Genomic DNA, 43,159 nt, shown 5'->3' with positions numbered 1-43,159 from the left:
TAGGCATACCAGTCGTTTCGAGGTAAGGAATTTTCGACGGTTTTTGAAAGTCATATTTCTTCATTTGACTTCCGCACTCAGGGCAAGATGGGGCGTCGTAGTCCAGTTTGGCGATGATTTCCTTGTGTGTATCCTTATTGATGATGTCTAGAATCTGGATATTAGGGTCTTTGATATCGAGTAGTTTTGTGATAAAATGTAATTGTTCCGTATGATTCTTTCTAATGAGTTGTTTTGTCGCTTTTCATTATAGGTCATATGGGACTTTTTTTCTACACAAAATAGGCTCCATAATATCCATAGGGGATTTACCCACTACAAATATTATAGAGCCAGAAGTCTTTGATTTTGAGACTAAGGAGAGTCAGGGTCAAAGTAGTGAATGATTCTGAAACCACTCATAATAGTCTCTTGAGAGGACAGATAAGAGTAACAAATATGGTGCTACTCATGTATCTTGTATTTTGATTTACAAACAGCGAAGAAAATATAGGAAGCTGAAATAAAATATAGATGAATCGATTTGGAGAGTCAACGCAATCTATGGCAATATTTTCGCAGCTAGGGAGAAACATTTTAATTTTAATGTACTAGGCGTCTTCTACAGTTAGCTAGAGTTTCAATTGTAGATGTTCTTTGAAATAATATCTTAGCGATTTATTGGTATTAGAAGATTTAGAGAAATTCTTTCTCAATAAATAAACATGGCGTCACCAAAACTGAAGAAGCGGTAGTGTTCTTGGATGGCATGGTGGTAGGCATCTAAGACTAATTCACGGCCTGCAAAGGCAGAAACCAACATGACCAGAGTTGATTTTGGCAGGTGGAAGTTGGTTGAGAAGGCATCCACGACCTTCCACTCATACCCAGGTTTGATAAAGATATTGGTCCAACCAGAATCTGCTTGGATTTGCCCCTCAAACTTGGAACCAATAGTTTCCAAGGTGCGGATAGAAGTGGTTCCGACAGCGATGACACGACCACCATTTTCCTTAACAGAGCGGAGAGTTGCAGCTGCTTCCTCAGAAAGTTGATAGAACTCTGAGTGCATTTCGTGTTCGTCTAGATTGTCCACAGAAACGGGTCTAAAGGTTCCGAGTCCGACATGAAGAGTCAGATAGACTAGATGAACACCCTTAGCTTGGATTTCTGCTAGCAGTTCTTTGGTGAAGTGAAGTCCAGCAGTTGGTGCAGCAGCTGAGCCGCTTTCCTTGGCGTAAACTGTTTGATAGCGTTCACGGTCATCCAGTTTTTCGTGGATATAAGGTGGCAGCGGCATTTCACCCAGACTTTCCAAAACTTCTAGGAAAATTCCGTGGTATTCGAAGCGGACAATGCGGCCTCCGTGGGTCAATTCTTCTGTAATGACAGCGCTGAGGCGACCATCACCAAAGCTGATACGAGTACCGACCTTGAGGCGTTTGGCAGGTTTAGCCAGAACTTCCCACTCATCTCCAGCAGTATTTTTGAGCAGGAGAAGTTCCACATGGCCTCCAGTTTCTTCCTTTTGACCATAGAGGCGGGCAGGGAGAACGCGGGTGTCGTTCATAACGAGGGCATCACCAGGTTCCAGCATATCAATAATGGAGTGGAAGTGTTTGTCCTGCATTTTTCCTGTCTCACGGTTGACGATGAGGAGTTTAGAGGCATCTCGTTTTTCAAGGGGTGTTTGGGCAATCAATTCCTCAGGTAAGTGGAAGTCAAAATCAGCTGTATTCATATATCTGTTCATTCTTTCTAAGTTCTAATCCTATCCATTATAACATGTTTCAAGTATAGACGCTCTTTTTTTAGAAATTAAATCGTTTTCACTTGACAAAAATTGGTCTATACCATATAATAAAAATAGATAGAAATGGAGGATGAAAAGATGAAAGTTATTAAAGTTGAAAACCAAATCGAAGGTGGAAAAGTTGCTTTTGAGATTTTGAAGGAAAAATTAGCCAATGGCGCTCAAACCTTAGGGCTTGCGACAGGAAGTAGTCCACTTGAATTTTATAAGGAAATTGTTGAAAGTGACCTCGATTTTTCAAATCTAACCAGTGTCAACCTTGATGAGTATGTAGGCCTTGATGGCGACAATCCACAGTCTTACCGTCACTTCATGCAAGAAAACTTGTTCAACCAAAAACCATTTAAAGAAAGTTTCTTGCCTCGTGGTGTTAAGGATCATGCTGAAGCTGAAGTTGAACGCTACAACCAAATTTTGGCTGACCATCCAGTTGACCTGCAAATCTTGGGAATCGGTCGCAATGGGCATATCGGCTTTAATGAGCCTGGTACTCCATTTGACAGTCAAACGCATCTAGTAGAACTTGACCAGTCTACTATTGAAGCCAATGCGCGCTTTTTTGACAAGATTGAAGACGTCCCAACCCAAGCTATTTCAATGGGGATTAAGAACATCTTGGATGCCAAGTCAATCCTTCTCTTTGCCTACGGTGAGTCGAAAGCAGAAGCCATTGCCGGAACAGTGTCTGGCCCAGTGACTGAGAATCTACCTGCAAGTAGTCTCCAAAATCACCCTGATGTGACCATTATTGCGGATGCTGAAGCGCTTAGCTTACTTGAAAAATAAAAAGCAATGTTCTATTGAACGCTTTCAACTCTTGTATAAATGTAAGAAAAAATCAAAATTAAACCGCATTTTTGCTTGACAATTATTCCTTTTACGTGTAGAATAAAATAGATATTGAACTTAAAGGGAGTGAAAAAAATGTCTAAAACAGTAGTACGTAAGAATGAATCTCTTGACGACGCACTTCGTCGTTTCAAACGTGCGGTTACTAAAGCTGGTACTCTTCAAGAAACACGCAAACGTGAATTCTATGAAAAACCTTCTGTAAAACGTAAACGTAAATCAGAAGCAGCTCGTAAACGTAAAAAATTCTAATTTGAAATGAAAGGCTGGAGAAATCTAGTCCTTTTTCTTTTAATACTCTTCGAAAATCTCTTCAAACCACGTCAACGTCTCCTTGCCGTAGATATGGTTACTGACTTCGTNNCGGTGTTTTGAGCAGCCTGTGGCTAGTTTCCTAGTTTGCTCTTTGATTTTCATTGAGTATAAATAAATACTCCAAAGCCTGCAAAAATCTGAAACTTCCTCCTACAATTTGATATAATAGAGAGAAGAACTCGATTGAAGGAGGAAATGATGTCGGTTTTAGTAAAAGAAGTGATTGAAAAGCTTAGACTAGACATTGTCTATGGCGAACCAGAATTGCTTGAAAAGGAAATCAATACAGCAGATATTACGCGACCTGGTCTTGAAATGACAGGTTATTTTGACTACTACACGCCAGAGCGGATTCAACTTTTGGGGATGAAGGAGTGGTCTTATCTGATCAGCATGCCTTCCAACAGCCGTTATGAAGTTTTGAAAAAAATGTTTCTACCTGAGACACCAGCGGTCATTGTTGCCCGTGGTTTGGTGGTTCCAGAGGAGATGTTAAAAGCAGCCAGAGAATGTAAGATTGCTATTTTAACCAGCCGTACAGCGACAAGTCGTTTATCTGGAGAGTTATCTAGCTATCTGGATTCTCGTTTGGCAGAACGTACCAGTGTTCATGGGGTTTTGATGGATATCTATGGGATGGGCGTCTTGATTCAGGGAGATAGTGGAATTGGTAAGAGTGAGACAGGTCTGGAACTTGTCAAACGTGGTCACCGCTTGGTAGCTGATGACCGGGTCGATATCTTTGCCAAGGATGAGATTACTCTTTGGGGTGAACCGGCTGAAATCTTGAGACACCTGATTGAAATTCGTGGGGTTGGGATTATCGATGTCATGAGCCTCTACGGTGCCAGTGCCGTCAAGGATTCTTCACAGGTTCAACTTGCTGTCTATTTGGAAAACTATGATACACATAAGACTTTTGATCGTCTTGGAAACAATGCAGAGGAAATAGAAATTTCTGGCGTAGCCATTCCTCGTATCCGCATTCCAGTTAAAACAGGTCGTAATATTTCTGTCGTGATTGAGGCAGCTGCCATGAATTATCGTGCCAAGGAAATGGGCTTTGATGCGACCCGTTTGTTCGAAGAACGACTGACAAGTCTCATCGCTCGAAATGAGGTGCCTAATGCTTGATCCAATTGCTATTCAACTAGGCCCTCTAGCCATTCGTTGGTATGCCTTGTGTATTGTTACAGGTTTGATTCTTGCGGTTTATTTGACCATGAAAGAAGCGCCTAGAAAGAAGATCATACCAGACGATATTTTAGATTTTATCTTGATAGCCTTTCCCTTGGCTATTTTAGGAGCTCGTCTCTACTATGTCATTTTCCGTTTTGATTATTATAGTCAGAATTTGGGAGAGATTTTTGCCATTTGGAATGGTGGTTTGGCCATTTACGGTGGTTTGATAACTGGGGCACTTGTACTCTATATCTTTGCTGATCGTAAACTCATTAACACTTGGGATTTTCTAGATATTGCGGCGCCTAGCGTCATGATTGCCCAAAGTTTGGGTCGCTGGGGCAATTTCTTTAACCAAGAAGCTTATGGTGCAGCAGTGGATAATTTGGATTATCTACCTGTCTTTATTCGTGACCAGATGTATATTGAGGGGAGCTACCGTCAGCCGACCTTTCTTTATGAGTCCCTATGGAATCTACTTGGATTTGCCTTGATTCTGATTTTTAGACGAAAATGGAAAAGTCTCAGACGAGGTCATATCACGGCCTTTTACTTGATTTGGTATGGTTTCGGTCGTATGGTCATCGAAGGCATGCGAACAGATAGTCTCATGTTCTTTGGCCTTCGAGTGTCTCAATGGCTATCAGTTGTCCTTATCGGACTGGGTATTTTTATCATTCTATATCAAAATCGAAAGAAGGCCCCTTACTATGTTACAGAGGAGGAAAACTAAATGTTAGAAGTTGCATATATTTTTGTTGCCCTTGCTTTGATTGTATTTTTAGTGTATCTAATCATTACTGTACAAAAGCTTGGCCGTGTTATCGATGAAACAGAGAAGACGATTAAAACCTTGACTTCAGATGTGGATGTGACCTTGCATCATACCAATGAATTGCTGTCTAAGATCAATGTCTTGGCAGATGATATTAATGTCAAGGTGGCAACGATTGATCCACTCTTTAGTGCTGTTGCAGATTTATCTCTATCTGTTTCAGACCTCAATGACCATGCGCGTGTCTTGAGCAAGAAAGCTTCATCAGCTGGTTCAAAAACACTCAAGACTGGGGCAAGTTTATCAGCTCTTCGTCTTGCAAGTAAATTTTTAAAAAAATAAAAAAGGAGAATCCTTATGGGTAAATTATCCTCAATCCTTTTAGGAACCGTTTCAGGTGCAGCTCTTGCCTTGTTTTTAACAAGCGACAAGGGCAAACAAGTTTGCAGTCAGGCTCAAGATTTTCTGGATGATTTGAGAGAAAATCCAGAGTATGCCAAGGAGCAGGTCTGTGAAAAACTGACAGAAGTCAAGGAGCAGGCTACAGATTTTGTTCTTAAAACCAAAGAACAGGTTGAGTCGGGTGAAATCACTGTGGACAGCGTCCTTGCTCAAGCCAAATCATGTGCTCGTCAAGCGACAGAAGTATCAAAATATCGATTCAATAATCTCAAAGAGCAATGGCAAGAAAAGGCCGAAATTCTTGATGAATCAGAAGAGATTGTGATTGATATCAAAGAAGAAAAAATCTAGATTTGATGAGACTGGGCAAAAACTCAATTCTAGGAGAAAATGAAGTAGATCTTCCCATAATCAAACGCATAGTATCAAGGTTTTTCAAGGCCTGATATTATGCGTTTTTTGATTTTCATTGAGTATTATGGTATAATGGCAGTGTTGAAAGTGAAATATTTACATTTTTTATATTGTACTGATATTTTATTAATATTAAGCAATTCATTTTTTTATGATTAGAAATCAATGTGGTAGTTTATAATCAAGCAGAGGAAAAGTTCTAAAATTTTAGTCAAGAAAGGGTTTAGTATTTTGTCAAGGGAAAATAGTAGAACTCTCTATTTTGTAAAAAATAGCTAGAAAGAAAGTTGGTAAAATGAAAGATATTTTTAATAAACGTCAATGTTTTTCGATTCGAAAGTTTTCTGTTGGAGTGGCTTCTGTATTAATAGGCATTGCTTTGTTTACACCATCCCAGGGAGTACTTGCTTCTACGGAAAATTCTCCATCTTCTGTGGATAAAAGAGAAGAAGTTCAACCTATACTAGATAATCAAAATAATCCTTCTTCTGAGTTAGATACCAGAGATGTTCCAATAGGATCTACAAGGACTACAGAACCCGTCAGATCTGGGAATAAGGAAAATAATAGCTTGACCACAAGGGATTTCGTGGCGGGTGAAGACAGATCAAGCACTCCAGCGGTGAGAGCAGCATCAAATCCTTCCGAGGTTAAAAAGTATGAATTAACTGATGAGTATGCTAAGCAAATAAAAGCAGGAGTAATCGGTTCAGAAGGTAATAAGCTTGATAGTTTATTGTTAAACGGCTCTAAGTTAAGTCCAGAAGCCTATACAGATGATGATTACTTGAAGGATAAAGAAGAACTTTATATTTATGAAAAAGGTGGGAAAAAGTATGTAGGTTATAATAGTCATCCCTTATTAGAAGATACTGATGGTGATGGTATTATTGACAGTAAAGAAAAGCCAGATGAAAAATTAAAATGGAATGTAAGTGAGCGCGATATGATTATGTTCATGGAATTATCCTACCGTGATGATAATTATATTGATAGAGTGCTGGATCATAAGAGACCCTTAACAGAGTCAGAGTTATATAAAAAGAATGGTGACAGTAAACCACGTTATGAGTATATGATGATGAATAAGGAATTGGGGCCTTATTGGGAAAGGAAGAAAAGTTACCATACCTCCAGTGGACTAGATGCTGTCTTGTATGAAACGAAGAGTGATTTCTTATATTTACCAAATGGAACTGCACAAGTATTAGCCTTTCGTGGAACAAGTGATGCGAAAGATATAGGAGCTGATATAACACTTGGATTAGGAAGCAATCCTCAACAAGGGATAGATGCAGAAAATATTATGCATGAACTAGCTAAAGATAAGAGTATTACTAATCTTTATTTGACAGGTCATTCTTTAGGAGGATATTTAGTACAACGGGCAATGGTTGAAGCTTATCAGTTGGCATATTCTGACAGCAGAGTCATGTCTCCTAAAGAACAGTTGGTTTATAGAAACGTTTATAATAATGTATTAAAAAAAGGCACAACCTTTAATGCTCCAAAAGTTGTGACCAATTTGCTTTCCAGTCGTGAATTTTGGCAAAAAGGTTTAGATAGCAAAAAAATAGCCAAGTCTGGTAAAATGACTCATTATATTGTTGATAATGATTTGGCGATAAGAAAAGGCGTCAGCAATGATAGTGATGTTGTTATAAATGTTGGACGAACCAGTGGAGGTCACAGTTCACGTTCTTATTTTGAAGCTGATATGATTAATAGACGATCAGAGTTTATATCTGGGAAACGAATTTCCTTAGATGGGACAGGTTATCAAGATAAAAACATTGCAACAGTTAAATCTGTAGAAAAAGTTGGAGAAACTGTTGTATATAGTAAACGCGGAGATGACATCATTAAGTCAATAACTGTGAGTATGAAAGATCTCGATACAGGACAGATTACTAACAATACAATTGATGAAGTGTTTAAGAAAGATGGAGCCAAATCTACAGTTGTCGTTACCCAACTTGAGCCAAGTGTACGTTATGAAAAAGATGCCACAAGAGCTAAAGGTGAAGCTAATGTAACAACAACTGGTACTTCAGGTACTAGTACAGTAACAACAACTTATAGTGTAAATCCTAACACTGGAGATCTGATTGAACATGTAGGACAACCAGTAGTTAAGCAACCGGCAATAGAAACAGTTGTCAAAGTCGCAGCCAAGGATGAAGTAGAATACATTAAAAAAGGAGACGACGTTGTTAAGAAGACAACAAGCTACACAGTAAACTCAAAAACTGGCAGCCTTACTTCGACTAAGAAGGAAGAAGTAGTCAATAAAGGTGGCGCGAAGGATATAGTTGAGTATAATTCAGTTGAACCCAAAACAGTTTATTTAAAAGATGAAAACAGTCCAAAAGGTACTGATACCGTTCAATTTCTAGGGAGATCAGGAAAATCTAAAGTCACCACAACCTATAGCGTAAATCCAGTAAATGGAGCCCTAACTCCAACAAAAGGGGGATCAGAAGTCGTAACTCTACCAATAGCTAGAGTTGTAAAAGTAGGAGCTAAGGATAAAGTAGACGTAGAAACAATCCCATCTCCAGTAAAATACGAAAAAGATGCTAGTCGAGAAAAAGGCCAAGCCAATATTACTGTCCCAGGAAAAGACGGAAGTAAGACAACCACCACGACTTACACAGTAAATCCAGACAATGGGGAAGTTACTCCAAATGAAGGAAATCCAGTAATAGTAAATCCAACAGAAACAATCGTTAAAGTCGCGGCTAAGGATTAAGTAGTAGAAACGCCAATTGAGCCCACAGTGGTTTATGAAAGAGATGACACTCGTGACTTTGGTACACCAGACAAGCCTAGAAAAGGAGCAAAAGGAAAATCTGTAACGACTACAAGGTATGACGTTAATCCAAATAATGGAACAGTCACAGAACAGGTTGGTAAGCCAGTGGTCACCCCAGCTGGTAAAACAATAGTTAAGGTTGGAGCTAAAACTAAGGTTGAGAGTAGCAAGGATGACCAAGGTCGTGAAGTTATCAACACTACAACTTATGAAGTTGATCCAAAAACAGGTAAGGTAACTTCTACAACAGTAACTACTTACGGGACAAGGAAAGAACTAACGATTGAGAAGATGGTAGTACCATCTCCAGTAGTTTACGAAAAAGATGATACGAAAGAAAAAGGTACAGTCCCAACTACTGTTAAAGGTGAAGATGGTGAAGACACTATCACAACAACTTACACTGTGGACACTAATACTGGAAAGATTACAGCAAGTGAAGGTAAACCAGTTCGTACGAAAGAACCAACGAATACAGTCGTCAAAGTCGCAGCCAAGGACAAAGTAGAAAAAACAGAAATCTCATCACCTAAGAAATATGTGAAAGATGATACACGCGACAAAAATCAACCAAATGTGGAAGAAGCAGGCCAAGCAGGTTCAAGTACTATCACAACAACATATAGTGTTGATTCTACTACAGGCGCTATTACAGAAACAGTAGGAAAACCAGTAGTAGTAAATCCAACAGCAACAATAGTCAAAGTCGCAGCCAAGGACAAAATAGTAGAAACACCAATTGAACCTGAAGTTGAATATGTTAGAGATGGTGAACGAGAAGTTGACACACCTAATGAACGTATTGAAGGAGCTAAAGGTAAAACAGTTACTACAACCACTTACGATGTAGATTCAAAGGACGGTCATATCACAGAACACGTTGGCACCCCAGTCGTCACCCCAGCAGGTAAGACAATCGTTAAAGTAGGAGCTAAAACTAAGGTTGAACAATCTAAAGATTCTGAAGGTCGTGATGTGATTGAGACCACTACCTATGAAGTTAATCCAAAAACAGGTAAGATAACTCCAACAACCGTGCTAACTTATGGGAAAACGAAAGAACCAACGAATACAGTCGTCAAAGTCGCAGCCAAGGACAAAGTAGTAGAAACCCCGATTGAACCTGAAGTTGAATATGTTAGAGATGGTGAACGAGAAGTTGACACACCTAATGAACGTATTGAAGGAGCTAAAGGTAAAACAGTTACTACAACCACTTATGATGTAGACTCAAAGGACGGTCATATCACAGAACACATTGCTAATAATATAACAACACCAGCTAAGGTAACACCAGGTAAAGTCACTCCAGCAACTCCAGTCACACCTGCTACTAATGGAGGTTCTGATCAAGATACACCTGCACCAACAACTCCAATTCCAGATGCAGTTACTCCGAATGAAAATCATGAAGATACTACAGATGCTAGTGATAGTGATAACGGAGCTAAATCAAATGATTCTCAAAATGTATTGCCAAATACAGGAACAGAATCAAATGCGACTCTTGCATCTCTAGAACTTCTTGGTCTGCTAGGCGGTCTCGGACTTGCTCTTGGAAAGAAAAAAGAAGACTAAAAATTTAGTCAAATGAACATTCATTCTTTTGTATTGTAAAGACAAATTAGATTGGTTCTGGGAATCGTGTTCGTCATAAAATAAAAAGAATGTTTAGATAAAGAAAGCGAACAATGCTAGGATTTTGTTAAAGGGAATTCTAAGTATTGTTCGCTTTTGTGGTATAATAAGTACTATGCAGAAAAAACCAACGTCAGCCTATGTGCACATCCCATTTTGTACCCAGATTTGTTATTATTGTGATTTTTCAAAAGTTTTTATTAAGAATCAGCCAGTCGACAGTTATTTAGAGCATCTGTTAGAAGAGTTTCGTTCTTATGATATTCAAAAGTTGCGGACCCTCTACATTGGTGGTGGGACACCAACAGCCTTGTCAGCTCCGCAACTGGAGGTGTTATTGAAGGGCTTGACTAAAAACTTGGACTTGTCTGCCTTGGAAGAGTTGACCATTGAAGCCAATCCAGGCGACTTGGAAGCGGATAAGATTGCTGTTTTGAAAAACTCGGCTGTCAATCGTGTTTCGCTAGGCGTGCAGACCTTTGACGACAAGATGCTGAAAAAGATTGGGCGCAGTCATTTGGAGAAGGATATTTATGAAAATATCGACCGCCTGAAATTGGCTGGTTTTGACAACATCTCCATTGATTTGATTTATGCGCTGCCTGGTCAGACCATGGAGCAGGTCCAGGAAAATGTGGCTAAGGCCATTGGACTGGATATTCCCCACATGAGTTTGTATAGCTTGATTTTGGAAAATCATACGGTCTTTATGAACCGTATGCGACGAGGGAAATTGCCTCTGCCTAAGGAGGAACTGGAAGCGGAGATGTTTGAGTACATCATCACTGAGCTTGAGCGAGCAGGCTTTGAGCATTATGAGATTTCTAATTTCTCCAAACCTGGTTTTGAAAGTCGCCACAATCTTATGTACTGGGACAATGCTGAATACTATGGCATCGGTGCTGGAGCATCTGGTTATGTCAATGGTATTCGATATAAAAATCATGGTCCCATTCGCCATTATCTTAATGCGGTTGAGGAAGGCAATGCTCGTATCACAGAGGAGTACCTGAGTCAAAAAGAGCAAATGGAAGAAGAAATGTTCCTGGGACTCCGCAAGAAATCAGGAGTCTCCATGGCGCGATTTGAGGAAAAATTTGGACGGTCTTTTGATGGACTTTATGGAGAAATTGTCAGAGACTTGGTTCAACAGGGTCTCATGCAAATAGACGGTGACCGAGTTCGCATGACAAAAAGAGGTCTCTTCTTAGGAGACACCGTAGCAGAACGATTTATTTTGGAGTAGGATGATGGGCTTAACTTATCAAATGAACATGAAAATTCCTTTTGATATGGCTGACATGAACGGTCATATCAAACTTCCAGATGTGATTTTGCTGTCCCTACAAGTTTCAGGGATGCAGTCGATTGAACTGGGAGTTAGTGATAAGGCCATTTTAGAAGATCATAATCTGGTCTGGATTATCACAGAATACGATATTGAGGTGGTTCGTTTGCCTCGTTTTGGGGAAGAAATCACCATCGAAACGGAAGCTTTGAGCTACAATCGGCTCTTTTGCTACCGTCGCTTTACCATTTATGATGAAGCAGGTCAGGAACTCATCCACATGATGGCGACTTTTGTTCTCATGGACCGCGACAGTCGAAAAGTCCATGCTGTTGAACCTGAGATTGTGGCTCCTTACCAGTCTGATTTTGATAAAAAACTTATCCGTGGACCGAAGTATGAGTCCTTGGAAAAGCCGATCAGCAAGGATTACCATGTTCGTTTTTACGACTTGGATATGAATGGTCATGTCAATAACAGTAAATACTTGGACTGGATTTTTGAGGTCATGGGAGCGGATTTTTTGACCCACTATATTCCCAAGAAAATCAACCTCAAGTATGTCAAGGAAGTTCGACCAGGTGGGGTAATCATATCGTCTGTTGAACGGACTGGACTGGAAAGCAAGCATGAAATTACAAGCGACGGGGCTACCAATGCACAGGCTATTATTACTTGGCAAGAAATAAAAAAGGCTTAGGGAGAAATAGATGAAATATAAAGGCTATTTAATTGATTTAGACGGAACCATTTATAAGGGCAAAGACAGAATCCCAGCAGGAGAGGCTTTTGTCCATGAATTGCAAAAGCGAGACATCCCCTATCTCTTTGTGACCAACAATACAACCCGTACTCCTGAGAGTGTTCAAGAAATGTTGGCTCAGAATTTTAATATCGATACGCCTCTATCGACTGTCTACACAGCGACTTTGGCAACTATCGACTATATGAATGACTTGGGACTGGAAAAGACTGTCTATGTTATCGGAGAATCAGGGCTCAAGGAAGCCATCAAGGCGGCTGGCTATGTGGAAGACAAGGAAAATCCTGCCTATGTGGTAGTAGGTCTGGACTGGCAAGTCGACTATGAAAAATTTGCCACAGCAACTCTAGCTATCCAAAAGGGAGCTCATTTTATCGGAACCAATCCTGACCTCAATATCCCGACAGAGCGTGGTCTTTTGCCTGGTGCTGGTTCACTGATTACCCTGCTTGAAGTAGCAACACGAGTGAAGCCTGTTTATATTGGAAAACCAAATGCCATCATTATGGACAAGGCGGTTGAGCACTTAGGTTTGGAACGTGAAGAGTTGATCATGGTTGGGGACAATTATCTGACTGATATTCGGGCTGGGATTGACAATGGCATTCCAACGCTCTTGGTGACGACAGGTTTTACCAAGGCAGAAGAAGTAGCAGACCTGCCAATCGCACCGACTCATGTGGTTTCTAGCCTTGCGGAGTGGAACTTTGATGAAAACTAAATTAACCTTTTGGAGCTCTATGCTCTTTCTCCTCTCTCTTTTTATCCTTCTGACCATTTATCTGGCTTGGATTTTTTATCCGCTGGAAATCAAGTGGTTGAACTTAACGGATCGAGTTTATCTAAAACCAGAAACCATTCAGTACAACTTTCATATCTTGATGAATTACCTGACCAATCCTTTTAGTCAGGTCCTAGAGATGCCAGATTTTCGTTCGTCAGCAGCTGGTCTGCACCACTTTGAGGTGGTCAAGAACCTCTTTCACTTGGTTCAGCTAGTAGCTCTAGTGACACTTCCAAGTTTCTATTTCTTTGTCAATAAGATTGTAAAAAAGGGCTTTTTATCTTTATTTAGTAAAGGGCTCCTGACCCTAGTGGTTTTTCCTTTGCTGATTGGTCTTGGGGGAGTTTTGATTGGTTTTGACCAATTCTTTACTCTTTTCCATCAAATTCTCTTTGTGGGAGATGATACCTGGCTTTTTGACCCAGCCAAGGATCCAGTGATTCTGATTTTGCCAGAGACCTTCTTCCTTCATGCCTTCCTCCTCTTTTTTGCCCTATATGAAAGCTTCTTTGGCTATCTTTATCTGAAAAGTCGTAGGAAGTGAAATGAAAGCTGTTTTTAATTTACGTATATAAAAATGCATATTGTTTGAAACCATGGTTAAGAAGGAATTAATCAAATTCAAACAAAGGCAATCGTTCGCGAACAGTCTATTTTTCTTGAAAAAATAGGCTTTTTTTCTAAAAATCTCTAGTCAAGCGCTTTATTTTTTTGTATAATAGAAGTAGCAAAGTATAGATAAGAAGAGAAAAGCATGATTACACTATTTCTATCACCGAGCTGTACATCATGTCGTAAGGCTAAGGCCTGGTTAGAAAAACATAAGGTTCCCTTTGTGGAACACAATATTATGACCAGTCCTTTAACAAGAAAAGAATTGCAACACATCCTTTCCTTGACCGAAAATGGTACTGATGACATCATTTCAACTCGTTCAAAAATTTTTCAAAAATTGAATATTGATGTAGAGAGTATTTCGGTATCGGAATTGCTTCATTTGATTGAGCAGTATCCTAGTCTTTTGCGTCGTCCAATTATTATTGATGCCAAGCGCATGCAAATCGGTTTTAATGAAGATGAGATTCGTGCTTTTCTCCCTCGTAGTTACCGTAAGCAAGAACTAAAAGAAGCAAGAATGAGAGCTGGTATTAGTTAATGAACAAACAGTATAGTTACCCACTAGATTTGTCGTGGAGCACTGAAGAACTTGCTTCAGTGCTTTCTTTTTTTAATGATGTTGAAGCTGCCTATGAAGGCAAGGTAGAGGCTAAAAAGTTACTGGACTCCTATAAGCGATTCAAGGCGGTTGTGCCAAGAAAGAGTGAAGAAAAACGTTTGGGACGAGAATTTGAAACAGTCAGTGGCTATTCGCTTTACCGAGCAGTTCAGGCGGCTAAGGAAAAAGGGGAAGGAAAGATTTCTCTTGGAAAGTAAATTTGAATTTGCTAAAGAGCTAATTAAGAAAGCGGGTCAGTACATCCTTGACCACATGCAGGAAGACTTGCGTGTTGAGACCAAGTCCTCTCCAACAGATTTGGTGACCAGACTGGACAAGGAAGTTCAGGAACTCTTGGTTGGTGAGATTTTGCCCCGTTATCCTGAGGATAAGATTTGTGCTGAAGAAGGGTGTCTGCGAGCTTCAGTTCAAGAGGGCAAGGTTTGGGTCATTGATCCCATTGATGGGACCAATAATTTTGTAGCCCAGCAGGAAGATTTTGCTGTTATGATGGCTTATTTTGAAAATGGTCAGGGACAGTTTGGCCTAATTTATGATGTGGTCAAAGGGGATTGTTACCACGGTGGTGGGGTCTTTCCAGTTTGTCGAAATAATAAGCCCCTAGCTCCCTTTAAACCAAAACCACTTGGAGATTTTCTCATTGCAGGAAATAGTGGTATGCTAGAAACCAATGAATGGGGACTAGCTGATTTGAGTCGAGCCGTCCTCGGTGTTCGTGTCTATGGGAGTGCGGCCATTAGTTTTGCCAAGATTTTGTCAGGGCGTTTGTTGACCTATGTCACTTATCTGCAACCATGGGATTATGCTGCGGCTAGTATTTTAGGGGAAAGTCTGGGCTATCGGGTGGTGACCCTATCTGGTCAACCGCTTGATTTTCAAACCAGACAACCGGTCATGATGCTACCTCTTGAGATGCAGGAGGAAATTCAGTCCTATATTTACGAAAGGAAAAGAACTTAAATGCAATTTCCAGAAGGATTTGTTGAAAAATATGAAGAGATACTAGGAGATGAGGCAAGAGATTTTCTTGCCTCTTTTGAGGAGGAAGCGGTTTCGGCCTTTCGGGTCAATCCTTTAAAAGAAGCGCAACTTTCCTTTTCTGATACCATTCCTCAAACTCCTTGGGGACATTATGGGAAGGTTTCAGGGAAATCGCCTGAGCATGCTACTGGTTTAGTTTATTCGCAAGAACCTGCTGCTCAGATGGTTGCTCAGGTAGCCCAGCCCAGTCCTGGTATGAAGGTCTTGGACTTGGCAGCTGCACCGGGAGGTAAATCAACTCAACTAGCAGCCTATCTAGCTGGAGAGGGCCTTCTCGTCTCCAATGAAATTTCAAGCAAACGGGCTAAGATTTTAGTAGAAAACATGGAGCGCTTTGGAGCGACAAATGTTGTGGTGACCAATGAATCTGCTGACCGCTTGGCCAAGGTCTTTAAAGGCTATTTTGACTTCATTGTCCTTGATGCCCCTTGCTCTGGTGAAGGAATGTTTCGTAAGCAACCAGATGCTATGAACTATTGGAGCTTAGAGTATCCGAGTCAATGTGCTAGCTTGCAAAGAGAAATTTTAGCAGATGCAGTAACCATGCTAGCTGAAGGTGGTCGTCTGGTTTATTCAACCTGTACCTGGGCACCCGAGGAAAACGAAGAGATTGTTAAGTGGTTGCTGGAAGAGTATGATTTTGATTTGTTGCCAGTAGAGCATATCAATGGAATGGTAGCTGGTATTGACCTGCCAGAAACGGCTCGGATGTACCCTCATCAGTTTAAGGGAGAGGGTCAGTTTGTAGCCCATCTACAGTTTAAGGGTAACAATCCAACTCCTAAATGTAAGGCAAGTAAGAGCAATCTTGGTCGAGAACAAGTTGCCTTGTGGCAAGAATTTGCCCAAAACCATTTGAAGGTCAATCTACCGGGAATCTTGCAGACTTTTGGGGACCAACTCTATCTCTTACCAGAACTCTTGCCAGATTTAGGTAAGCTCAAGATTGCTCGCAATGGACTACATCTGGGCACTTTTAAGAAGAAACGCTTTGAGCCCAGTTTTGCTCTTGGTCTAGCCTTGAAACCGAGTCAGGTCGAACAATCGGTTGAAATTGGCCAAGAAGCGTTTGTCAAGTATGTGGCTGGAGAAACTGTTCAGCTGGCAGAAAGTCTGCCAAATGGTTGGTACCAAGTTTTGGTTAAAGGCAATGGCTTGGGCTTTGCAAAGGTTACTGGAAATGTTTTGAAAAATTATTTTCCAAAAGGCCTCAGATTCAAGTGAAAATGCTAGTCAAATATCTTATTCTATGTTATAGTGAAAGTATGGATTTTTTTAGTAGGATGATTCTTGATATCTTGATTGCCATCACATGTAGTTTTACTACTCAATGAAAATCAAAGAGCAAACTAGGAAGCTAGCCATAGATAGCTCAAAATACTGTTTTGAGGTTGCAAATAGGACTGACGGAGTCAGTTACAAAGCATTGCTTTAAAGTTGTAGATAGGACTGACCAAATAGGTACATACCTATAACAAGGCAAGGCTGACCTGGTTTGAAGAGATTTTCAAAGAGTACAAGAAGTTTAGTTATTAGCGTTCTTACCGCTTGTAAACTAGATTTCCCATAAAATAGAATCTTTTCCTTTTAGTTGTAAACTAGTCTGGGAGAGTAGAGAGGTTTGAGATACCTTTCTAGCTTTTGGATTATCATCTAAGGAGAGTAACCTTTTCCTTGCATTAAAAAGGGGAAAAAGAGACACGAAATGACTATAATGGGTGACAATGGGGGAAGGGATAGACAAGAGATTTTATCCACATATGAAAAAAGGAGGTTAGAAAAGAGTAATATAGCCTATATTATATAAATAATCAATTGCGCAGAAATTTGGTAAGAATTCATGCGTCAACTCATAAAGAACTACTTAAAAAATTCACAGTATTCATAATTATTTTCGAGGAGAAAAACAGTGAAAAAAAGAAAAAAGCTTGCTCTGTCTCTTATCGCTTTTTGGCTGACGGCTTGTTTAGTAGGCTGTGCTAGCTGGATTGATCGTGGAGAATCCATAACGGCTGTTGGCTCAACTGCCTTGCAACCCTTGGTTGAAGTAGCGGCAGATGAATTTGGCACGATCCATGTTGGAAAAACGGTCAATGTCCAAGGGGGAGGTTCTGGTACAGGCTTGTCCCAGGTTCAGTCTGGGGCAGTTGATATAGGAAACTCAGATGTATTTGCTGAGGAAAAAGACGGAATTGATGCTTCTGCTCTTGTTGACCACAAGGTCGCGGTAGCTGGCTTGGCTCTGATTGCCAATAAGGAGGTTGATGTTGATAACCTAACGACAGAGCAACTTCGTCAAATCTTCATAGGTGAGGTAACCAATTGGAAAGAGGTTGGTGGTAAGGACTTACCCATCTCTGTTATCAATCGGGCAGCCGGCTCTGGCTCTCGTGCTACCTTTGATACTGTCATTATGGAAGGTCAGTCTGCCATGCAAAGTCAGGAGCAGGATTCAAATGGAGCGGTAAAATCAATCGTATCAAAAAGTCCAGGAGCTATCTCTTATTTATCTCTTACCTATATAGATGATTCGGTCAAAAGCATGAAGTTGAATGGTTATGACTTAAGTCCAGAAAATATAAGTAGCAATAATTGGCCCTTGTGGTCTTATGAGCATATGTATACATTGGGGCAGCCCAATGAGTTAGCTGCAGAATTTCTCAATTTTGTTCTCTCGGATGAGACCCAAGAAGGGATTGTCAAAGGATTGAAGTATATTCCGATTAAGGAAATGAAGGTTGAAAAAGATGCTGCCGGAACTGTGACAGTGTTGGAAGGGAGACAATAATGAATCAAGAAGAATTAGCTAAGAAAATGTTGCTTCCATCAAAGAATTCTCGTCTGGAGAAATTAGGAAAAGGTTTGACCTTTGCCTGTCTTTCTTTGATAGTCATCCTTGTGGCCATGATTTTGGTTTTCGTAGCGCAAAAAGGCTTGTCGACCTTCTTTGTCAATGGTGTGAATATCTTTGACTTTCTTTTGGGAGGAACTTGGAATCCTTCTAGTAAAGAATTTGGTGCCCTTCCTATGATTTTGGGTTCCTTTATCGTTACCATTCTCTCAGCCCTTATCGCAACACCCTTTGCTATTGGTGCAGCAGTTTTTATGACCGAAGTATCACCAAAAGGGGCGAAGATTTTGCAACCAGCTATTGAACTCCTGGTTGGGATTCCTTCAGTAGTGTACGGATTTATTGGCTTGCAAGTCGTCGTTCCCTTTGTTCGCAGTGTCTTTGGTGGGACTGGTTTTGGGATTTTGTCAGGGATTTCCGTCCTCTTTGTCATGATTTTGCCGACCGTAACCTTTATGACAACGGATAGCTTGCGTACGGTTCCTCGTTATTATCGTGAGGCCAGTTTCGCTATGGGAGCCACTCGCTGGCAGACTATCTGGCGTGTGATCTTGAAGGCGGCCCGTTCTGGTATTTTCACTGCAGTGGTCTTTGGGATGGCGCGTGCCTTTGGTGAGGCTCTAGCTATCCAGATGGTTGTCGGAAACTCAGCTGTTATCCCAACTTCCTTGACCACACCAGCTGCAACTTTAACTTCTATATTAACTATGGGAATTGGGAACACTGTCATGGGAACTGTAAATAATAATGTTCTCTGGTCACTGGCCTTGGTACTGCTCTTGATGAGTTTAGTTTTTAACAGTGTGATTAAATTGATTACGAAAGAAAGAGGAAAGAAAAATTATGCGCGCTAAGAAATTAGATAAACTTGCAACAGCTGTCCTCTATACGATTGCTAGCATCATTGTGACAATCTTGGCTTCCTTGATTCTCTATATCTTGGTTCGGGGCTTGCCCCATATCTCTTGGTCTTTCTTGACTGGAAGGTCTTCTGCTTTTCAAGCAGGTGGTGGGATTGGCATTCAGCTTTACAATTCCTTTTTCCTATTGGTCATTACTTTGATTATTTCTGTACCTCTTTCTATGGGAGCTGGGATTTACTTGGCTGAGTATGCTAAAAAAGGTCCTGTTACCAACTTTGTGCGGACTTGTATTGAAATCTTGTCCTCTTTACCATCAGTGGTGGTGGGTCTCTTTGGTTACTTGATCTTTGTAGTCCAGTTTGAGTATGGATTTTCAATCATTTCAGGTGCCTTGGCCTTGACAGTCTTTAACTTGCCTCAGATGACGCGTAATGTAGAGGATAGTTTGAAACATGTTCACCATACCCAACGTGAGGCTGGTCTGGCTCTTGGGATTTCTCGTTGGGAGACAGTGGTTCATGTTGTTATTCCAGAAGCGCTTCCAGGTATTGTAACGGGTGTCGTCTTGGCATCTGGTCGTATCTTTGGCGAAGCTGCAGCTCTGATTTATACAGCAGGGCAATCGGCGCCAGCTCTTGACTGGTCTAACTGGAATATCCTCAGTGTGACTAGCCCCATCTCTATCTTCCGTCAAGCAGAAACCTTGGCTGTCCATATCTGGAAAGTCAATAGTGAAGGCACTATTCCAGATGGAACTATTGTATCAGCAGGTTCTGCCGCTGTGCTCCTAATCTTTATCCTGATTTTTAACTTTGGAGCTCGTAAGTTCGGAAACTATCTACACAAGAAATTAACCGCTGTCTAAAGGAGAAGCCATGTCAACATATAACTGGGATGAGAAGCATATCCTTACCTTTCCTGAAGAAAAAGTAGCCCTTTCTACTAAGGATGTCCATGTTTACTATGGTAAAAATGAATCCATTAAGGGGATTGATATGCAATTTGAAAGAAATAAAATTACAGCTTTGATTGGTCCGTCGGGATCGGGGAAATCTACCTACTTACGCAGTCTCAATCGCATGAATGATACTATTGATATTGCTAAAGTAACTGGGCAGATTCTCTATCGTGGAATTGATGTCAACCGTCCAGAAATCAACGTTTATGAAATGCGTAAACACATTGGAATGGTTTTTCAACGCCCTAATCCATTTGCTAAGTCAATTTACCGTAATATTACCTTTGCGCATGAACGTGCTGGAGTTAAGGATAAGCAAGTCCTAGATGAAATCGTAGAAACCTCCCTTCGTCAGGCTGCCCTCTGGGATCAGGTTAAAGACGATCTCCACAAGTCAGCCTTGACCTTATCAGGTGGTCAGCAACAACGTCTCTGTATTGCTCGTGCCATCTCTGTTAAGCCAGATATCCTCTTAATGGATGAGCCAGCCTCAGCCTTGGATCCGATTGCGACCATGCAACTAGAAGAGACCATGTTTGAGCTCAAGAAAGACTTTACCATCATCATTGTAACGCATAATATGCAGCAGGCTGCTCGTGCAAGTGACTATACAGGCTTCTTTTACTTGGGTGATTTGATTGAGTATGACAAAACTGCAACTATTTTCCAAAATGCCAAGCTACAGTCCACCAATGACTATGTATCTGGTCACTTTGGTTAGAAAGGAAACCGTATGACAGATGCGATTTTACAGGTATCAGACCTGTCCGTTTATTATAATAAAAAGAAGGCTTTGAATAGTGTTTCCCTATCTTTCCAACCTAAGGAAATTACAGCCTTGATTGGTCCATCTGGATCAGGGAAGTCAACCCTCCTCAAGTCTCTCAACCGCATGGGAGATCTCAATCCAGAGGTGACCACAACTGGATCCGTGGTGTACAATGGTCACAACATCTACAGTCCGCGTACAGATACGGTTGAATTACGTAAGGAAATCGGAATGGTTTTCCAACAACCTAATCCTTTCCCTATGACTATCTATGAGAATGTTGTCTACGGGCTTCGTATCAATGGAATTAAGGATAAGCTGGTTCTGGATGAAGCCGTAGAAAAAGCCTTGCAAGGTGCCTCTATCTGGGATGAGGTCAAGGATCGTCTACATGATTCAGCTATTGGATTGTCAGGTGGTCAACAGCAGCGTGTCTGTGTGGCCCGTGTCTTGGCAACCAGTCCTAAAATCATCCTCTTGGATGAGCCAACTTCGGCTTTGGATCCGATTTCAGCTGGTAAAATTGAGGAAACCTTGTATGGTCTAAAAGACAAGTACACCATGCTTCTGGTAACCCGTTCCATGCAACAAGCTTCACGTATCTCTGATAAGACAGGATTTTTCCTAGATGGAGATTTGATTGAATTTAATGATACCAAGCAGATGTTCCTTGATCCCCAACACAAGGAAACGGAAGACTATATTACAGGAAAATTTGGATAAGGAGATGAAAGATGTTACGATCTCAATTTGAAGAAGATTTAGAGAAATTACATAACCAGTTCTACGCTATGGGACAAGAAGTGCTCTCACAAATCAATCGTACGGTGCGTGCCTTTGTCACGCATGACCGTGACCTGGCAAAAGAGGTCATCGAAGATGACGCAGAAGTAAATGAATACGAAGTGAAACTGGAAAAGAAATCATTTGAAATGATTGCACTCCAACAACCAGTCTCTCAAGATTTGCGTACAGTCTTGACTGTCCTTAAGGCTGTATCAGATGTGGAGCGTATGGGGGATCACGCTGTAGCCATTGCCCAGGCAACCATCCGTATGAAGGGGGAAGAGCGCATCCCAGCTGTAGAGGAAGAAATTCAAAAAATGGGACGTGAAGTTAAAAGCGTTGTTGAAGCAGCACTTGATCTTTATCTTAATGGTTCTGTTGACGACGCATACCGGGTAGCCTCCATGGATGAGCAAATTAACCACTATTTTGAAACTATCCGTGACCTTGCGACTGAAGAGATTAAGAAAAATCCAGAAGCCATTGTTACGGGTCGTGATTATTTCCAAGTTATTTCCTACTTGGAGCGTATCGGTGACTATGCTAAAAATATCTGTGAATGGGTTGTTTACTTTGAAACAGGTAAGATTGTCGAATTATAAAGTATTCAAAGGATAAAATTATTGTGAAAGCTTACTTTTTAATACAGTAAGCTTTCATTGTATAGATAGTTTACTTTGTCAGAGGTGAATAATGAACTACATACAGAATATCAGAAAAAAGTTGGAAAAGATAAGATTATTTTAAATTTTACCTGTGGAATATTAAGTCAATCAGGAAAAATTTTATTACAAAAACGAGCAGATAAAGGAACGTGGGGATTACCAGGTGGTGCTCTTGAATTAGGAGAATCGGCTTTAGAAGCTTTAGTGCGAGAGTTTTATGAAGAAACAGGAGTCGAAGTGAGGGTGGAAAAACTCTTAAATGTTTATACAAAATATTCAGACAGTTATCCGAATGGTGATGAGGCTCAAGTTCTTACAATCTTGTATTTAGTTTCATCTGAAACTTCTATCTCTACAAATTTTTTTACAAGTGATGAAACTTTAGAATTAGGATTTTTTGATCATAGTGACATACAAAATATTGCAATTGTAAACCAGCAGCATCAAGATATGATAAATGATTTTTTTGAAAATAAGTTCCCAATAGATAGATAAACTAACCACTGTATTTCTATTTTTTAGTAAATATATTTTATGAAAATGCAAGAAAACACTTGACAAGCAACTTAGATATCGTTATAATTATACAAAATTAACAGAGGGGTTGTTTATTTATGAAATCAAAAAAATGGATATTTGTTTTATGTAATTTTCTTGCAAGTTTCTTCTTAGTAGCTTGCCAGTCAGGTTCTAATGGTTCTCAGTCAGCTGTTGAGGCCATTAAGCAAAAGGGGAAATTGGTTGTGGCGACAAGTCCTGACTATGCACCCTTTGAATTTCAATCATTGGTTGATGGAAAGAACCAGGTAGTCGGTGCAGACATCGACATGGCTCAGGCTATCGCTGATGAACTTGGGGTTAAGTTGGAAATCTCAAGCATGAGTTTTGACAATGTTTTGACCAGTCTTCAAACAGGTAAGGCTGACCTGGCAGTTGCGGGAATTAGCGCTACTGACGAGAGAAAAGAAGTCTTTGATTTTTCAATCTCTTACTATGAAAACAAGATTAGTTTCTTGGTTCGTAAGGCTGATGTAGAAAAATACAAGGATTTAACTAGCCTTGAAAGTGCTAATATTGCGGCTCAAAAAGGGACTGTTCCAGAATCAATGGTCAAGGAACAATTGCCAAAAGCTCAATTAACTTCCCTAACTAATATGGGTGAAGCAGTCAATGAATTGCAGGTTGGAAAAGTAGATGCTGTTCATATGGATGAGCCTGTTGCACTTAGTTATGCTGCTAAAAACGCTGACTTAGCTGTCGCAATTGTCAGCTTGAAGATGAAGGACGGCGACGCCAATGCCGTTGCTCTTAGAAAAAATAGTGATGATTTGAGAGAAGTGGTAGACAAGGTCATCCAAAAACTCAAGGATGAAGGAATTTACCAAAGCTATCTTGAAAAAGCAGCAAGTCTAACTGAAGTTGAAGAATAAGAAAAAGCAGAGTTGGATGTCATTCCAATTCTGCTTTTAAATAGTTTAAAACCTTTTCCAGATTGTCTAGGGACACCTTGGCAAATTGATAAGGACAGGTGCTTAAATAGGCCTCTTCAAAGAAGTCCAAGCCTAGTTGACTGTGTTTGAGATTGGCGATTTTAGGATACTGTCTCAGGTCTAGCAATAAACCATCGTGAAGAGGAAAATGAGGAAGAGGACAGGGGCTGTAAGCTAGTCTTTCCTTGATTTGTTTTTGGTAAGTTTCTTGATTATTCAAGCGAGTCAGACGATTTTTCTCAAACAATTGACTATCGATATAGAGTGATAAGGCCTTTTGCATGATGAGGTTGCTGTCGTAGTCTAGGATATTTTTGTAGGCCACAAATGCTTCTTTGATAGCATTTGGAAGAATGAGTGCTGTAATACGAAGGGCTGGAAAGAGGCTGGTCGAGAAGGACTTGATATAAATGACACGCTCCTCTGTATCAAGATAGTGGAAGGTTTGGCCCTTCTTGGAGTCCAAATCACCCAGATAATCGTCCTCTACGATATAGACATCATACTTGGCTGCTAAGTCAAGAATAGCTCGTTTGTCCTGCTCAGAATAGGAATGGCCTAGAGGATAGTGAAATCGAGGAATGGTATAGAAAAACTTAATTTTTCCTGTTTTGAAGTGGCCTTCCAGTTCCTTCAAGTCAATCCCATCAATGCCTCGTTCAATCGTTTGATAGTCCAGACCCTGAGCAATCAAGAGGCGATTCATTCGATGGTAGGTCGGTTGTTCCATCAAGATTTCCTTGGCTTGGCTAGGGAAGGAAATTTGAGAAAGGATAAACAAGGCTTGTTGGGTTCCAGAAGTCAGTACCAGTTGGTCAGCCTTGCAGTAGAGGGCTTGGTCAAAGAGGAGTTGGTGAATGGATTGTCTTAAGTCTTCTAAACCTTCTTGATTTTCATAGTAGTTGAAGAGGTAGTTTTCCCGGCCAATCAAAGTTTCATTGACACAGAGTCGGAAATCGTCATAGGCGCTGGCGTGTTCATCCGTAACCTCGATTTCGAGGTCTTGGTGTTGCCCTTGTTCTAGGACATAGTAGCCACTCTGGGGCTTGGCATAGAGGTATTGTTCGTACCGTAATTCCAGCAGGGCGCGCTGAACGGTGTCCTTGCTACAGTGAAAGTCAAGGCTTAGTTGACGGATAGAAGGCAGGCGACTTCCCGTCGGAAAGCGTCCAGACTCGATACCATTTTTCAGATAGGAAACGACCTCTTGGTACTTGCTTTGTTTCTTCATTCCAGACCTCCCTTGATTTTGTTACATTGTACCCTTTTTTTTCCTTCTTGGCAATGTCTAGGGTGTTTCTCTCGTTCACATCTAAGAGCAAATGTGGTATATTCCCATCTTTAATACTTTTTTTGAAATCAAAGAGCAACCAAATGCAGATGTGACAGTTTTTCGGAACTTTTTTCTCTTTAAAACAAAATATGTATTTTTATCTGGGGTTGGTTTGTTTTAAAAAGTTTTCATGCTAATTTCCCCGTATTACTTGCACATATTTTTAGGAAAAAACTTGAAACCGTTTTCTAGTTGTGGTATAATAGAATTGAAAAATAAAAGTATACGAATGACTTGTTAGAAAGGAGTTTTAAATCAGAAAATCAAGTTATTTTATCAGTAATATATATTTGTGACTTGAAGGAGTGTTTTTTATGAAATTTAAAAAAACTGTAACTTCAGCTCTTGTTGTATTATCACTATTTTCTATTATGTCTCCTTCTATAGTTTCTGTTAGAGTATTTGCTGATGATGTAACTACTACGGAAGTTTCTGAAATTAGTACCCAAGAACAAAAATAAATAGATGATGTAGCTAATGTTCTTGATCAAATGTTTAGAAATGGAGTTAATGAAAAAAATTTTACTGAATATGTTTATAAAAACTTTTCTCAAAAAGATATTGCTCTTGCGGAAAATAAATTAGAAACTAATATTAATAATCTCTATGACAGAGTCCCTTGGGATGAGATGGGAGGATGTATAGCGAGAAAAATACGAGAAGAATTTTTTGCTATGACCAATGTTTCGCTAATTGTTAAGTATGCGCAGAAAAAGGCTTGGTTAGAATTAGCTAAAGTGGTACTAAGATTTGTTAAAGCTAATGGACTTAAAACAAATATTTATATCATTGCTGGTCAGTTGGCTATTTGGGCAGTTCAGTGTGGTCTGGAATAATGCGTGATAAAAACTTTTTAATAAAAGATGGGATTATTAGCTTTTTGATTGGATTTGTATATGCATATTTAGTGTTACAAAAATTTATCCTTTGGAAAATCCTTTTGTTTGCATTTATTTTTGCAATTATTAATACAATATTTATGTTTGCTAGGAACAAAAAATAAATAATGATTTAGTTAAATAAAAAAAGGCCCCTAGGGAAGTGTGTTCCTTAGGGGTTGTTGTGCCAGTTCAAGTTTTGTTTCTGTCAAAATCTCAGGCTACCCGTCGGAAAGCGTCCAGACTCGATGCATTTTTCAGATAAGCTACGACCTCTTGGTACTTGCTTTGTTTCTTCATTCCAGACCTCCCTTGATTTTGTTACATTGTACCCTTTTTTTCTTTCTTGGCAATGTCTAAGGTGTTTCTCTCGTTCACATATAAAGCTAAATGTGGTATACTTAGGAGTAACATTTATAGAATAACAAACAAGAAAGAGAATGGATAAGAACGTGCAGGAACCAGTGAAATTATTTCAATACAATACCCTTGGAGCCTTGATGGCTGGCCTTTATGGTGGGACCATGACAGTAGGAGAATTGCTAGAGCATGGAGACCTTGGTTTGGGAACCTTGGATTCCATTGATGGGGAATTGATTGTCTTGGATGGCAAGGCTTATCAAGCCAAAGGCTCAGGAGAGCAACCGGAAATTGTAGAAGTATTACCAGATGCCCTTATTCCTTACGCAGCAGTAGTACCACATCAGGCAGAGGTCATTTTCCGCCAGCGCTTTGAGATGACAGACAAGGAATTGGAAGAACGGATTGAGTCTTATTATGACGGGGAAAATCTTTTCCGCTCTATCAAGATTCGTGGGGAATTTTCACATATGCATGTGCGCATGATTCCTAAGTCGGCACCAGATACCAAGTTTGCTGATGTCGCAACCCATCAACCTGAATATAGTCGTGACAATGTGGCAGGAACCATCGTTGGTTTCTGGACGCCAGAGATTTTCAATGGGGTCAGTTTGGCAGGATATCATCTACATTTTATCTCAGATGATTTGACCTTCGGTGGGCATGTTATGGACTTTGTTATCAAGGAAGGCATTATTGAGGTGGGAGCTATTGACCAGTTGGACCAACGTTTCCCAGTCCAAGACCGTCAATACTTGTTTGCTAAGTTCAATGTTGACGAGATGAAAAAAGATATTGAAAAGGCAGAATAGGAGAAGAAAATGATCATTCATATTATCATTACCATGGTGCTGTTGCTGGCTTTCTTGCTAGGGAGCGTTTGGTATGCCAAAAAGAAATACCAGATTAATCTAGCTGTTTTGGGCTTGGGAGCTGTAGCCTTCTTTGTCTCTTCACAGATTTTGGAAAAACTGGTGCATATCTTGGTTTTGCATCCTCAAAAAGACGGTAGTATTGCCCTCTTGCAAGACCATCCGCTTGTCTATATCATCTATGGCTTAGCCATGGCAGCATTTTTTGAGGAAACGGCTCGTCTTGTTTTCTTCAAATGGTTGGAGAAAAAGAGAAGTTTGGAAAAGGCAGACGCCTTGGCCTATGGACTGGGGCATGGTGGCTTGGAATTAATTTTCCTGGGTCTTGCTAGTTTGTTTAATCTCTACATCGTTCTCTCAGCAGTTCAAACTCAGGATCCACAGGTTATGCAATTACTGTCTGAAAATATGTTGAAGACTATCCAGTCGCTATCGGTCTGGCAGATTTATTTGCTTGGTTTTGAGCGAATCTTGGCGCTAGGTTTTCAATTACTCTTGACAGTTTGGGTTTACCAAGCTGTTCGCCAGAAGAAATGGATTTATCTCCTAGCAGCCTATGGCCTACATGCCTTCTTTGATCTGGCACCATCTCTAGTCCAAGTTGGCTGGCTGACCAATCCAGTCTTGGCGGAAGTTGTCCTAGCACTAGAGCTCGTTCTGGTTGCCTATGGAACCAAGGCAATCTTTTGCAAAAAATCATAAGAAAAAGGGGGGAACCTCTTTTTTGTTTAAAATAAGCCCAAGATTTTTTTAGGGTCGTCAAATGTCTCTAAAAATGGTATAATGGAATGAATTTTGTAAAAGGAAGAGTGACATGTCTGTAAGAGAAAAAATGCTTGAAATCTTAGAAGGAATTGATATCCGTTTTAAAGAACCCTTGCATAGCTATAGTTATACAAAAGTAGGTGGAGAGGCCGATTATTTGGTCTTTCCACGAAATCGTTTTGAGTTGGCTCGCCTTGTTAAATTTGCCAACCAAGAAAATATTCCTTGGATGGTTCTTGGAAATGCCAGCAACATCATTGTTCGTGACGGTGGGATTCGTGGATTTGTCATCTTGTGTGACAAGCTCAATAACGTTTCCGTTGATGGCTATACCATCGAAGCTGAAGCTGGTGCTAACTTGATTGAGACAACTCGCATTGCCCTTCGTCATAGTTTGACTGGCTTTGAGTTTGCTTGTGGCATTCCTGGAAGCGTCGGTGGTGCTGTCTTTATGAATGCAGGTGCCTATGGTGGTGAGATTGCCCACATCTTGCAGTCTTGTAAGGTCTTGACCAAAGATGGAGAAATAGAGACCCTGTCTGCTAAAGATTTGGCTTTTGGTTACCGCCACTCAGCCATTCAAGAGTCTGGTGCAGTTGTCTTGTCAGCTAAATTTGCCCTAGCCCCAGGAACCCATCAGGTTATCAAGCAGGAAATGGACCGCTTGACGCACCTACGTGAACTCAAGCAACCTTTAGAATATCCATCTTGTGGCTCGGTCTTTAAGCGTCCAGTCGGGCATTTTGCAGGTCAATTAATTTCAGAAGCTGGCTTGAAAGGCTATCGTATCGGTGGTGTTGAAGTGTCTGAAAAACACGCAGGTTTTATGATTAATGTTGCTGACGGAACGGCTAAAGACTACGAAGACTTGATTGAGTCTGTTATCGAAAAAGTAAAGGAACACTCTGGCGTCACTCTTGAGAGAGAAGTCCGTATTTTAGGTGAAAGCAAGTAGGAAGCTGTAGTTGAAAAGCTGCTGCTATGTCATGGAAAGGGGGTGAAAGCCTATCGTTAGTGCAGAAGAATGTAGGCAGTTCAATCTCCTACACGAGGTAGTGGCGGCCTGACAGAGCCCTGATCTGTTAATCTATGAAAAAGAAGGAATAAATGACAATTGAAAAAACCAATTATTGAATTCAAAAACGTCTCTAAAGTTTTTGAAGACAGCAACACCAAGGTTCTCAAAGACATCAACTTTGAGTTGGAAGAAGGGAAATTCTATACCCTTCTAGGCGCATCTGGTTCAGGGAAATCAACTATCCTAAACATCATTGCAGGTTTACTGGATGCGACGACAGGAGATATTTTACTGGACGGTGTCCGCATCAATGACATCCCAATCAACAAGCGAGACGTCCATACGGTCTTCCAATCCTATGCCTTGTTTCCACATATGAATGTGTTTGAAAATGTTGCCTTTCCGCTCCGCTTGCGCAAGATTGACAAGAAAGAAATCGAGAAACGCGTAGCGGAAGTTCTCAAGATGGTTCAGTTGGAAGGTTATGAAAAACGTTCCATCCGTAAACTCTCTGGAGGACAACGTCAGCGTGTAGCCATTGCCCGTGCTATCATCAACCAACCCCGTGTGGTTTTGTTGGACGAGCCTCTGTCAGCTCTGGACTTGAAATTGCGGACAGACATGCAGTACGAGCTCCGTGAATTGCAACAACGATTGGGCATTACCTTTGTCTTTGTCACTCACGATCAGGAAGAAGCCCTGGCCATGAGTGACTGGATTTTTGTTATGAATGATGGCGAGATTGTCCAGTCTGGAACACCTGTGGACATCTACGACGAGCCGATTAACCACTTTGTTGCCACCTTTATCGGGGAGTCAAATATCTTGCCAGGAACCATGATTGAGGACTACTTGGTTGAGTTTAACGGCAAACGCTTCGAAGCGGTCGATGGTGGGATGAAACCAAATGAGCCTGTTGAGGTTGTTATTCGTCCAGAGGACTTGCGGATTACCCTTCCTGAAGAAGGCAAGCTCCAAGTTAAGGTCGATACCCAGCTCTTCCGTGGGGTGCACTATGAAATTATCGCCTATGACGAACTTGGGAATGAATGGATGATCCACTCAACCCGTAAGGCTATTGTTGGTGAGGAAATCGGTCTGGACTTTGAACCAGAAGATATCCACATCATGCGTCTCAATGAAACAGAAGAAGAGTTCGATGCCCGTATCGAAGAATACGTGGAAATCGAAGAGCAAGAAGCAGGTTTGATCAATGCAATCGAGGAGGAAAGAGATGAAGAAAACAAGCTCTAAACTCTTTGTAGTGCCCTACATGCTCTGGATTGCTCTCTTTGTACTCGCACCCTTGGTCTTGATTTTCGGACAATCCTTTTTCAACATTGAAGGCCAGTTCAGTTTAGAAAATTACAAATCTTACTTTGCGTCACAAAACTTGACCTACCTCAAAATGAGTTTCAACTCAGTGCTTTATGCAGGAATTGTGACCTTTGTGACCTTGCTTATCAGCTATCCGACAGCCCTCTTTTTGACCCGTCTCAAGCACCGTCAACTCTGGCTTATGCTGATTATCCTGCCTACCTGGATCAATTTGCTCCTTAAAGCCTATGCCTTTATCGGAATTTTTGGTCAAAATGGCTCTATTAACCAATTTTTGGAATTTATCGGAATCGGTTCACAGCAGTTGCTCTTTACCGATTTCTCCTTTATCTTTGTCGCAAGCTACATCGAGCTTCCTTTTATGATTTTGCCGATTTTCAATGTCTTGGACGATATGGATAACAATCTTATCAATGCCAGCTATGACCTAGGTGCGACCAAGTGGGAGACCTTCCGTCATGTCATCTTCCCTCTATCGATGAATGGAGTGAGAAGTGGGGTCCAATCTGTCTTTATTCCCAGCTTGAGTCTCTTCATGCTGACCCGTTTGATTGGTGGGAACCGTGTTATCACCTTGGGGACAGCCATTGAGCAGAACTTCCTGACCAATGACAACTACGGTATGGGTTCAACCATCGGTGTGATTCTCATCCTGACTATGTTCATCACCATGTGGGTGACTAAGGAAAGGAGAGAACGATGAAAAAATTTGCCAACCTTTATCTAGGACTGGTCTTTCTTGTCCTCTACCTGCCTATCTTTTACCTGATTGGTTATTCCTTTAATGCAGGTAACGACATGAATAGCTTTACAGGCTTTAGCTTGAGCCATTTTAAAACCATGTTTGGCGATGGTCGTCTCATGTTGATTGTGACTCAGACCTTTTTCTTGGCCTTCCTATCAGCCTTGATAGCGACCATTATCGGGACTTTTGGTGCCATTTACATCTACCAGTCTCGTAAGAAATACCAAGAAGCCTTTCTATCACTCAATAATATCCTCATGGTTGCGCCTGACGTTATGATTGGTGCTAGCTTCTTGATTCTCTTTACCCAACTCAAGTTTTCACTTGGCTTTTTGACCGTTCTATCTAGTCACGTGGCCTTCTCCATTCCTATCGTGGTCTTGATGGTCTTGCCTCGACTCAAGGAAATGAATGGCGACATGATTCATGCGGCCTATGACTTGGGAGCTAGTCAATTTCAGATGTTTAAGGAAATCATGCTTCCTTACCTGACTCCGTCTATCATTGCTGGTTATTTCATGGCCTTCACCTATTCGTTAGATGACTTTGCCGTGACCTTCTTTGTGACTGGAAATGGCTTTTCAACCCTATCAGTTGAGATTTACTCTCGTGCTCGTAAGGGGATTTCGCTAGAAATCAATGCCCTGTCTGCCCTTGTCTTTCTCTTTAGTATTATCCTAGTTGTTGGCTATTACTTTATCTCACGTGAGAAGGAGGAGCAAGCATGAAAAAACTCTATTCATTTTTAGCAGGAATTGCAGCTATTATCCTGGTTTTGTGGGGAATTGCGACGCATCTAGACAGTAAAATCAATAGCCGAGATAGTCAAAAACTGGTTATCTATAACTGGGGAGACTATATCGATCCAGAACTCTTGGAGCAATTCACAGAAGAAACAGGAATCCAAGTTCAGTACGAGACTTTTGACTCCAACGAAGCCATGTATACCAAGATCAAGCAGGGTGGAACGACCTACGATATTGCCATTCCTAGTGAATACATGATTAATAAGATGAAGGACGAAGACCTCTTGGTTCCGCTTGATTATTCAAAACTTGAAGGTCTTGAAAATATCGGACCAGAGTTCCTCAACCAGTCCTTTGACCCAGGCAATAAATTCTCCATCCCTTACTTCTGGGGGACTTTGGGAATTGTCTACAATGAAACCATGGTAGAGGAAGCGCCTGAGCATTGGGATGACCTCTGGAAGCCAGAGTATAAGAACTCTATTATGCTCTTTGATGGGGCGCGTGAGGTGTTGGGACTCGGGCTTAACTCGCTTGGTTACAGCCTCAATTCCAAGGATCCGCAGCAGTTGGAAGAGACAGTGGATAAGCTCTACAAGTTGACTCCAAATATCAAGGCTATTGTGGCGGACGAGATGAAGGGATACATGATTCAGAATAACGCTGCAATCGGTGTGACCTTCTCTGGGGAAGCCAGCCAAATGCTAGAAAAAAATGAAAATCTACGCTATGTGGTTCCGACTGAGGCCAGCAACCTTTGGTTTGACAATATGGTCATTCCCAAAACAGTCAAAAACCAAGATGCAGCCTATGCCTTTATCAATTTTATGTTGAAACCCGAAAATGCTCTCAAAAATGCGGAGTATGTCGGCTATTCAACACCAAACCTACCAGCTAAGGAATTACTCCCAGAGGAGAAAAAAGAAGATAAAGCCTTCTATCCAGACGCTGAAACTATGAAACACCTAGAAGTTTATGAGAAATTTGACCATAAATGGACAGGAAAATATAGCGACCTCTTCCTGCAGTTTAAAATGTATCGGAAGTAGGATGTATGAAAACGGATCAGTCACGCTGGTTCGTTTTTTTAACTCTTTTTCTTTGCAATAACAATATTTTATGGTATAATGTAAGCGTAAACACAAACACAAGAAACTCTCTAAATATTCTATGCTTTTAAAAAAGATAGGAGGAATAAATCATGAAAAAGAATTTTATGATTTTCTTAACAGCAGTTGCTAGTTTATTGTTTTTAACAACATTTTCAACTACAAAGGCAGATGAAAATATTGACAATAACGGTAGTTATGAAACAAGAACATCTTTAGTAATGAAAGTTGGGGATTCTGCTACACAAGTATTTACAGATAATTCTGGGGAAGAAAATGTAATTACCGTTACAAAGGTTGCTGACAGACCTCGAACCAGTTTTAGATGGGCACAAGTTGGTAGTGAAAAAGCTAGTAACGGAACTTATCATATAAGTTACAGACGCGGGATATTTAACTGTGGCTTCTATATCACAATAGATACTCGTAACATTACCAGCGCATATGATTTATGGTATTTCCATCTAGTAGGCACAAACTCCGCAAATTTAGTGCATGAAAGTAATAGGAGAGCAACAGCATATTTCACATTTCAACTCAGTGTTCCTTGGATTAACGGCCCAAGTTGGGACGGAGCTTTTCGAGCAGAGCTCGACGCAGACTATCTAGTTACACTGGTGAAGTAAAATGGGAATGTTTGGTTTGATGACAGTCGCTCTTACTATAACTCTCTTTCTAATCATCATTTTTTTAATAGTAAAAAATATTAAGAAATAAATAACTTTAAAATATTTAGAGAGCAGATAAAAGACACCAAAACTAAATAATTTGGTGTCTTTTATTATGAAACATTCGAAAACTTGGGATAAAAGTTGGGATAAAAAGAAAAATGGCAGTAAGAAAAAATATATTCTGAAAAAGTAATCTGAGATGTAGGGAAAGGGTTATTTAAATAGGAATCATTTCCAGTTGACGCAAGTTTAAAAAAACGTTATAATAAGAAAGTTGAGAATTGATTTTCAGTAGTCTTAGTCCAGAGAAATGGCGGTGCTGCGAGCCATCTAAGTTAGGAAGTCATGCTACTCAATCATACAATTGCATAAGAATAAGAGAATGACAAGTTCATTGAATGAAGGTGGTACCGCGGTTTTTCGCCCTTCGTGATATGAGCTTGTCTTTTGATTTTTGGAGGTGTTGATGAAAACATTTCTTGTCAAACAAAAATTTCGTCTTGGAGGCGAACGCTTCGCTATCAAGGATGACAGGGGAGAAATCGCCTATCAGGTGGAGGGATCATTTTTTAAGGTTCCTAAAACTTTTACTATTTATGACGCTAATGGAGAACAGGTCAGTCAGATTAGTAAAGAAATCTTGACCTTGCTTCCTCGTTTTGAGATTCAGCTTCGGGATGGCTCGAGTTTTGTCATTCGCAAGAAGTTGACCTTCTGGCGAGATAAGTATGAGTTTGATAATCTAGGTCTTCGTATCGAGGGCAATATCTGGGATTTGAATTTCAAATTGCTGGATGATCGCGATCAGTTGATTGCGGGAATTAAGAAGGAACTCTTCCATTTGACCTCTACCTATACCGTAACGGTTCTGGAGGACGCTTATTCAGATCTAGTCATTTCCCTCTGTGTCGCCATTGACTATGTGGAAATGCTGGAAAGCCAATCACATTAAAGAAGTAAATAAGGAGACAATATGAAACAACTATCTAGTGCACAAGTACGCCAAATGTGGCTTGATTTCTGGGCGACCAAAGGTCACTCTGTAGAACCATCAGTAAGTTTGGTTCCTGTAAATGACCCAACTCTTTTGTGGATCAACTCTGGAGTAGCAACCCTTAAGAAATACTTTGACGGGACCATCATCCCTGAAAATCCACGTATTACCAATGCCCAAAAGGCTATCCGTACCAACGATATTGAAAACGTAGGGAAGACAGCACGTCACCATACCATGTTTGAAATGTTGGGGAACTTCTCTATCGGTGATTACTTCCGTGATGAGGCTATCACTTGGGCTTATGAGCTTTTGACAAGCCCTGAGTGGTTTGACTTCCCAGCTGAAAAACTTTACATGACTTACTACCCAGACGATAAAGATTCTTATAACCGCTGGATTGAAGTGGGAGTGGATCCAAGTCACTTGATTCCAATCGAGGATAACTTCTGGGAAATCGGTGCTGGACCTTCTGGACCTGATACAGAGATTTTCTTTGACCGTGGAGAAGCCTTTGACCCAGAAAATATCGGTCTTCGTTTACTTGCAGAAGATATCGAAAACGACCGTTATATCGAAATCTGGAACATCGTGTTATCACAATTTAACGCAGACCCTGCTGTTCCTCGTAGCGAATACAAGGAATTGCCACACAAGAACATTGATACGGGCGCTGGTTTGGAGCGTTTGGTGGCGGTTATCCAAGGGGCTAAGACCAACTTTGAAACGGATCTCTTCATGCCAATCATTCGTGAAGTGGAGAAATTGTCTGGTAAGGTCTATGACCAAGATGGCGACAACATGAGCTTTAAGGTTATCGCTGACCACATTCGTTCTTTGTCATTTGCCATCGGTGATGGCGCCCTTCCAGGAAATGAAGGTCGTGGTTATGTCCTTCGTCGTCTTCTCCGTCGTGCCTCTATGCATGGTCAAAAATTGGGTATCAACGAGCCTTTCCTTTACAAACTGGTCCCAACTGTTGGAAAAATCATGGAAAGCTACTACCCAGAAGTGCTTGAGAAACGTGACTTTATTGAGAAAATCGTTAAGAGCGAAGAAGAATCATTTGCCCGTACCCTTCACTCAGGTCAACACTTTGCCCAAGGCATTGTAGCAGACTTGAAAGAAAAAGGTCAATCTGTTATCGCTGGTTCAGATGTCTTCAAACTCTATGATACTTATGGGTTCCCAGTTGAATTGACTGAAGAAATCGCTGAAGAAGCTGGTATGACTGTGGACCGTGAAGGTTTTGAAGCAGCCATGAAAGAACAGCAAGAACGCGCGCGTGCGTCAGCTGTCAAGGGTAGCTCAATGGGTATGCAAAATGAAACTCTTCAAAACATCACTGTAGAAAGTGTCTTCAACTACAATGCTAGCCAATTGTCTTCTAAATTGGTAGCTATCGTGGCGGACAATGCAGAAGTAGAAGCTGTATCAGAAGGAACTGCCTCACTTATCTTTGCGGAAACGCCATTCTATGCTGAAATGGGCGGACAGGTAGCTGACCATGGACAAATCTTGAATGCGTCAGGTAAGGTCGTGGCTACTGTGACCAATGTTCAGAAAGCTCCAAACGGACAAGCTCTTCATACTGTTGACGTTCTTGCACCGCTTGCCTTGAACCAAGAATATACCTTGGCAATTGATACCAATCGTCGTCACCGTGTTATGAAAAACCACACTGCGACTCACTTGCTTCACGCTGCCCTTCACAATATCCTTGGAAACCATGCGACACAAGCAGGGTCACTTAATGAAGTGGAATTCCTTCGCTTTGACTTTACCCATTTCCAAGCTGTAACTGCTGAAGAATTGCGTGCCATTGAACAGCAAGTTAACGAGAAAATCTGGGAAGCTCTTGAAGTGAAGACAGTTGAAACGGATATTGACACTGCTAAAGAAATGGGAGCTATGGCTCTCTTTGGTGAGAAATACGGTAAGGAAGTCCGTGTTGTTACTATCGGGGACTACTCTATCGAGCTTTGTGGGGGTACCCACGTTGGCAACACTTCTGAGATTGGTCTCTTCAAGGTTGTCAAAGAAGAAGGGATTGGTTCAGGAACTCGCCGTATCTTGGCAGTGACTGGTAAGGAAGCCTTTGAAGCCTACCGTGAACAAGAAGATGCTCTTAAAGCTGTCGCAGCAACTCTTAAAGCACCTCAACTTAAAGAAGTCCCTCACAAGGTAGAAGGACTTCAAGAACAACTTCGTCAATTGCAAAAAGAAAATGCTGAGTTGAAAGAAAAAGCCGCAGCTGCAGCCGTAGGCGATATCTTCAAGGATGTTAAGGAAGTCAATGGTCACCGTTACATTGCTAGCCAAGTGTCTGTATCAGATGCTGGTGCCCTTCGTACTTTTGCGGATAACTGGAAACAAAAAGACTACTCTGACTTGCTTGTCCTAGTTGCCGCTATCGGTGATAAAGTCAATGTCCTTGTAGCAAGCAAGACAAAAGACCTTCATGCAGGAAACCTTGTCAAAGAATTAGCACCAATCGTCGATGGACGTGGTGGTGGTAAACCAGACATGGCCATGGCAGGAGGAAGCAATCAAGCTAAGATTCAAGAATTGTTGGATGCAGTAGCAGGTAAATTGTAAACTCGATTATTAATTCTTTGATAATTTTAAAAATTAAGAGTTGAAAAGATATTGTTAAGAGAGTATTCTTATGAAAAGAAAAATTTATGTTGCTTTAAGTATATTTTTTGGTATGGGAACAATTGGATTTGTATTTGATTCCAAAAAAATTATTGACCAGCTAGGCTTCCAACAATTTATATCTCAAATTATTTTTAGTTCCGTATTTACTTTCCTTTTCTATTGGTTGTATATTAAAGATAGTAAAAAAGCTATAGCTGTTAATAGTAACAGAGATACAATAAATAAACCGATAGATGAAATATACTCATCGACCTCATCGATTGAAATACCAATAAGTGTAATAGAAGAAGAGCGAAATAAAATTAAATTAAATAAATTCAAAAGAAAAAATAATGAAATTCTCAAGTTTATTGTTGCGTTCTTTATTCCTTGGATTGGTTGGATTTATTTAATTTATAGGCTTGTTCGATATAATATGAAAAAACATTACTTTTTAAGTGATGAATTTATTCGGAATAAAATACAAATCGATTCTTTTGTTACAGAATATAATGAAATAGCTAAATATGTTGAGAAGTTTGATGAGGTAAGCTTACAATCTACAAGTTTTGATAAATATAAGTATGCTCATGTAGCTAAAGGACAAAATACAAGTTTGTATAATATTCAACGTGATAGGAACGTTATTGATTATCAATCTAAATATGTTTATAATGCTTCACTACAAGTTGTTAGAAATGCAGAGTTAGAACCTTTTAAGTATTTATGTAAGTATTTTGATTTTAAGCCTAACGAAGAAAATCTACAGCGTATTCAAGAAATTGGTGAACAAGTATCACGATTTCTTAATGCTAAAGAGAATCTTGATAATAGATTGGCAAGAATTTTAAATAGTTTAAATCCTCCACAGTTTATTTTAAAGTATTATAAAGAAGAATTTTTATATTATATCAACATTGAAGTTCCCCAAATTAATTTTAATTTTCCTACCTATACTTTTCAATATGTTAGTGCAGGTGGTAATTCTAGTCAAGTTACTTCAATTACACTAAATGAGGAAATAATTGAATTATTAATTACTTATATGGATGAGCAAGTTAAGTATAAGAAAAGTGCTAAAGCTCAACGTGCATTAATGACTAAAAAATTACGTGAGTATGTCAAAGAAAGGGACTGTTATACTTGCCAATATTGCGGAGCATCTACTGCTCAACAAGATTTATTATTGCTAGAAGTGGATCATATTATTCCAGTTTCAAAGGGTGGAATGTCTACGGAAAGTAATTTACAAACATTATGTTGGAAATGTAATAGAACAAAATCAGATAAAATTTTATAGATTTAGATGAAAATTATAATGTTTGAGAACAGAACGTGTCAATTAGTGATATAATTTTTAACAAAAATATAGGTTGTTTAAAGATCTATCCATTTGGGTAGGTCTTTTTGTGAATGCAAAAAAGCCAAATCCGATTGGAGCTGGCTGGATTATTATGAGTTATTAGATTGTATTGGCTGCCCAGACACTTACGGATCTAGCTGAGACTGGGAATTGTCCATAACCTTCCTCATCGATTGTAACATGACTTTGGTGGTTTCCAAGTAAGTCTATGAAAGTTTGGTTAGCCCATTCTTGGCCGACAAACATTGACTTGCTGCTTTCTTGGTTATTTGAGATAAGGACTGCGATTGGGGATTGATGTTCAGCACCTGAACGTACCCAACCGATACAGTTTGCGTCATCAAAGTAGTCTGTTTGCTCTCCATAGGCCAAATCTTTTCGGATGGCTAGGAGACGGTCAAGGACTTCTTTGAAATCTTGTTGAGCATATTGCCCTGAAATCCCATAGTAGTCGCCGTAAAAGACACATGGAAGGCCATTTTGGCGTAACAGAATGAGGGCATAGGCTGCTGGTTTGAACCATTCTTCAACGGTAGACTCAAGAGCCTGACCTCGTTGTGTATCGTGGTTGTCGACAAAAGTCACAGCCTTGTCAGGTTTGAGTTCAACCAAGCTATCTGTGAAAATGCTACGAAGATCGTAGTTGGAACCTGCTCGACTAGCATCAAAGAGATTCTGGTGGAGACGAACATCGACAAGATCGAATCGTTCTTCCGTTTTTTCAAGATAGTCTAGGTTGGCTTCCTTGTCTGGGTTCCAAAATTCACCAAAAACATAGAAATCCTCACCGTATTTTTCCTTCATATCACGGATGAAATTGCTCATAAAGAAAGAGTCAATGTGTTTAACGGCATCCAAGCGGAAACCAGCTACACCAGTCGTTTCCATGAACCAATCAGCCCAGTCATAGATATTTTGGATGACTTCAGGATGCTTAAAGTCTAGATCAGCATACATGAGGTAGTCGTAGTTACCGTTTTCATTATCGACCAATTCCTCGTTGGCCCAGCCCTTATTATCCCCTTGGATGAGATAAATCCCAGACTTACGACGTTTGGCATCATAGTCTGTACCTGTGAAGTGGTACCAGTGCCAGTGGAAGTCATTGTAGGTATTTTGGCGACCATCGAAGGTAAAACTAGTCCAGCCATTGATGGTGAAGGGTTCTCCGAGTTCGACTGTACGGTCTACAGGGTCCACTTCGATGACCTGAAAGGCTTCCATGTGATCGGCCGCAGCCTTGTGGTTGAGTACCACATCAGCCATAGGCTGGATTCCCTGTGCTTTTAGGGCTTGAATGGTTTGAAGATAGTCTTCTTTAAAACCATACTTGGTGCGGACAGTCCCTTTTTGGTTGAACTCTCCTAAGTCAAATAAGTCATAGACCCCATAACCTACATCTTTTTCATTGGTAGCCTTGAAGGCTGGTGGCATCCAGACATGGCTGATACCGAGATCAGCTAGGTGTGGAGCATCTTCAGCTAGACGCATCCAGTGCTGACCGTCATGGGGCAGATACCATTCAAAGTATTGCATGAGTGTTTGATTTTGCATGATGTTTCCTCTTACTTGTCAATCTTGTTCTTTATTCTATCATAAAGTATCTCTCAGCGCAAACGTTTGCGTAAGAAATAGAAGGAAACTATTGTATCTACTTAAAATAAAGTGTTGATTTTTTTGTATCAAAGTGCTAGTATAATAGTATGTAATATAGATAAAGATAGGAGTCATCCCATGATTGAATTTCAAAATGTTAGTAAGTTGTATGGTGATAAAGAGGCTTTGAACAATCTCAATTTGCAGATTGAAAATGGGGAGATTATGGGTTTGATTGGCCATAACGGTGCTGGAAAATCGACTACCATAAAATCCCTAGTCAGTATCATTTCACCCAGCAGTGGTCGTATTCTGGTAGATGGTCAGGATTTATCGGAAAATCGTTTAGCTATCAAACGAAAAATTGGCTACGTAGCAGACTCGCCTGACTTATTTTTACGTTTAACGGCCAATGAATTTTGGGAATTGATCGCCTCATCCTATGATCTGACTAGCTCTGACTTGGAGGCTAGTCTAGCTAGGCTATTGAGTGTTTTTGATTTTGCTGAAAATCGTTATCAGGTTATTGAAACCCTTTCTCACGGAATGCGTCAAAAAGTCTTTGTCATTGGGGCACTCTTGTCTGATCCCGATATTTGGGTCTTGGACGAACCCTTGACAGGTTTGGATCCCCAGGCTGCCTTTGATTTGAAGTAAATGATGAAGGAACATGCACAAAAAGGCAAGACAGTCTTGTTTTCAACCCATGTCCTAGAGGTAGCTGAGCAAGTTTGTGATCGGATTGCCATTTTGAAAAAGGGACATTTGATTTATTGTGGTAGCGTAGAGGACTTGAGAAAAGACCATCCAGACCAGTCTTTAGAAAGTATCTATCTTAGCCTTGCTGGTAGAAAAGAGGAGGTTTCAGATGCGTTTCAAGGTCATTAAAAAATTAGTTGATATCAATATCCTTTATTCATCTCAAGAAGCTAATCTGGCTAACCTACGAAAGAAGCAGGCTAAGAATCCTGGGAAAAAAGTAAATGTTTCCGCTAGAGTTCTAAGTTCTTACATTTTTTCTAGCCTCTTGATGCTCTTTTTTTTAAGTAATATAGCCATTCATTTTCCTTTTGAAGAAATGCCTGTTTATTTTGGTTTCATGGTTACTATTTTACTAGTGGTTGCCTTTTCAACTTCTTTAACGGCCTTTTATAATGTCTTTTATGAGAGTAAGGATTTGGTATCGTATAGACCCTATGCCTTTAAAGAATCAGAGATTATAATTGCTAAAGGACTGTCTGTTCTCTTGCCAGCTCTAACTGGAATTGTACCAATCCTAGCTTATTTTCTAGTCCTCTATATTAGGCTAGCACCTTCTCTTTGGCTGGGCTTGCCTTTGATGCTACTGTCCTTGGCCTTATTATTTGTCTCTGTTACTTTAGTGATGGTAGTGGCAGTACATTTCTTGGCTCAGACTAGGGTCTTCAGAAAGTATCAGTCTATTTTTTCGAATGTGATGATTGGGATAGGAGTTCTCATACCTTTAATATATGTCTTCTTTCTACAGTCGACTTCTGGACGTATTGTTGACAAAGTTAGAGACATTCCATTTCTCCTTTATCCTATTCATCTCTTTTACAAAATAGCAGTGGAGCCTTTTTCGACAGAAGCCATCCTGGGTCTGCTCGCTTGGATAGGACTAACTCTCTTCTTGCTTTACTTGAGCAAAAAGAAGGTTTTTCCTCGTTTTTATGACGTGATTCTGCTTAACAGTGAGGAGAAGGTCAAGAAAGAACGTCGCAGTAAGGAGAGAATTTCAACTACTAAAAAGGGATTTTTCCGTATGGTTTTACGCTACCACCTCACCCTCTTGGGACAGGGGACTGGCGTGATTACAGTGCTTTTTACAAGTGCTTTCCTTCCTTATCTCATGATGATCGGTCTGATTTCCAAAATCCGAGATTCTCAGATAGTTCCAGACATTCATCCTCCATACTGGTTACCCTTGTTTTTTGTAGGAGTGTTTATAGCAGTTGTCAATAACAATATCACCAGCCTGCATTCAATTGCCTTGTCCTTGGAGAGAGAAAATGTTGATTTTCTTAAGAGTTTACCCTTTGACTTTGCTCGTTATGTGAAAGTGAAATTTTGGATTATATTTGCTGTCCAGTCCTTTTTACCAGTTCTGACTTTACTTGGCCTTTCTCTATATCTAGGCTTGCCCATCCTTTCGATGATTTACCTTCTTGTGGCATGGATCCTTGCCAGTGTCATCCTTTCTTGCCACCATTACCTTAAGGACGTGAAAAATCTGTCAACCAATTGGAGTAGCATTACGGACCTGGTAAACCGTTCAAATCGTATAGTAGCAATAGTTTTGATTTTTATTTATAGTGCAATCTTAATGGCCCTTGTAATAGGGAGCTTATTCTTGGTTCGGTCTCTCGTCCCTGTCCTTGCCATCAGCTTGGGAGTAGGAGTTCTTATCCTCTTGCTTGCTCTTGCTATTTTTGGCTATCATTACTACCTGTCACGCATATTGGCAGAAATAGAAAAAAGATGAGCTAGTTGGTCGCTTGCTTGATAAATTCAATTCGACAAACGCTTTTATAGTTTGTTAGAATGTAGTTGTAAATGATTAAGATTGGTAATCAAAAATATATAGGGAGGAATGTTTTGAATAAGAAATATAACATAGTTCTATTTTTGTTGTTTATAGTTTATTTATTGGGATATTTTTCAATTTCAAAAACTTTCATTCCTATAATGTGTGTGATCCAAGTATTTTTGATAGAACATATATTTAAAGTTCGAAATAGAATGATGCAAATAGGTGAAATTTTAATTATTGTTGCTTCTATGATATTATTTATTGATAGTATATTGAGTTTGTAACAAAAGTCTTCTCTATAGAATCAAATTTTCCAGATACCTGCTGAGGCTGATTTATCTTCTCTCTATGCCTTCTCATCTTTATTCTACTATCTACGTCACTAAACTTGACAGACACATATTGCAGGTACAGCCTCTCCAGCTACAATCTCAAAGTTAATACTCTTCGAAAATCTCTTCAAACCACGTCAGCTTTGCCTTGCCGTAGATATGGTTACTGAC

General features: G+C 40.3%; 41 protein-coding genes and 3 pseudogenes. 40 read left to right on the top strand and 4 right to left on the bottom strand.

From position 1 onward, the window contains the following. Window positions 1-226 (bottom strand): annotated as a pseudogene (locus tag HT669_RS06935) (ISL3 family transposase); the annotation flags it as partial. Between the two features lie 465 nt (window positions 227-691). After that, window positions 692-1,720 carry a tRNA preQ1(34) S-adenosylmethionine ribosyltransferase-isomerase QueA gene (gene queA / locus HT669_RS06930; RefSeq protein WP_001090168.1) on the bottom strand — a complete coding sequence of 343 codons (1,029 nt, stop codon included), beginning with the start codon at window positions 1,718-1,720 and terminating at the stop codon, window positions 692-694. A 150-nt stretch (window positions 1,721-1,870) separates the two neighbouring features. On the opposite strand from queA, the gene HT669_RS06925 reads away from it, so the two are divergent. The 24 genes and pseudogenes from HT669_RS06925 (at window position 1,871) to HT669_RS06815 (ending at window position 23,617) form a co-directional block, all read left to right on the top strand. Beyond that, complete coding sequence (locus HT669_RS06925; protein WP_000864588.1) at window positions 1,871-2,578, top strand: glucosamine-6-phosphate deaminase; 708 nt, start codon at window positions 1,871-1,873, stop codon at window positions 2,576-2,578. 138 nt (window positions 2,579-2,716) lie between these two features. Continuing rightward, complete coding sequence (gene rpsU / locus HT669_RS06920) at window positions 2,717-2,893, top strand: 30S ribosomal protein S21 (RefSeq protein WP_000048054.1); 177 nt, start codon at window positions 2,717-2,719, stop codon at window positions 2,891-2,893. A gap of 261 nt (window positions 2,894-3,154) precedes the next feature. Beyond that, window positions 3,155-4,090: an HPr(Ser) kinase/phosphatase gene (hprK, locus tag HT669_RS06915; protein ID WP_000115147.1), complete on the top strand. Its 936-nt coding sequence runs from the start codon at window positions 3,155-3,157 to the stop codon at window positions 4,088-4,090. Further along, window positions 4,083-4,871 (top strand): prolipoprotein diacylglyceryl transferase, encoded by a 789-nt coding sequence (gene lgt / locus HT669_RS06910; RefSeq protein ID WP_000886657.1) that lies wholly within the window; start codon window positions 4,083-4,085, stop codon window positions 4,869-4,871. Before hprK ends, lgt begins: the two co-directional genes overlap by 8 nt. Further along, window positions 4,872-5,298 (top strand): annotated as a pseudogene (locus HT669_RS06905) (DUF948 domain-containing protein). It begins immediately after the preceding gene. Then, window positions 5,271-5,666, top strand: a complete 396-nt coding sequence (locus tag HT669_RS06900) for a YtxH domain-containing protein (protein ID WP_000517395.1) — start codon at window positions 5,271-5,273, stop codon at window positions 5,664-5,666. The pseudogene HT669_RS06905 and the gene HT669_RS06900 overlap by 28 nt, the downstream one beginning before the upstream one ends. 358 nt (window positions 5,667-6,024) lie before the next feature. Next, window positions 6,025-8,481, top strand: coding sequence for a G5 domain-containing protein (locus tag HT669_RS11205; protein ID WP_240153503.1), 2,457 nt, complete (start codon window positions 6,025-6,027; stop codon window positions 8,479-8,481). 27 nt (window positions 8,482-8,508) lie between these two features. Next, on the top strand, window positions 8,509-10,122 hold the full coding sequence (locus HT669_RS11200) for an LPXTG cell wall anchor domain-containing protein (RefSeq protein WP_249274347.1): 1,614 nt from the start codon (window positions 8,509-8,511) through the stop codon (window positions 10,120-10,122). A 175-nt stretch (window positions 10,123-10,297) separates the two neighbouring features. Next, on the top strand, window positions 10,298-11,428 hold the full coding sequence (gene hemW, locus HT669_RS06890; RefSeq protein WP_001170091.1) for a radical SAM family heme chaperone HemW: 1,131 nt from the start codon (window positions 10,298-10,300) through the stop codon (window positions 11,426-11,428). A 4-nt stretch (window positions 11,429-11,432) separates the two neighbouring features. Continuing rightward, window positions 11,433-12,170, top strand: a complete 738-nt coding sequence (locus HT669_RS06885; protein ID WP_000524808.1) for an acyl-[acyl-carrier-protein] thioesterase — start codon at window positions 11,433-11,435, stop codon at window positions 12,168-12,170. Window positions 12,171-12,180: 10 nt separating this feature from the next. After that, window positions 12,181-12,954 (top strand): TIGR01457 family HAD-type hydrolase, encoded by a 774-nt coding sequence (locus HT669_RS06880; RefSeq protein ID WP_000875447.1) that lies wholly within the window; start codon window positions 12,181-12,183, stop codon window positions 12,952-12,954. Next, window positions 12,944-13,561, top strand: coding sequence for a TIGR01906 family membrane protein (locus HT669_RS06875; RefSeq protein ID WP_000850638.1), 618 nt, complete (start codon window positions 12,944-12,946; stop codon window positions 13,559-13,561). Before HT669_RS06880 ends, HT669_RS06875 begins: the two co-directional genes overlap by 11 nt. A 210-nt stretch (window positions 13,562-13,771) precedes the next feature. Next, window positions 13,772-14,173 carry a Spx/MgsR family RNA polymerase-binding regulatory protein gene (locus tag HT669_RS06870; RefSeq protein ID WP_000631259.1) on the top strand — a complete coding sequence of 134 codons (402 nt, stop codon included), beginning with the start codon at window positions 13,772-13,774 and terminating at the stop codon, window positions 14,171-14,173. Next, entirely contained in the window at window positions 14,173-14,451 is a 279-nt protein-coding gene (locus HT669_RS06865) for a UPF0223 family protein (protein ID WP_001041980.1), read from the top strand. Before HT669_RS06870 ends, HT669_RS06865 begins: the two co-directional genes overlap by 1 nt. Continuing rightward, a complete protein-coding gene (locus tag HT669_RS06860; protein ID WP_172922037.1) occupies window positions 14,441-15,214 on the top strand; it encodes an inositol monophosphatase family protein in 774 nt (257 codons plus the stop codon). Before HT669_RS06865 ends, HT669_RS06860 begins: the two co-directional genes overlap by 11 nt. Beyond that, the gene (locus tag HT669_RS06855; RefSeq protein ID WP_101514420.1) at window positions 15,215-16,519 is read left to right on the top strand and encodes an RsmF rRNA methyltransferase first C-terminal domain-containing protein; all 1,305 of its coding nucleotides are present in this window, start codon (window positions 15,215-15,217) and stop codon (window positions 16,517-16,519) included. Window positions 16,520-17,204: 685 nt separating this feature from the next. Then, window positions 17,205-18,083 (top strand): phosphate ABC transporter substrate-binding protein PstS, encoded by an 879-nt coding sequence (gene pstS, locus HT669_RS06850; protein WP_000746334.1) that lies wholly within the window; start codon window positions 17,205-17,207, stop codon window positions 18,081-18,083. Continuing rightward, window positions 18,083-19,000, top strand: coding sequence for a phosphate ABC transporter permease subunit PstC (gene pstC, locus HT669_RS06845; protein ID WP_172933666.1), 918 nt, complete (start codon window positions 18,083-18,085; stop codon window positions 18,998-19,000). Before pstS ends, pstC begins: the two co-directional genes overlap by 1 nt. Next, window positions 18,990-19,874 (top strand): phosphate ABC transporter permease PstA, encoded by an 885-nt coding sequence (gene pstA, locus HT669_RS06840; RefSeq protein WP_001201787.1) that lies wholly within the window; start codon window positions 18,990-18,992, stop codon window positions 19,872-19,874. Before pstC ends, pstA begins: the two co-directional genes overlap by 11 nt. A 10-nt stretch (window positions 19,875-19,884) precedes the next feature. Next, a complete protein-coding gene (pstB, locus tag HT669_RS06835) occupies window positions 19,885-20,688 on the top strand; it encodes a phosphate ABC transporter ATP-binding protein PstB (protein ID WP_000109215.1) in 804 nt (267 codons plus the stop codon). A gap of 12 nt (window positions 20,689-20,700) precedes the next feature. Beyond that, window positions 20,701-21,459 (top strand): phosphate ABC transporter ATP-binding protein PstB, encoded by a 759-nt coding sequence (gene pstB / locus HT669_RS06830; protein WP_000128635.1) that lies wholly within the window; start codon window positions 20,701-20,703, stop codon window positions 21,457-21,459. An 11-nt stretch (window positions 21,460-21,470) separates the two neighbouring features. Then, window positions 21,471-22,124, top strand: a complete 654-nt coding sequence (gene phoU, locus HT669_RS06825) for a phosphate signaling complex protein PhoU (RefSeq protein WP_000946465.1) — start codon at window positions 21,471-21,473, stop codon at window positions 22,122-22,124. A gap of 84 nt (window positions 22,125-22,208) precedes the next feature. Then, window positions 22,209-22,682: an NUDIX domain-containing protein gene (locus tag HT669_RS06820; RefSeq protein WP_033605139.1), complete on the top strand. Its 474-nt coding sequence runs from the start codon at window positions 22,209-22,211 to the stop codon at window positions 22,680-22,682. Window positions 22,683-22,801: 119 nt separating this feature from the next. Next, on the top strand, window positions 22,802-23,617 hold the full coding sequence (locus HT669_RS06815) for an ABC transporter substrate-binding protein (protein ID WP_023939045.1): 816 nt from the start codon (window positions 22,802-22,804) through the stop codon (window positions 23,615-23,617). Window positions 23,618-23,636: 19 nt separating this feature from the next. On the opposite strand, the gene HT669_RS06810 is transcribed toward HT669_RS06815, so the two are convergent. Next, window positions 23,637-24,908, bottom strand: a complete 1,272-nt coding sequence (locus HT669_RS06810; RefSeq protein ID WP_000744853.1) for a PLP-dependent aminotransferase family protein — start codon at window positions 24,906-24,908, stop codon at window positions 23,637-23,639. A gap of 416 nt (window positions 24,909-25,324) precedes the next feature. On the opposite strand from HT669_RS06810, the gene HT669_RS10825 reads away from it, so the two are divergent. The 13 genes from HT669_RS10825 (at window position 25,325) to HT669_RS11195 (ending at window position 38,446) form a co-directional block, all read left to right on the top strand. Next, complete coding sequence (locus tag HT669_RS10825; protein WP_000669513.1) at window positions 25,325-25,471, top strand: hypothetical protein; 147 nt, start codon at window positions 25,325-25,327, stop codon at window positions 25,469-25,471. A 30-nt stretch (window positions 25,472-25,501) separates the two neighbouring features. Continuing rightward, window positions 25,502-25,846, top strand: coding sequence for a hypothetical protein (locus HT669_RS06805; RefSeq protein WP_000489503.1), 345 nt, complete (start codon window positions 25,502-25,504; stop codon window positions 25,844-25,846). Between the two features lie 482 nt (window positions 25,847-26,328). Then, entirely contained in the window at window positions 26,329-27,060 is a 732-nt protein-coding gene (gene budA / locus HT669_RS06800; RefSeq protein WP_023932776.1) for an acetolactate decarboxylase, read from the top strand. A 9-nt stretch (window positions 27,061-27,069) separates the two neighbouring features. Further along, window positions 27,070-27,822 (top strand): YhfC family glutamic-type intramembrane protease, encoded by a 753-nt coding sequence (locus HT669_RS06795; protein ID WP_055356682.1) that lies wholly within the window; start codon window positions 27,070-27,072, stop codon window positions 27,820-27,822. A gap of 112 nt (window positions 27,823-27,934) precedes the next feature. After that, window positions 27,935-28,840, top strand: a complete 906-nt coding sequence (gene murB, locus HT669_RS06790) for a UDP-N-acetylmuramate dehydrogenase (RefSeq protein ID WP_055356681.1) — start codon at window positions 27,935-27,937, stop codon at window positions 28,838-28,840. 159 nt (window positions 28,841-28,999) lie between these two features. Continuing rightward, window positions 29,000-30,157 (top strand): ABC transporter ATP-binding protein, encoded by a 1,158-nt coding sequence (locus tag HT669_RS06785; RefSeq protein WP_023936083.1) that lies wholly within the window; start codon window positions 29,000-29,002, stop codon window positions 30,155-30,157. Then, window positions 30,138-30,944, top strand: coding sequence for an ABC transporter permease (locus HT669_RS06780; protein ID WP_000753801.1), 807 nt, complete (start codon window positions 30,138-30,140; stop codon window positions 30,942-30,944). Before HT669_RS06785 ends, HT669_RS06780 begins: the two co-directional genes overlap by 20 nt. Beyond that, on the top strand, window positions 30,941-31,714 hold the full coding sequence (locus HT669_RS06775; protein ID WP_055356680.1) for an ABC transporter permease: 774 nt from the start codon (window positions 30,941-30,943) through the stop codon (window positions 31,712-31,714). The genes HT669_RS06780 and HT669_RS06775 overlap by 4 nt, the downstream gene beginning before the upstream one ends. Next, complete coding sequence (locus HT669_RS06770; RefSeq protein WP_055356679.1) at window positions 31,711-32,781, top strand: ABC transporter substrate-binding protein; 1,071 nt, start codon at window positions 31,711-31,713, stop codon at window positions 32,779-32,781. Before HT669_RS06775 ends, HT669_RS06770 begins: the two co-directional genes overlap by 4 nt. 152 nt (window positions 32,782-32,933) lie before the next feature. Next, window positions 32,934-33,467, top strand: a complete 534-nt coding sequence (locus HT669_RS06765) for a DUF5626 family protein (protein WP_172933665.1) — start codon at window positions 32,934-32,936, stop codon at window positions 33,465-33,467. Between the two features lie 511 nt (window positions 33,468-33,978). Further along, the gene (locus HT669_RS06760) at window positions 33,979-34,464 is read left to right on the top strand and encodes an LURP-one-related/scramblase family protein (protein ID WP_023939051.1); all 486 of its coding nucleotides are present in this window, start codon (window positions 33,979-33,981) and stop codon (window positions 34,462-34,464) included. A 21-nt stretch (window positions 34,465-34,485) separates the two neighbouring features. After that, the gene (alaS, locus tag HT669_RS06755; RefSeq protein WP_172922036.1) at window positions 34,486-37,104 is read left to right on the top strand and encodes an alanine--tRNA ligase; all 2,619 of its coding nucleotides are present in this window, start codon (window positions 34,486-34,488) and stop codon (window positions 37,102-37,104) included. Between the two features lie 70 nt (window positions 37,105-37,174). Beyond that, window positions 37,175-38,446: an HNH endonuclease gene (locus tag HT669_RS11195; protein ID WP_055356678.1), complete on the top strand. Its 1,272-nt coding sequence runs from the start codon at window positions 37,175-37,177 to the stop codon at window positions 38,444-38,446. Window positions 38,447-38,608: 162 nt separating this feature from the next. Here HT669_RS11195 and HT669_RS06745 read toward each other — a convergent pair whose 3' ends face one another. Continuing rightward, window positions 38,609-40,063, bottom strand: a complete 1,455-nt coding sequence (locus tag HT669_RS06745) for an alpha-amylase (protein WP_055356677.1) — start codon at window positions 40,061-40,063, stop codon at window positions 38,609-38,611. Between the two features lie 180 nt (window positions 40,064-40,243). Between HT669_RS06745 and HT669_RS06740 the strand changes: the two are divergent. The 3 genes and pseudogenes from HT669_RS06740 (at window position 40,244) to HT669_RS11545 (ending at window position 42,940) form a co-directional block, all read left to right on the top strand. Next, window positions 40,244-40,993: pseudogene (locus tag HT669_RS06740) on the top strand (ABC transporter ATP-binding protein). Then, complete coding sequence (locus HT669_RS06735) at window positions 40,974-42,608, top strand: hypothetical protein (RefSeq protein ID WP_172933664.1); 1,635 nt, start codon at window positions 40,974-40,976, stop codon at window positions 42,606-42,608. The pseudogene HT669_RS06740 and the gene HT669_RS06735 overlap by 20 nt, the downstream one beginning before the upstream one ends. Window positions 42,609-42,679: 71 nt before the next feature. After that, window positions 42,680-42,940 carry a hypothetical protein gene (locus HT669_RS11545; RefSeq protein WP_000590367.1) on the top strand — a complete coding sequence of 87 codons (261 nt, stop codon included), beginning with the start codon at window positions 42,680-42,682 and terminating at the stop codon, window positions 42,938-42,940. Window positions 42,941-43,159: the final 219 nt, after the last annotated feature.

Source organism: Streptococcus sp. 2100, from assembly GCF_013276335.1.
GTDB classification, from domain to species: Bacteria; Bacillota; Bacilli; order Lactobacillales; family Streptococcaceae; genus Streptococcus; species Streptococcus pseudopneumoniae.
Note: the sequence above shows the minus strand (reverse complement) of the source record. Positions and strands in the feature narration are given on the sequence as shown.

Excerpts from the sequence above, each read along its gene's own strand:
- hprK (WP_000115147.1), top strand. The coding sequence starts at position 3,155 with ATGTCGGTTTTAGTAAAAGAAGTGATTGAAAAGCTTAGACTAGACATT.
- HT669_RS06745 (WP_055356677.1), bottom strand. The coding sequence starts at position 40,063 with ATGCAAAATCAAACACTCATGCAATACTTTGAATGGTATCTGCCCCAT.
- queA (WP_001090168.1), bottom strand. The coding sequence starts at position 1,720 with ATGAATACAGCTGATTTTGACTTCCACTTACCTGAGGAATTGATTGCC.
- HT669_RS06855 (WP_101514420.1), top strand. The coding sequence starts at position 15,215 with ATGCAATTTCCAGAAGGATTTGTTGAAAAATATGAAGAGATACTAGGA.
- alaS (WP_172922036.1), top strand. The coding sequence starts at position 34,486 with ATGAAACAACTATCTAGTGCACAAGTACGCCAAATGTGGCTTGATTTC.
- pstB (WP_000128635.1), top strand. The coding sequence starts at position 20,701 with ATGACAGATGCGATTTTACAGGTATCAGACCTGTCCGTTTATTATAAT.
- HT669_RS06815 (WP_023939045.1), top strand. The coding sequence starts at position 22,802 with ATGAAATCAAAAAAATGGATATTTGTTTTATGTAATTTTCTTGCAAGT.
- HT669_RS06880 (WP_000875447.1), top strand. The coding sequence starts at position 12,181 with ATGAAATATAAAGGCTATTTAATTGATTTAGACGGAACCATTTATAAG.
- HT669_RS06900 (WP_000517395.1), top strand. The coding sequence starts at position 5,271 with ATGGGTAAATTATCCTCAATCCTTTTAGGAACCGTTTCAGGTGCAGCT.
- HT669_RS11195 (WP_055356678.1), top strand. The coding sequence starts at position 37,175 with ATGAAAAGAAAAATTTATGTTGCTTTAAGTATATTTTTTGGTATGGGA.
- HT669_RS06780 (WP_000753801.1), top strand. The coding sequence starts at position 30,138 with ATGAAGAAAACAAGCTCTAAACTCTTTGTAGTGCCCTACATGCTCTGG.
- HT669_RS10825 (WP_000669513.1), top strand. The coding sequence starts at position 25,325 with ATGAAATTTAAAAAAACTGTAACTTCAGCTCTTGTTGTATTATCACTA.
- HT669_RS06870 (WP_000631259.1), top strand. The coding sequence starts at position 13,772 with ATGATTACACTATTTCTATCACCGAGCTGTACATCATGTCGTAAGGCT.
- phoU (WP_000946465.1), top strand. The coding sequence starts at position 21,471 with ATGTTACGATCTCAATTTGAAGAAGATTTAGAGAAATTACATAACCAG.
- HT669_RS06810 (WP_000744853.1), bottom strand. The coding sequence starts at position 24,908 with ATGAAGAAACAAAGCAAGTACCAAGAGGTCGTTTCCTATCTGAAAAAT.
- budA (WP_023932776.1), top strand. The coding sequence starts at position 26,329 with ATGGATAAGAACGTGCAGGAACCAGTGAAATTATTTCAATACAATACC.
- pstC (WP_172933666.1), top strand. The coding sequence starts at position 18,083 with ATGAATCAAGAAGAATTAGCTAAGAAAATGTTGCTTCCATCAAAGAAT.
- HT669_RS11545 (WP_000590367.1), top strand. The coding sequence starts at position 42,680 with ATGATTAAGATTGGTAATCAAAAATATATAGGGAGGAATGTTTTGAAT.
- HT669_RS11205 (WP_240153503.1), top strand. The coding sequence starts at position 6,025 with ATGAAAGATATTTTTAATAAACGTCAATGTTTTTCGATTCGAAAGTTT.
- HT669_RS06775 (WP_055356680.1), top strand. The coding sequence starts at position 30,941 with ATGAAAAAATTTGCCAACCTTTATCTAGGACTGGTCTTTCTTGTCCTC.
- lgt (WP_000886657.1), top strand. The coding sequence starts at position 4,083 with ATGCTTGATCCAATTGCTATTCAACTAGGCCCTCTAGCCATTCGTTGG.
- HT669_RS06805 (WP_000489503.1), top strand. The coding sequence starts at position 25,502 with ATGTTTAGAAATGGAGTTAATGAAAAAAATTTTACTGAATATGTTTAT.
- hemW (WP_001170091.1), top strand. The coding sequence starts at position 10,298 with ATGCAGAAAAAACCAACGTCAGCCTATGTGCACATCCCATTTTGTACC.
- pstA (WP_001201787.1), top strand. The coding sequence starts at position 18,990 with ATGCGCGCTAAGAAATTAGATAAACTTGCAACAGCTGTCCTCTATACG.
- rpsU (WP_000048054.1), top strand. The coding sequence starts at position 2,717 with ATGTCTAAAACAGTAGTACGTAAGAATGAATCTCTTGACGACGCACTT.
- HT669_RS06925 (WP_000864588.1), top strand. The coding sequence starts at position 1,871 with ATGAAAGTTATTAAAGTTGAAAACCAAATCGAAGGTGGAAAAGTTGCT.
- HT669_RS06875 (WP_000850638.1), top strand. The coding sequence starts at position 12,944 with ATGAAAACTAAATTAACCTTTTGGAGCTCTATGCTCTTTCTCCTCTCT.
- HT669_RS06885 (WP_000524808.1), top strand. The coding sequence starts at position 11,433 with ATGGGCTTAACTTATCAAATGAACATGAAAATTCCTTTTGATATGGCT.
- HT669_RS06795 (WP_055356682.1), top strand. The coding sequence starts at position 27,070 with ATGATCATTCATATTATCATTACCATGGTGCTGTTGCTGGCTTTCTTG.
- HT669_RS06765 (WP_172933665.1), top strand. The coding sequence starts at position 32,934 with ATGAAAAAGAATTTTATGATTTTCTTAACAGCAGTTGCTAGTTTATTG.
- murB (WP_055356681.1), top strand. The coding sequence starts at position 27,935 with ATGTCTGTAAGAGAAAAAATGCTTGAAATCTTAGAAGGAATTGATATC.
- HT669_RS06760 (WP_023939051.1), top strand. The coding sequence starts at position 33,979 with ATGAAAACATTTCTTGTCAAACAAAAATTTCGTCTTGGAGGCGAACGC.
- HT669_RS06735 (WP_172933664.1), top strand. The coding sequence starts at position 40,974 with ATGCGTTTCAAGGTCATTAAAAAATTAGTTGATATCAATATCCTTTAT.
- pstB (WP_000109215.1), top strand. The coding sequence starts at position 19,885 with ATGTCAACATATAACTGGGATGAGAAGCATATCCTTACCTTTCCTGAA.
- HT669_RS06865 (WP_001041980.1), top strand. The coding sequence starts at position 14,173 with ATGAACAAACAGTATAGTTACCCACTAGATTTGTCGTGGAGCACTGAA.
- HT669_RS06770 (WP_055356679.1), top strand. The coding sequence starts at position 31,711 with ATGAAAAAACTCTATTCATTTTTAGCAGGAATTGCAGCTATTATCCTG.